At 50.3% G+C, this 57,671-nt stretch carries 46 protein-coding genes, 2 tRNA genes and 1 pseudogene; 34 read left to right on the forward strand and 15 right to left on the reverse strand.

The window, feature by feature from the left end; translation table 11 throughout:
• Nucleotides 1–10 precede the first annotated feature (10 nt).
• The 3 genes from BIT28_RS27535 to orn form a co-directional block, all read right to left on the reverse strand.
• Nucleotides 11–86: transfer RNA gene (locus tag BIT28_RS27535), tRNA-Gly, on the reverse strand.
• 2 nt (nucleotides 87–88) lie between these two features.
• Nucleotides 89–165: transfer RNA gene (locus BIT28_RS27540), tRNA-Met, on the reverse strand.
• A 127-nt stretch (nucleotides 166–292) separates the two neighbouring features.
• Nucleotides 293–838, reverse strand: a complete 546-nt coding sequence (orn, locus tag BIT28_RS27545; protein ID WP_075768171.1) for an oligoribonuclease — start codon at nucleotides 836–838, stop codon at nucleotides 293–295.
• A 133-nt stretch (nucleotides 839–971) separates the two neighbouring features.
• Here orn and rsgA point away from each other — a divergent pair, with 133 nt between their 5' ends.
• From rsgA to BIT28_RS27570, 5 genes are all read left to right on the forward strand, one after another.
• Nucleotides 972–2,024: a small ribosomal subunit biogenesis GTPase RsgA gene (gene rsgA / locus BIT28_RS27550; RefSeq protein ID WP_075768172.1), complete on the forward strand. Its 1,053-nt coding sequence runs from the start codon at nucleotides 972–974 to the stop codon at nucleotides 2,022–2,024.
• A 166-nt stretch (nucleotides 2,025–2,190) separates the two neighbouring features.
• Complete coding sequence (asd, locus tag BIT28_RS27555) at nucleotides 2,191–3,078, forward strand: archaetidylserine decarboxylase (RefSeq protein ID WP_075768173.1); 888 nt, start codon at nucleotides 2,191–2,193, stop codon at nucleotides 3,076–3,078.
• Nucleotides 3,079–3,214: 136 nt separating this feature from the next.
• A complete protein-coding gene (locus BIT28_RS27560) occupies nucleotides 3,215–4,630 on the forward strand; it encodes an SLC13 family permease (protein ID WP_075768174.1) in 1,416 nt (471 codons plus the stop codon).
• A gap of 248 nt (nucleotides 4,631–4,878) precedes the next feature.
• Nucleotides 4,879–6,762: a methyl-accepting chemotaxis protein gene (locus tag BIT28_RS27565; protein WP_075768175.1), complete on the forward strand. Its 1,884-nt coding sequence runs from the start codon at nucleotides 4,879–4,881 to the stop codon at nucleotides 6,760–6,762.
• A 290-nt stretch (nucleotides 6,763–7,052) separates the two neighbouring features.
• Entirely contained in the window at nucleotides 7,053–7,937 is an 885-nt protein-coding gene (locus tag BIT28_RS27570; protein ID WP_075768223.1) for a DMT family transporter, read from the forward strand.
• 321 nt (nucleotides 7,938–8,258) lie between these two features.
• Here the strand turns inward: BIT28_RS27570 and epmA are convergent, their stop codons facing one another.
• Complete coding sequence (gene epmA / locus BIT28_RS27575) at nucleotides 8,259–9,230, reverse strand: elongation factor P--(R)-beta-lysine ligase (protein WP_075768177.1); 972 nt, start codon at nucleotides 9,228–9,230, stop codon at nucleotides 8,259–8,261.
• A 550-nt stretch (nucleotides 9,231–9,780) separates the two neighbouring features.
• On the opposite strand from epmA, the gene frdA reads away from it, so the two are divergent.
• From frdA to frdD, 4 genes are read left to right on the forward strand one after another with little or no spacing between them, the layout of a single operon-like run.
• On the forward strand, nucleotides 9,781–11,595 hold the full coding sequence (gene frdA, locus BIT28_RS27580) for a fumarate reductase (quinol) flavoprotein subunit (RefSeq protein WP_075768178.1): 1,815 nt from the start codon (nucleotides 9,781–9,783) through the stop codon (nucleotides 11,593–11,595).
• Nucleotides 11,595–12,335, forward strand: coding sequence for a succinate dehydrogenase/fumarate reductase iron-sulfur subunit (locus tag BIT28_RS27585; protein WP_075768179.1), 741 nt, complete (start codon nucleotides 11,595–11,597; stop codon nucleotides 12,333–12,335). Before frdA ends, BIT28_RS27585 begins: the two co-directional genes overlap by 1 nt.
• A gap of 2 nt (nucleotides 12,336–12,337) precedes the next feature.
• A complete protein-coding gene (gene frdC / locus BIT28_RS27590; RefSeq protein ID WP_075768180.1) occupies nucleotides 12,338–12,721 on the forward strand; it encodes a fumarate reductase subunit FrdC in 384 nt (127 codons plus the stop codon).
• Between the two features lie 10 nt (nucleotides 12,722–12,731).
• On the forward strand, nucleotides 12,732–13,094 hold the full coding sequence (gene frdD / locus BIT28_RS27595) for a fumarate reductase subunit FrdD (protein ID WP_075768181.1): 363 nt from the start codon (nucleotides 12,732–12,734) through the stop codon (nucleotides 13,092–13,094).
• Between the two features lie 76 nt (nucleotides 13,095–13,170).
• Here frdD and BIT28_RS27600 read toward each other — a convergent pair.
• Nucleotides 13,171–14,076, reverse strand: a pseudogene (locus BIT28_RS27600) (SPFH domain-containing protein); the annotation flags it as partial.
• 150 nt (nucleotides 14,077–14,226) lie between these two features.
• Here BIT28_RS27600 and BIT28_RS27605 point away from each other — a divergent pair.
• From BIT28_RS27605 to BIT28_RS27645, 9 genes are all read left to right on the forward strand, one after another.
• Complete coding sequence (locus BIT28_RS27605; protein ID WP_175577625.1) at nucleotides 14,227–15,495, forward strand: site-specific integrase; 1,269 nt, start codon at nucleotides 14,227–14,229, stop codon at nucleotides 15,493–15,495.
• Nucleotides 15,482–17,131 carry a hypothetical protein gene (locus tag BIT28_RS27610; RefSeq protein ID WP_075768183.1) on the forward strand — a complete coding sequence of 550 codons (1,650 nt, stop codon included), beginning with the start codon at nucleotides 15,482–15,484 and terminating at the stop codon, nucleotides 17,129–17,131. Before BIT28_RS27605 ends, BIT28_RS27610 begins: the two co-directional genes overlap by 14 nt.
• Entirely contained in the window at nucleotides 17,124–19,391 is a 2,268-nt protein-coding gene (locus BIT28_RS27615; protein ID WP_075768184.1) for a hypothetical protein, read from the forward strand. The genes BIT28_RS27610 and BIT28_RS27615 overlap by 8 nt, the downstream gene beginning before the upstream one ends.
• A 9-nt stretch (nucleotides 19,392–19,400) precedes the next feature.
• Nucleotides 19,401–19,808 carry a hypothetical protein gene (locus BIT28_RS27620; protein WP_075768185.1) on the forward strand — a complete coding sequence of 136 codons (408 nt, stop codon included), beginning with the start codon at nucleotides 19,401–19,403 and terminating at the stop codon, nucleotides 19,806–19,808.
• Nucleotides 19,805–20,014: a hypothetical protein gene (locus BIT28_RS27625; RefSeq protein ID WP_075768186.1), complete on the forward strand. Its 210-nt coding sequence runs from the start codon at nucleotides 19,805–19,807 to the stop codon at nucleotides 20,012–20,014. Before BIT28_RS27620 ends, BIT28_RS27625 begins: the two co-directional genes overlap by 4 nt.
• Nucleotides 20,011–20,487: a VPA1267 family protein gene (locus tag BIT28_RS27630; RefSeq protein ID WP_083652197.1), complete on the forward strand. Its 477-nt coding sequence runs from the start codon at nucleotides 20,011–20,013 to the stop codon at nucleotides 20,485–20,487. The genes BIT28_RS27625 and BIT28_RS27630 overlap by 4 nt, the downstream gene beginning before the upstream one ends.
• Before the next feature lie 191 nt (nucleotides 20,488–20,678).
• Complete coding sequence (locus tag BIT28_RS27635; RefSeq protein ID WP_075768188.1) at nucleotides 20,679–22,658, forward strand: ATP-dependent DNA helicase; 1,980 nt, start codon at nucleotides 20,679–20,681, stop codon at nucleotides 22,656–22,658.
• Between the two features lie 294 nt (nucleotides 22,659–22,952).
• Entirely contained in the window at nucleotides 22,953–24,023 is a 1,071-nt protein-coding gene (locus BIT28_RS27640; protein WP_075768225.1) for a ComEC/Rec2 family competence protein, read from the forward strand.
• The gene (locus BIT28_RS27645) at nucleotides 24,016–24,645 is read left to right on the forward strand and encodes a hypothetical protein (RefSeq protein ID WP_075768190.1); all 630 of its coding nucleotides are present in this window, start codon (nucleotides 24,016–24,018) and stop codon (nucleotides 24,643–24,645) included. Before BIT28_RS27640 ends, BIT28_RS27645 begins: the two co-directional genes overlap by 8 nt.
• Nucleotides 24,646–25,035: 390 nt before the next feature.
• Here the strand turns inward: BIT28_RS27645 and BIT28_RS27650 are convergent, their stop codons facing one another.
• Together BIT28_RS27650 and BIT28_RS27655 are read right to left on the reverse strand one after the other, a co-directional pair.
• Nucleotides 25,036–25,551, reverse strand: coding sequence for a hypothetical protein (locus BIT28_RS27650; RefSeq protein ID WP_139310528.1), 516 nt, complete (start codon nucleotides 25,549–25,551; stop codon nucleotides 25,036–25,038).
• Nucleotides 25,552–25,582: 31 nt separating this feature from the next.
• The gene (locus BIT28_RS27655; RefSeq protein WP_075768193.1) at nucleotides 25,583–25,933 is read right to left on the reverse strand and encodes a hypothetical protein; all 351 of its coding nucleotides are present in this window, start codon (nucleotides 25,931–25,933) and stop codon (nucleotides 25,583–25,585) included.
• Nucleotides 25,934–26,047: 114 nt separating this feature from the next.
• On the opposite strand from BIT28_RS27655, the gene BIT28_RS27660 reads away from it, so the two are divergent.
• A complete protein-coding gene (locus BIT28_RS27660; RefSeq protein ID WP_075768194.1) occupies nucleotides 26,048–26,590 on the forward strand; it encodes a hypothetical protein in 543 nt (180 codons plus the stop codon).
• Here the strand turns inward: BIT28_RS27660 and BIT28_RS27665 are convergent.
• Complete coding sequence (locus BIT28_RS27665; protein ID WP_075768195.1) at nucleotides 26,587–27,147, reverse strand: recombinase family protein; 561 nt, start codon at nucleotides 27,145–27,147, stop codon at nucleotides 26,587–26,589. The genes BIT28_RS27660 and BIT28_RS27665 overlap by 4 nt on opposite strands.
• 171 nt (nucleotides 27,148–27,318) lie before the next feature.
• Between BIT28_RS27665 and BIT28_RS27670 the strand changes: the two genes are divergently transcribed.
• Complete coding sequence (locus tag BIT28_RS27670) at nucleotides 27,319–27,957, forward strand: hypothetical protein (RefSeq protein ID WP_075768196.1); 639 nt, start codon at nucleotides 27,319–27,321, stop codon at nucleotides 27,955–27,957.
• Nucleotides 27,958–28,362: 405 nt separating this feature from the next.
• Here BIT28_RS27670 and BIT28_RS27675 read toward each other — a convergent pair whose 3' ends face one another.
• Nucleotides 28,363–28,887: an SPFH domain-containing protein gene (locus BIT28_RS27675; RefSeq protein WP_281251617.1), complete on the reverse strand. Its 525-nt coding sequence runs from the start codon at nucleotides 28,885–28,887 to the stop codon at nucleotides 28,363–28,365.
• A 176-nt stretch (nucleotides 28,888–29,063) separates the two neighbouring features.
• Nucleotides 29,064–29,630, reverse strand: coding sequence for an elongation factor P (gene efp, locus BIT28_RS27680; RefSeq protein WP_075768197.1), 567 nt, complete (start codon nucleotides 29,628–29,630; stop codon nucleotides 29,064–29,066).
• Between the two features lie 33 nt (nucleotides 29,631–29,663).
• Here efp and epmB point away from each other — a divergent pair, with 33 nt between their 5' ends.
• From epmB to BIT28_RS27695, 3 genes are all read left to right on the forward strand, one after another.
• Complete coding sequence (epmB, locus tag BIT28_RS27685) at nucleotides 29,664–30,686, forward strand: EF-P beta-lysylation protein EpmB (RefSeq protein ID WP_075768198.1); 1,023 nt, start codon at nucleotides 29,664–29,666, stop codon at nucleotides 30,684–30,686.
• 486 nt (nucleotides 30,687–31,172) lie between these two features.
• Entirely contained in the window at nucleotides 31,173–32,078 is a 906-nt protein-coding gene (gene rimK, locus BIT28_RS27690) for a 30S ribosomal protein S6--L-glutamate ligase (protein WP_075768199.1), read from the forward strand.
• Between the two features lie 16 nt (nucleotides 32,079–32,094).
• Entirely contained in the window at nucleotides 32,095–32,601 is a 507-nt protein-coding gene (locus BIT28_RS27695) for an MgtC/SapB family protein (protein ID WP_075768200.1), read from the forward strand.
• Between the two features lie 1,121 nt (nucleotides 32,602–33,722).
• Here BIT28_RS27695 and groL read toward each other — a convergent pair.
• Nucleotides 33,723–35,369 (reverse strand): chaperonin GroEL, encoded by a 1,647-nt coding sequence (gene groL / locus BIT28_RS27700; protein WP_075768201.1) that lies wholly within the window; start codon nucleotides 35,367–35,369, stop codon nucleotides 33,723–33,725.
• Nucleotides 35,370–35,410: 41 nt separating this feature from the next.
• Nucleotides 35,411–35,701: a co-chaperone GroES gene (locus BIT28_RS27705; protein ID WP_075768202.1), complete on the reverse strand. Its 291-nt coding sequence runs from the start codon at nucleotides 35,699–35,701 to the stop codon at nucleotides 35,411–35,413.
• A 209-nt stretch (nucleotides 35,702–35,910) separates the two neighbouring features.
• On the opposite strand from BIT28_RS27705, the gene BIT28_RS27710 reads away from it, so the two are divergent.
• Nucleotides 35,911–37,278 (forward strand): MATE family efflux transporter, encoded by a 1,368-nt coding sequence (locus tag BIT28_RS27710; protein WP_075768203.1) that lies wholly within the window; start codon nucleotides 35,911–35,913, stop codon nucleotides 37,276–37,278.
• 107 nt (nucleotides 37,279–37,385) lie between these two features.
• On the opposite strand, the gene BIT28_RS27715 is transcribed toward BIT28_RS27710, so the two are convergent.
• Entirely contained in the window at nucleotides 37,386–37,919 is a 534-nt protein-coding gene (locus BIT28_RS27715; protein ID WP_075768204.1) for an FxsA family protein, read from the reverse strand.
• A 456-nt stretch (nucleotides 37,920–38,375) separates the two neighbouring features.
• On the opposite strand from BIT28_RS27715, the gene aspA reads away from it, so the two are divergent.
• The 7 genes from aspA to BIT28_RS27750 all read left to right on the forward strand — a co-directional run bounded on the left by aspA (nucleotide 38,376) and on the right by BIT28_RS27750 (nucleotide 47,595).
• Nucleotides 38,376–39,836: an aspartate ammonia-lyase gene (gene aspA, locus BIT28_RS27720; protein WP_083652199.1), complete on the forward strand. Its 1,461-nt coding sequence runs from the start codon at nucleotides 38,376–38,378 to the stop codon at nucleotides 39,834–39,836.
• Nucleotides 39,837–39,946: 110 nt separating this feature from the next.
• Nucleotides 39,947–41,248, forward strand: coding sequence for an anaerobic C4-dicarboxylate transporter (locus BIT28_RS27725; RefSeq protein ID WP_075768205.1), 1,302 nt, complete (start codon nucleotides 39,947–39,949; stop codon nucleotides 41,246–41,248).
• A gap of 286 nt (nucleotides 41,249–41,534) precedes the next feature.
• Nucleotides 41,535–42,449, forward strand: coding sequence for a LysR family transcriptional regulator (locus BIT28_RS27730; protein ID WP_083652200.1), 915 nt, complete (start codon nucleotides 41,535–41,537; stop codon nucleotides 42,447–42,449).
• 172 nt (nucleotides 42,450–42,621) lie between these two features.
• Nucleotides 42,622–44,496 (forward strand): protein-disulfide reductase DsbD, encoded by a 1,875-nt coding sequence (locus BIT28_RS27735; RefSeq protein WP_075768206.1) that lies wholly within the window; start codon nucleotides 42,622–42,624, stop codon nucleotides 44,494–44,496.
• A 254-nt stretch (nucleotides 44,497–44,750) separates the two neighbouring features.
• Entirely contained in the window at nucleotides 44,751–45,386 is a 636-nt protein-coding gene (locus BIT28_RS27740) for a response regulator transcription factor (RefSeq protein ID WP_075768207.1), read from the forward strand.
• 227 nt (nucleotides 45,387–45,613) lie between these two features.
• The gene (locus BIT28_RS27745) at nucleotides 45,614–45,880 is read left to right on the forward strand and encodes a DUF4212 domain-containing protein (protein ID WP_075768208.1); all 267 of its coding nucleotides are present in this window, start codon (nucleotides 45,614–45,616) and stop codon (nucleotides 45,878–45,880) included.
• 11 nt (nucleotides 45,881–45,891) lie between these two features.
• On the forward strand, nucleotides 45,892–47,595 hold the full coding sequence (locus BIT28_RS27750; RefSeq protein ID WP_075768209.1) for a sodium:solute symporter family protein: 1,704 nt from the start codon (nucleotides 45,892–45,894) through the stop codon (nucleotides 47,593–47,595).
• Between the two features lie 156 nt (nucleotides 47,596–47,751).
• Here BIT28_RS27750 and BIT28_RS27755 read toward each other — a convergent pair whose 3' ends face one another.
• Nucleotides 47,752–51,201, reverse strand: a complete 3,450-nt coding sequence (locus BIT28_RS27755) for a hybrid sensor histidine kinase/response regulator (protein WP_075768210.1) — start codon at nucleotides 51,199–51,201, stop codon at nucleotides 47,752–47,754.
• Nucleotides 51,202–51,325: 124 nt separating this feature from the next.
• Nucleotides 51,326–52,489, reverse strand: a complete 1,164-nt coding sequence (locus BIT28_RS27760; protein ID WP_075768211.1) for a 3-phenylpropionate MFS transporter — start codon at nucleotides 52,487–52,489, stop codon at nucleotides 51,326–51,328.
• A 214-nt stretch (nucleotides 52,490–52,703) separates the two neighbouring features.
• Between BIT28_RS27760 and BIT28_RS27765 the strand changes: the two genes are divergently transcribed.
• The 3 genes from BIT28_RS27765 (at nucleotide 52,704) to acs (ending at nucleotide 57,349) form a co-directional block, all read left to right on the forward strand.
• Complete coding sequence (locus tag BIT28_RS27765) at nucleotides 52,704–54,506, forward strand: DUF294 nucleotidyltransferase-like domain-containing protein (RefSeq protein ID WP_075768212.1); 1,803 nt, start codon at nucleotides 52,704–52,706, stop codon at nucleotides 54,504–54,506.
• Between the two features lie 66 nt (nucleotides 54,507–54,572).
• Entirely contained in the window at nucleotides 54,573–55,196 is a 624-nt protein-coding gene (locus BIT28_RS27770) for a 3'-5' exonuclease (RefSeq protein WP_075768213.1), read from the forward strand.
• Between the two features lie 203 nt (nucleotides 55,197–55,399).
• Nucleotides 55,400–57,349: an acetate--CoA ligase gene (gene acs, locus BIT28_RS27775; RefSeq protein WP_075768214.1), complete on the forward strand. Its 1,950-nt coding sequence runs from the start codon at nucleotides 55,400–55,402 to the stop codon at nucleotides 57,347–57,349.
• Nucleotides 57,350–57,671: the final 322 nt, after the last annotated feature.

Raw genomic sequence — 57,671 nt, forward strand, 5'->3', positions numbered from 1 at the left:
CTTATCAAATTGGAGCGACACACGAGGTTCGAACTCGTGACCTCAACCTTGGCAAGGTTGCGCTCTACCAGCTGAGCTAGTGTCGCTTTGGTTGCGGGGGCCGGATTTGAACCAACGACCTTCGGGTTATGAGCCCGACGAGCTACCAAGCTGCTCCACCCCGCGTCCGTACTGTCGAAAGCAACCATTTGATAATTGCCTTTCGAGGCTGCGCATTATACGAGGAAAATTTACGGATGCAATAGTTCTTCAAAAAAATCCGCAGATTTCCCCCCAAGCGACTATTTTACCATCAAATAGTGAAAATATGCTCACGATAGTAGCGCAATTCAGCGATCGAATCACGAATGTCGTCCAGTGCTAAGTGACTACCCTTCTTAGAAAATCCATTCAGCAGCTCTGGCTTCCAACGTCGAGTCAGCTCTTTTAGCGTGCTAACGTCCAGATAACGATAATGGAAGTACTGTTCCAACTCAGGCATGTGCTTATACAGAAAACGACGATCTTGACCGATGCTATTACCACAGATAGGAGAAGCGCCTTTAGGTACCCACTGCTCCAGAAACGCAATGGTCTGACGAACTGCCTCTTCCTCGGTAATGTTGCTTTGGCGGATCCGCTCAACAAGTCCGCTGTTGGTATGGGTTGTCGTGCACCACTCATCCATTTTGGCCAGCTCCGCTTCAGGCTGATGAATTGCCAGAACCGGTCCCTCCGCCAAAATATTGAGCTGAGCATCTGTCACTATGGTTGCGATTTCAATGATTTGATGTGTTTCTGGATCCAATCCAGTCATTTCCAAATCAATCCAAATAAGGTTCTGATCGCTGATCGTCATCGGATATTGCCTATTTTGTGAGTAAACCATGTATGATAATACCAAACGGAGGCGCTGTCTGAATCCCTACCGGGCCAGATAATCACTCCAAAGGGTAATTTACCGTAAGCCAACTCAACTGAACGATATTCTTGTGGCAAAAAAGAAAAAGCTCACCAAAGGTCAGAGCCGTCGCGTACGCTCTAACCAAAATAAACGACTTCGTCGTGATAAAGATGACGTCCAGTGGGACGAAACTCTGCTGGAATCTGCACGTGAAGGCCTAGTGATCACTCGCTTTGGCCAGCATGCCGATATCGAAGACCCTGAAACCGGGACAATCCACCGCTGCAACCTGCGCCGAAGCATCCAGAGCCTGGTATCGGGTGACCGAGTCGTCTGGCGCCCGGGTGTCGAAGCACTTCAGGGGATCGCCGGTGTCGTCGAGGCCGTTCACGAACGTGAATCGATGTTAACCCGCCCCGACTACTATGATGGGGTAAAAGCCGTTGCAGCCAACGTGAACCGTATCATCATAGTGTCAGCCGTGTTGCCGGAGCTTTCCCTGAACATTATTGACCGCTACCTGATCGCGGCTGAAACAGTTGGGGTCGAGCCGCTGATCGTCCTCAATAAGGTCGACTTGCTGGATGCCGAAAACCGCCAGCAGGTAGAACAACTTCTCTCGCTATACCAGGATATCGGATATCAGCTTCGCTATGTCAGTACCGATACCGGTGAAGGGATGGAAGCGCTGAAAGAAGATCTCAAGGACCATGTCAGCATCTTTGCCGGGCAGTCTGGTGTCGGCAAGTCAAGTATGGTCAATGCCCTGATGCCAGAGGTCGATGCAGAGATCGGAGACGTTTCCGAAAACTCCGGTTTGGGCACACATACCACGACGGCAGCACGCCTGTACCACTTCCCCGAGGGTGGCGATTTGATCGACTCACCGGGAGTCCGAGAGTTTGGCCTTTGGCACCTGGAGCCAGAACAGGTAACCGAAGCCTTTGTCGAGTTCCGTGATTACCTGGGCGGATGTAAATTCCGCGACTGCAAACACGGCGACGATCCGGGCTGTATCATTCGGGAAGCCATGGAAGCAGGCAAAATCAGCCAAGAGCGCTACGACAGCTACCACAAAATCATTGATAGCATGTCAGAGAACGTAGCCAACCGTCAGTTTTCCCGTAACAAACCTGATTAATATCCCATCCCCTGGCAACAGGGGATAGCTCTCTCGCCTCAATCGCAATCTGCAATTAACTGACTTTCCGCCGTCTTTTAGGTATCATTCTTGGTTCGAGTTATTCTTAAGATGTTATAAGAGTAACCAAGTTGTTGATTGGTTGACACTTTCTGGAAAACATACCGTGCAAGATAATCTCAAAATCGGCCTGCAGTACTGCGCGCCAAAACATGCTCTGACCCGTATAGCGGGTAAGCTGGCTTCTTTAAAAGCCGGCATGGTGACCACCGCTGTCATTCGCTGGTTTATCGGCCGATACAAGGTTGATATGTCTGAAGCACGTAACCCAGATCCGGCGGCTTACGCGACGTTCAACGACTTCTTTGTCCGCGAGCTAAAAGACGGTGCCCGTCCAATCAATGACGAGGCCGATATCATCTCCCATCCGGCAGATGCCTGTGTAAGCCAGTTCGGCCCAATCACAGAAGGGCGCCTATTCCAGGCCAAGGGCCACTACTTTGATGCCGTCGAACTGCTGGGCGGTGACGAAACACTGGCTGACGAATTCAAGGACGGCGACTTTGCCACCCTATACCTATCGCCACGTGACTACCACCGTGTCCACATGCCATGCGACGGTACCCTGCGCCAGATGATATACATCCCGGGCGACCTGTTCTCGGTCAACCCGCTGACCGCACAGAATGTACCGAACCTGTTTGCCCGCAACGAACGTGTCGTGTGTGTCTTCGATACCGAGCACGGTCCGGTTGTCCAGATCCTGGTTGGTGCCACCATTGTCGGCAGCATTGAAACCGTATGGGCAGGTACAGTTACCCCGCCAACCGGCCCTGATGTCCGCCGCTGGGACTATCCGGCAACCGGCGATCAAGCTGTTGTGCTGAAAAAAGGCGACGAGATGGGCCGCTTCAAACTAGGCTCGACAGTGATCAACCTGTTCCCGAAAGACATAATCAGTTTTGTCGAAGAGATGCAGCCAGAGCAACCGACCCGCATGGGTGAACCCTATGCGAAGGTAAATGCTCAGCCTCAGGCAACAGAAGAAGCGTAACCACTTAACATTTTTGAACAAAAGGGGCCATATGAGCCCCTTTTTTAGTGCGAAAAATAGACCCTGTCGTAGAAATTTCAAGCGCTCAAATAGTATGCTGATTTGCAGTCTATAACTATAAGCAAACCAACATACTATGAAGAAGATATCCATTGCGCAGCTGGTCAAGCTGCTGATCGCCTTCGGGATACCGCTTGGTATATTGATGCTCCCTATCGATGTCATCCCGATAGAAGGTCTGACCCTCATCCAGCACCGACTGCTGGCCATTTTTGCCCTCGCCGCCCTGCTCTGGGTTCTCGAACCGGTACCGGTTTTCGCAACGTCCATACTTATCATTGCCCTTGAGCTAATTATGATCTCCGACAAGGGGCTTCATCTGTTTCGTTCCAGCGTCGACGGGCACGAAATGGGCGAGATGATGAAGTACACCGACATATTCAGCGCCTTTTCATCGCCGATTATCATTCTCTTCATGGGGGGCTTTGCGCTGGCAATAGCCGCCTCCAAGTATGAGCTGGATAACAACCTGGCCCGGGTCCTGCTCAAGCCTTTCGGTACTCAGCCCAAATTTATCATGCTTGGCCTGATGCTGATCACTGCCGTGTTCTCGATGTTCATGTCCAATACGGCAACCACGGTGATGATGCTGGCCCTGCTGGCACCGATTGTTGCCTCTGTCCCCAAGGGAGATATCGGGATCAAGGCTCTGGTTTTGTGCATCCCGATAGCGGCAAATACTGGCGGCATCGCCACCCCAATAGGCACACCGCCCAATGCCATTGCCCTGCAATACCTCACCGGCGAGCATAGTATCAGCTTCCTGGGCTGGATGATGATAGGCCTGCCGTTCGTGATCTTGCAGCTGACTTTTGCCTGGTGGCTGTTACAAAAGCTGTTCCCGTCGACCCAGCAGCAAATGGAACTCAAGCTTGAGGGCCGCTTCCAGAAAAGCTGGCAGGCAATTGTGGTTTACATCACTTTTGCCCTTACGATTATCATGTGGATGACCACCTCGCTACATGGCATGAACACCTATGTCGTCTCCATCATTCCACTGGCGGTGTTTACCCTGACCGGGATCATGGGTAAGGAAGAGCTCAAGCTGATCAACTGGGATGTGCTATGGCTGGTCGCCGGTGGTATTGCTATCGGCCTCGGCCTCGACAAGACCGGATTGGCGGCGGCACTGGCGCATGCCATCGACTATGATGCCCTTTCCCCGATTGCCGTGGTACTGACACTGTCGATTATCTGCTGGTTAATGGCCAACTTCATGTCCAATACCGCAACCGCTAACCTGTTGATGCCCATTGCCGCTGCTGTCGCAGCCTCGATGGAAAGCCTGGCTTCAATGGGTGGCCTGCAAGGCGTACTGGTTGTCGTCGCCTTCTCTGCCTCGCTCGGTATGATCCTGCCAGTCTCAACACCGCCGAACTCACTGGCCTATTCAACTGGACTGATCGAGAGCAAAGACATGGCCAAAACCGGGGTGGTTATCGGCCTGGTCGGCCTTCTCGTCGTCTACGCTGGTGCCATGGTCCTGACCTAAAACCACACACCATAAACACGCACCACACTCGCTCCACCAGCGAAGGCCGCTTAGCTGCCTTCGCATTCTCTGCCCCTTCCTGTGTCTTTGACATGTATTTGCTACTGCAATCACATTATTTTCGCAGCAGGTCGATGAGGATTATCTGTTGAAAGCCGATATAACTATCGAGAGATACCATAACAACAACTCTTCCCACTGAGTCATACCCATATATCTATAAATCTGGCCACACGTGAGAGTCCAAGATGAAATATACGATCAAGCTAAAAATACAGGTCGCAATAGCCGCAATTATTGCCTCAGTCAGTGCCGTGCAGGCCTGGATATCCATCAGCCAGCTACAACAGGAAACCACCACGGAAGTAAGCAACCAGATGCGTGATATCGGCCAGGCCACCAGCCGCTATATAGCCGACTGGCTCGATACCCGCAGTGATATGATGCTGGCGAACGAACCCTTAATTGCCAACCAGGACAACGTTGAACGCGAGCTGCTGCTGACCAAGCGTGCCGGTCAGTTCCTGTCGGTCTATGCCGGCTTCAGCGACGGCAGCATTGCCTACGGTGACAAAACCGAAGACTGGCCGGCCGATTATGATCCCCGTACCCGCCCTTGGTACCAGGATGCAATCAATGCCAGAGAGCTGGTACTCACCGAACCGTACCAGGATTTTGACGGCAGTATCGTCGTCAGCTTTGCCAAGGCCTTCCAGGGCCAGCATCAGGGCGTGCTTGCTGCCGACCTGACCGTTAGCCATATCATTGATCAGGTACTGAACCTAAAAATGGAACACAACGGCTTTGCCTTTCTGATCGACGGCAACCACAACATCGTGGCCTACCGCGATGAAGCACTCAGCCAGCAGCCCATCACGCAGCTAGACAGCGAACTGACTTCGGCGCTGCTCCGCCAGCTGCAAAGCGAACAGACCATCCAAACTTTCACGTTAGATAGCGACAGCCAGGAAAAGCTTATCTATGCCAGCCCGATTGACGGCACAGACTGGACACTGGCACTGGTCGAAGATAAGTCACTGGCCTTTGCCTCCATCGGCGAGCAGATCAAGTTTATTGTCCTGGCATCAGTCATGCTTTACCTGGTTATCTCGGTGATAGCCACCATGATCATCAATAGCCTGCTGCGCCCGCTTAACAACCTAAACCAGTCTGTCAGTCAACTCGCACAGGGCAGCGGTGATCTGACACAACGTATCGCCATCGAGCGAATGGATGAGATTGGCGAGCTGGCCGATAATATGAATCGCTTTCTCGCCCAGCTGCAGACCATGATCAAAGGTGTCGTCAATCACTCTCAGGATCTGGGCCAATATGCCGAGCGTTCAGCCCAGCTCAGCAACCTTGCCTCACAGCGAGTCAGCGAGCAGCAAAATGATGTCAATCAAATTGCGACCGCCATTCATGAAATGTCCGCCACATCCGGTGAAGTTGCCAACCATGCCGAGATGACAGCCGCTGCCGCCCAGGCATCAACCGCGGCCTGCGAGCAGGGGCAGGACGTTATCGGCCAAAACCGGAATGCCATTACCTCACTGGCCAATCAGGTTCAGGATGCTGCCAATGTGATCCATGAGCTGGAAAACAACGCTCAGGGCATCAACCAAATCCTGTCCACCATTCAGGGCATTGCCGAGCAGACCAACCTGCTGGCACTGAATGCGGCGATCGAGGCCGCGCGTGCCGGCGAACAGGGACGAGGTTTTGCCGTCGTGGCCGATGAGGTCCGGGTCCTCAGCCAGCGCACCCATGACTCAACCGAAGAAATCCGCAGCATGATTGAGACCCTGCAGCAAAACACCCAGCAGGCGGTCGACAGCATGCAAACCAGTACCGAGCTGGCCGATCAGAGTGTCGGTTATGCCGAAGCGGCCAGTGAGAGCCTGAACCAAATCACCCACACCATTACTGAGATATCGGACATGGCAACCCATATTGCCAGCGCCGCCGAAGAACAGCGGGCCGTGAGTGAAGATATCAGCCGTAATACCCAGGCCATCAAGGAGGTCTCGGATCATCTGGCAGAACAAACGGCCGAGGTCAGCCAGAGCAGTCGCGAAATGAACAGTTCTGCCGACACCATGCGACAAGATATCTCGCGCTTTAAAGTGTAATTGCATTGAACGACAGATAAGTCTCTTCAAAGCCGCCTGGCTAGGGCGGCTTTTTTCTGGGAGGTGTCAAACCCGTCAGCTTCAGCCACTCAACGCCCAGCTAGTGCTTGAGTAGGAGCCAATACGGTAACACCTGGCAGAACATGAAAATCTCTCATGCCCAATATGAAAAAATAGCTAGTTCCTTTATCAGCAGGCCTCCTTCCCTTGCGGTAAGATGAGCCGGCTACAGGTCCCGGAGCACTTCCGGTACCAACTTACTGACAGGGATAGTTATGCCACACGGAATTATTGGGTATGAATGGCTTGCGCTCGGTGCAGCCTTGCTATGGGCACTGAGCAGTCTGATCTCTGTCGCCCCCGCCCGCCACCTTGGCGCTTTTGCCTATAGCCGCTGGCGGATGGCTTGCGTCACCCTGATGCTATCTGTCATGGCTGTGTTTAACGGCGGCTGGGACAGCATGCAGTGGAACTATGCCTGGATCATGATCCTGTCTGGGTTGGTAGGGATTTTTATCGGCGATACGGCCCTGTTCTCCTGCTTTAACCGGATCGGGCCACGACGAGGCGGATTGCTCTTTTCCTGCCATGCCGTATTTTCCGCCCTGCTGGGGATCTGGTTATTTAACGAAGCCTTGCTCGGCTGGAAACTGGCAGGCGGCCTGCTGGTTTTTCTCGGCGTCATCAGCGCCATCTTTTTTGGCCAGCAGAAAAGCCATGCCTGGGAAGAAATACAGGGCAAGCTCTGGATAGCTATCGCACTGGGATTGGTTGCTGCTTTATGCCAGTCTCTCGGAGCTGTCATCGCCAAGCCGGTCATGCAGACCAATATCGACCCAATCGCCGCTTCCGCCGTCAGGATGGCCAGCGCATTCGGCGCCCATTTGTTACTGCGGGTGAGTGGCGCTCCCCTTCTTCGACCGGTCAAGCCTATCACTCTGCCCATTTTGACCATGGTTGCCGCCAATGGCTTTCTCGCGATGGCTGTCGGTATGACATTGATTCTCTATGCACTACGCTATGGCGATGTCGGTATGGTCGCCCTGCTTTCATCAACGACCCCCATCATGGTCCTGCCGCTGCTCTGGCTGCACACCGGCAGCATTCCCAACAAGAGTGCCTGGGTGGGCGCGGTTCTGGCGGTCATTGGCACCGGCCTGATTGTCAGTAGTTGATACTTTCACCCTACCCACAACAATTGCAAGTGATAACTGTTTGCATTTGACTTCAGGATTGCTTATAGTTTGAACCGCTTCGATAAGACGCCTTGAAATCCTAACTTGCCGCCTGTCGCTAGCCTACAAACAGTTCCCCCTGCTTCCTGCCGATAAGTCAGGGAGTAAACTCCGTTTCAACTGGCGAAGAAACGGTATAACCAGGCAGCGGTGTCGGCAACCCTCAGTACGATTCTGATATCTGGTTAACAGCCCACATAAAAAGCGCGGCCTGGGCCGCGCTTCTTGTGTTTGATCCTTTCTGGCAACATATTCCTGTTATCAGGCAATGTCGATCGGAAATGCTGTTACCTGATCAATATGATCCAGTTGCTGCGCCAGCATGATTAAACGATCCACGCCAAGCGCAACCCCTGCGCAATCAGGAAAACCTGCACGTAGGGACTCAACCAAATGGTGATCAATCGGCTGAGGTGGCAAACCCATTTTCAGGCGCTTGCGGTTATCTTCTTCAAAACGGGCCAATTGCTCGTCGCCATCAGCCAACTCATGGAAACCATTCGCCAGCTCAACCCCCTTAAAGTACACCTCGAAACGCTCAGCCACGCGCGGATCGGTCGGGTTAATTTGCGCAAGCGCAGCCTGGGAGGCTGGAAAGTCATAAACAAAAGCAGGGACTTGCTGCCCTACTTTCGGCTCAACACCGACACTGAACAGCAATTGCAACAAGGTATCGCGATCATCTTCGGGATCGGCGATATCGCTCAGTCCCAGCGCCGATGCCGCCAGTTTCAGATCCGCTATACTGCCCTGCAGCGGACAAACCCCCAGTACATCGACAAACACCTGCTGGTAAGTCATTCGCACAGCCTGATCCGAGCCCAGTACCAGCTGCAGTAGCTCATCCATTTCATCCATCAAGGCGTGATGGTCAAACCCCGGGCGATACCACTCCAGCATCGTGAATTCAGGGTTGTGGAACCGGCCAGACTCTTCGTTTCGAAATGACTTACAGATCTGATAAATAGGACCACTGCCCGCGGATAATAACCGCTTCATGTGAAATTCAGGACTGGTCATCAGGTACAGCGTCTGTCCTTTTGCATAACCCGGCCCGACAAACTCAGTCTGGAAAGTATGAAGATGAATATCCGTCACTGTTGCCTGGCTCATCGCTGGCGTATCAACTTCCAGCACCTCTCGGCGGGCAAAGAAATCACGAATTGTAGCGATAGTCGCCGCACGCTGTTTCAGCTGCGCGATTGAGGCTGTCGGTTGCCAGTTCAAGGTCATAGTCTACTTCTTTTCAGTCGGGAGAAATCAGTTGCGCATCAGTCTACCAAACTCCTTAATTCACCACAGCCACCATCCTTGTCCATACCACAAGAGCATCAGCCATAGTTGTGAAGAATTATGAATAGCCAAACATCATCACAGCGCGCCAATCACATCAAAAACGCCACCAAAACAACACCACCTAGCAACAATAACCACACCAAACGGAAATAAATACAACATTCCGTTACATCCAACTACCACTAACGATTTAGTTTCCTTTTTAAATGAGTCAGTTAACAACCAAACACGAAACACACCATTAATGAGCCAGAAACAATTAACACAAAATAAAACGGTCAATTAACAATCACAAAACATGAAAACTTGTGACAATAATCACACTTTCTGTAATCACCTTATACTTTGGGGCTATTTCGATAAAAAAGCTGCGTCTAAATCAAATTTTCTATCGATATTGTTTCATAGAATGAAGTCAGGATTTCAAGGGAAAGTACGCGAAAGCGTACTTTTTTAAATTTTATCGTCTTACCTTCGGAGGATAGCTGTGAAGACTATTACCACAGATATCGCTGTAATCGGCGCAGGTGGTGCAGGCCTACGTGCTGCCATTGCTGCTGCAGAAGCAAACCCAGACTTAGAAATTGCACTAATTTCAAAAGTTTACCCAATGCGCTCTCATACCGTAGCTGCAGAGGGTGGCTCCGCTGCCGTCATCAAGGATGAGGATAGCTTGGATAACCACTTCAACGACACGGTTGGTGGTGGTGACTGGCTATGTGAACAGGACGTTGTTGAATATTTCGTAGAAAACGCGACTCGCGAGATGACCCAGCTGGAACAGTGGGGTTGTCCTTGGAGCCGTAAGGAAAACGGTGACGTTAACGTTCGCCGTTTTGGTGGCATGAAGGTTGAGCGTACCTGGTTCGCAGCCGACAAAACCGGCTTCCACATGCTGCACACCCTATTCCAGACTTCTATCAAATACACACAAATCAACCGCTTTGACGAGTACTTCGTGGTTGATCTTCTGGTAGAAGAAGGCGAAGTACAAGGCCTGGTTGCTATTCACATGTCTGAAGGCGAGCTGGTTTGTATCAAAGCCAAGTCTGTTGTACTGGCAACCGGTGGCGCAGGTCGTGTATACAACTGCAACACCAACGGCGGTATCGTAACCGGCGACGGTATGGCAATGGCCTTCCGCCACGGTGTACCGCTTCGTGATATGGAATTCGTTCAGTACCACCCAACCGGCCTGCCTGGCACCGGTATCCTGATGACCGAAGGTTGTCGTGGTGAAGGCGGTATCATGCTGAACAAAAATGGCTACCGTTACCTGCAAGATTACGGCATGGGCCCAGAGACACCAATCGGTCAGCCTAAGAACAAATACATGGAACTGGGTCCACGAGACAAGGTTTCACAGGCATTCTGGCACGAGATGCAAAAAGGCAACACTATCAAACACCCACTGGGTGATGTAGTGCACCTTGACCTTCGTCACCTGGGTAAAGAGTACCTGCACGAGCGTCTGCCGTTCATCTGTGAACTTGCCAAAGCCTACGTGAACGTTGATCCGGCAGAAGAGCCGATCCCAATTCGCCCAACCGTGCACTACACCATGGGTGGTATCGAAACAGACAAGAACAACGAAACACGTATCTCTGGCCTGTTTGCGGTTGGTGAGTGTTCATCTGTTGGTCTGCACGGTGCAAACCGTCTGGGCTCTAACTCACTGGCAGAGCTTGTAGTATTCGGCCGCCTGGCGGGTGAAGGCGCGGCAAAACGTGCTGCGGAATTCAAAGGCTGGAACGAAGAGTCTATTGCCAAGCAGGTACAGGCGGTTCAAGACCGTATCGATACCCTGCTCTCTCAGGACGGTGACGAAAACTGGGCGGATATCCGTACTGAAATGGGTCACTCCATGGAAGCCGGCTGTGGTATCTATCGCCAGGAAGATTTGATGCAGGCAACGGTCGACAAGCTTGCCGAACTTCGTGAGCGTTACAAGAAGATCAGCATCAAAGACAAGGGCAAGGTATTCAATACCGATCTGCTTTACGCAATTGAAGTGGGTTACGGCCTGGAAGTGGCTCAAGCAATGGCTCACTCCGCGATCCTGCGTCGTGAATCACGTGGTGCACACCAGCGTCTTGACGACAACTGCACCGAGCGTGATGACGTGAACTTCCTGAAGCACTCGCTAGCATTCTACAACGGTGATCAAGCACCTCGCATCGAATACAGCGACGTGACAATCACCAAGTCTCAGCCTAAAGCACGCCTATACGGTGCCGCGGCAGAAGAGGCAGCAGCGAAAGAAGCAGCAGAAGCGGCAGCGAATAAAGAGGAGCAGGCATAATGTCAGGCAACCGTATCCAAAAAGTTGAAATTCTGCGTTATGACCCAGAGAAAGATGCAGAACCGTACTTCGAGATGTTCGAAGTTCCGTTTAACGAAACCATGTCTGTGCTTGATGCACTGGGTTACATCAAAGATAACCTAGACAAAGATCTGGCTTACCGCTGGTCTTGCCGTATGGCAATCTGTGGTTCTTGCGGCATGATGGTCAACAAGGTGCCAAAACTGGCCTGTAAGACCTTCCTGCGTGACTACCCGAACGGCCTGAAGATCGAAGCGCTGTCTAACTTCGCGATCGAGAAAGACCTGATTGTCGACATGACCCCGTTCATCGAGCGTCTGGAAGCGATCAAGCCTTATATCATCGGTAACGATCGTAAGCCTGAAGATGGTCCAAACAACCAGACCCCAGAGCAAATGGCGAAGTACAAGCAGTTCTCTGCCTGTATCAACTGTGGCCTGTGCTACGCAGCATGTCCTCAGTTCGGCCTGAACCCAGAGTTCATCGGCCCTGCGGCACTGACGCTGGCTCACCGCTACAACCTGGATAGCCGTGACAACGGCGCCGATGAGCGTATGAAGCTGATCAACGGCGAAAACGGTGCTTGGGGCTGTACATTTGTTGGTTACTGTTCTGAAGTTTGTCCGAAGAGCGTCGATCCAGCCGCTGCGGTAAACCAGGGCAAAGTGGAATCATCTAAAGATTTCGTTATTGCGATGATCAAACCTCAGGAGGCATAAGGATGAGCAATCGTAAACCTTACGTTCGCGAAATGAAGCGTACCTGGTGGAAGGATCATCCTTTCTACCGCTTCTACATGGTACGTGAAGCAACTGTATTACCGTTGATTTTCTTCACTATCTGCCTGACTTTCGGTCTTGGTAGCCTGGTGAAAGGCCCTGAAGCATGGGCGGGCTGGCTAGAATTTATGGCTAACCCTGTCGTTGTGGTTCTGAACATTCTGGCTCTGGCAGGCAGCTTGTTCCACGCACAAACTTTCTTCAGCATGATGCCTCAGGTAATGCCTATCCAGATCAAAGGCAAGAAGCTGGATAAGAAAGTTGTTGTTCTGGCTCAGTGGGCGGCAGTTGCTGCAATCTCACTGTTCGTTCTAGTACTAGTTTAAGGAGAGCCACGTGGTTAATCTAAATCCTAAACGTTCTGACGAACCAGTATGGTGGGGTCTGTTCGGTGCCGGCGGTACTTGGTTTGCAATGCTGACACCTGTGACTGTACTGGTACTGGGTATCATGGTTCCACTGGGCATGCTTGATGCCGAGTCTATGAGCTACGAGCGTGTATCAGGCTTCGTGACCAGCATTATCGGTGCGCTATTCACGATTGCGACACTGGCACTACCTATGTGGCACGCGATGCACCGTCTGCACCACGGTATGCACGACCTGAAATTCCACACAGGCGTGGCGGGTAAAGTCGCGTGTTACGCGTCTGCCTTCCTGGTATCTGCACTGGCGGTAATCTTTGTCTTCATGATCTAATCTCAAGACAGACATTACGGTTATAAAAAAGCACCGCTCGGCGGTGCTTTTTTTATTCATACTCTCGAACCAACAACTATTTCTTCGGGTTCGATTCGGCTATTCTCTGGCTCTGTTCTAAGATTCCCAGCGCCCCGAAACCTGTGATCACATCAAGGTTGGTGGTTAGCTTTCCGCCTTCACTGCCGCCAAAGTAATTATTAGGCATCTGCACCTCATAGTTCTTCAGGTTCTGATACAGCGCCGTCGAGACATCGCGATTCAGCTCGGCCAGGTACACATCACGGTTCGCACCGTAGGCATCATATTTCGCTTTCAGGATCTCCGCTTCCGCACGCCCCTTGGCCAAAATCGCCTTCGCTTCATACTCTGCAGAAAGCGCGTTGGCCTTCTGAATTTCAAGGTTTGCCTGAGCAATCGCCAGCTCTTTCTCTTTATCTACCTCGGCCAGACGCTTTTTCTTCTCGACCTCGACAATTTCCCGTTCCGCTATCTGGCGGGCAACTTCGACTTCTTTTTGCTGAGCAATGATCGCCAGCTCTTTGTTACGCTGGGCATCCTGTACCTCACGGGTACGCTGGATTTCTTTGCGCAACTGTTCGGTTTCGGCCTGCGCCTTTGAGGTTTCCTGCTCCTGGATAGCGCGAATACGATCGGCTACCAAACGCTTCTTATCCATCAGCAGCTTGTTCAATTGGTCTTCCGGCTTCGGATCACCGATTGTCACCTGGGTAACAGCAATACCGTATTGTTGTAGCGGGTTGTTCTGACGCTCGGGGTTACCCTGCGCATCCAATACCGGCACTGTTTTCCAAACCAATTGCTGGGTACGCTGCAGCTGATTAGAGTTGGACTGATTGACCCCAACCGGTGCCAGGTCAATTTGCTCAACTTCGACCTGGCGACGCTCTGTCATGTAAATACCGTCACGGAGCTGATCCCCCAGCTTGGACTTGAACTGGTTAAGCCCGCCCTGGAAAAATTATCTTTACCAAAATTTTTGTAAAGAACTTACTTCATAAAAAACCAGCAAACCCGTACTATTAGACTAAATTTGCTTTACAAAACTCATAGGACTGCTAACTTAGTAGTATTCTGTTAACTCATTGGATATTTTGTAATGGATTGTTCGGTGCAAATTCACAATAATCTGAAAAATCTCAGTGACGTTTGTATTGTCGATGAGAGCTATCTACCAGCCTGTTTTTTTCTCAGCAATTACATGGAAACTGCGTTTGCAGATCGCGCTTTCAGTACTCGCTATACGTACGCAAAAACTTTGCTGTTTATTTATCGTTACTTCACCGACCAATCAATTGATCTTGTTGAGAGGGTGGAGTCTGGGAAATTTTTGACTGCTGAAGAATATGATGACTTCAAGCGTCACTGCAAATATAAAGTCGAGGCCGATTTTGAGAATGATAAGAGCAATGTTGTTAGCTTTGAACGTTTTTCAGATAAGCAGCTTGATAACCTCATTCATGCATCTCAAAGCACAGAAAGCAGGGCCTCTGCCTTCACGATTAAAGAGCGACTGAGATTGTTCTTTGGTTATATCGAGGATCTCTATAATGTCTTTCATTTCGCGAATAATGCCGATAAATCTGTACGCGATGATTTTGCCGACTTAGAACTCAAAGTGAAAACTGATATTCGCGCACTGAAAGACGAGAATACTGATGTGAGTGACCCGTTTGATCAGGCGATACCGGATGAAGTTTTTTTTAAAATATTGGAAATCATTAAGCCTGCTAGCCCCAAGAATCCGTGGACACAACAAGTCCGATTACGGAATCAGTTAATTGTCGATACTTTTATTGAGGCTGGTATCCGTGAGGGTGCGCTGGCAGGGCTAAAAATTAGTGACATAAAGCACGACCATGACAAGCCGCGATTGCTGATTACACGGACACCGAACGATCCAACTGACACACGGAAAATTCCAGCCGCACAGAAAACCAAGGCGCACTCTTCTGCTATCTCGCATGGAACGATGAAATTGCTGAAATTGTACATTGAAACAGAGCGCAGCAAGTACCCTAAAGCTAAAACCCATGATTTCATTTTCGTTAGTGAGAAAGGTAACACGAGAGGTGAGCCGCTAAAGCTAGGCTCAATTAATAAAATAATCGACGTGCTTTCTCATGCCGTGGACTTCAAGCTTCACCCGCATTTGTTCCGACACAAGTGGAATGAGATTTTTGAAAAAAGAGCAAGGAAGGCAGGCCTTACCCCAGAGCAGATTGAAGATATTCGCAAGTATGCAATGGGCTGGGTTGAGGACAGTAAAATGTCTGGCACTTACAACAGCTTTATGCACGCTATGTTAGTGCATGAGTTATCTACACAGCGTCAGAACGAATCTCTTCCGGCACAAGGAGAGTCTAATGGCGATAACTAATAAAAATACATTCGAGCAATTAAAGCAGAGCTTTGAGGGCCAGCGGCGGTATCGCGCAAAGAATGACGCCTATATCTTCGATATCTTTGATGACGAATGGCAGCTAGGTACAAAAGAATACCTGTATCTTGAGTGGATGTACGACCAGGGTTATGACTGGCAAACTTTTGTGGATTTGCGAGTGATCTTGGCGAAGAACGCGAACCAACGTTCTCGTAATACAGCCAGTATCCGAGCCAGAGCATTTAAATCTCTTGGCAACAACCTATCCCCTGCCGCCTTTCAACTAGCTTGGCTCTCGCTGACTGATAACGATAAACAAAAGTTAGCATCAGCATTATCGTTTGCCGTCAAAAAAGCTGGCTTTACGCAGTTCAAAGAGGTTTACGAATTCGCTCAAGCAAACCAGCCTAATCAAAAAATGGGAAACACAATTCTTGACCCTGAAAAAGGCGTCTACAGCGAGATTGAATATGATTCGATAAAAGAAGAATTGCGCCTTGCAACGGACAATCAAAAAAAGACTTGCTATGGCTCAAGGGACGTTCTGGCCTTTGGCAACCTTATCGCCTGTCAGTTAATGGTTGCTCTCATTCGACGACCAGTACAACTGGCAGAGTTGAAGTGGGCTGATGCACTGCCTGTAGGCCAGAGCTTTTCAAATCACCGTCAAAACAAGAATGAGTCCGTGCCTACCAGCGAGTATTTGTTCAGCGATGTGGAACGTCTACAGCTCAGAACATTTCGAGGCAAAGATGGGGCGTTTCGCGGTAGCGCTGAGCCCAAGTCGCATCGTCTGGAGACGGATTTGTCAGTGTTACTGCTAACGTATCGTAAGCAGTATGAACTTGTACTCATTCAATCCCTGGAAAATCAGGGGATCAGTTTAACCAATGATGAACGTCGCTTAATCATGTTGCGTTGCCCGTTGTTCCCGGAAGAACAGCTTTTCACAATGAAATTCAAGACGAAATCCAATCTGTTTAAAGCGCTTGGCTTCATGTCTGATGCGTTTCATAAACGCTCTAAGGCATTGCAGAAGGCCATAACGGGATTTACTGCCAACTTAGATCTTAAAAGTGACCGTATCGAAAGCGATAAGCTGAGGCTGGGCAACAACCGCCTTCGTCATACTGTGCTGACACTGGGGGCCAGGCAAGGACTGCCAGCACCTTATCTGGCTAAAATTACCGGGGGCACCGAACAGTCGGTTAAGGCTTATGTTGACCTGAGCTTTGAGGCGCGACTCGAAATTGACCAAGCATTTGCCAAAAAGGAGGTGCTGACAAAATTCGGGAGCATTGCTGTTAATGACCTGCTGAAACAGGACGAATATGTGGTTCGCAATGAGTTTGATGAAGAAATGGGTATTCGTTCTAATCCGGCGAACTGCGCTAGCTGTGCTTCAAAATTGGGAGCTCCACTTGGCTGCTATCCCTGCGATAACTTTCATGCCAACGAAGATGCCGACCATAAGCACTATCTCGATAAAGCACTTGTAAAATATAACGTTAACAAAGAAAAAGGTAATCAGGTTACTTTGAGCAAACTGAGAAAAATCATTCTGTATATCCAGGTCACGATCGACATTTGTGAGGAGCGTAAGCTAGCAAAGAAAGGACTTTGTCATGCCTGAGATTAATCGTTTTATCGAGAACCAGCGCAACTATATCAATGATCTCATGCAGCAGCCTTTAACTGGTTTTACCAATCAGCAGAAAAAACCTGCAACATGGGATGATCCCGCTTGGCGCTTTACGTCCCCTACAGGCCAGACCATTAATTTTTACTTTGTTGACCACACGGTAAAGCAATCAGATTTCAGGACGGCCTATCGTCCTTCACAAAAATTGCCTGACGACTTGCGCCACCTCTTAATGGCCTATGCAATTGAGGTATGTGCAGGTAAAGGCGGCAGATCAGCCAAAGCAGACAAACACTCAGTGGTAAGGAAATTGCTTATAGAATTGGCTGACAATCCCGCTCATATCGACTTTTCTGGGCTGGAAGCAGCCTATTCCAGAATGAAAAACGTGGATTATGTGCCTGTTTTTTTACAGTGGCTGCATCGGCACGCTTTTATTCCGCCAACACTGAAATTAACTAACAAGAAGGGGAGAACTACTGCTGCTGGTGATGACATTATCGAGCATAAAAAGAACTCAGTCCCAGAGGCTAAAGTATTACTTGCACTCGGTGCGATTTTTCACGATGTCATACCGCCAGAGCGGGAAAAATGGGATCCACGCCCGCTGACATTGCAGCGCGATGCCTTTGTTTGCGCGATGACCGCCTTGGCGATGGGTTCACCGAACCGGATCGACGCGGAGCAGACCGTACTGACCAAGCAGCGGTTAGAAGATATCACCCAAACCAAAGATGGCAAGAAAGAAACAGTGTATTACCTCGACTGGCAAGGGTCGAAGGGTTTTAAAAACAACCACAACCACATTCTAGCCGTAATGTCCGAGGCCGTTGACCGCAGCCTGGAGTACATGGAGATTGCATGTGAGCCTGCACGTGTGCTTGCCCGTTTCTATGAAAACCCGTCTTTGCCGCTGAAAAAGGTGCTGGGCGATTTCTGCCCGTCCAGCGAGAACATGAGTGCCCTGACTCCCAATATGAATAAACCGATCAATCTGATCCATCTGGGATATTTGCTTGGTTTTTATGACGAGGGAAATAGAAAGGTGCGCGTCAGTAAAGCCACGGCGGGTGCGCACAAGACACACACTCGCGGACTATACATTAAACCCATCATTGACTTACAACCAGAAGATGAGTTGTTTTTAACCCAAACATGCTCTCACACTAAATATTTGCTAGGTCTTGGCTTGTCTGTCAAAAAAATACGCGAGATTTTTCATAGCAATACACTGACAGTTGCACAGTTTCAGCACAAATGGATCCAATACGTTGTCGGCAACCTCACCGGATTTCCAGTGGGCTATAACAACGCTGAGCACGGTAAATGTAAGTATGAACAGGCACTCTTTAGCTTTACGGGAAATCAGATTTATACAGGTACAACATCTTACGATGGAGGGAAGTCTCATTTTGCAATTGTACCCTTAGCCGCACTCGGTGATGTGTTCTCAACGGCGTTGAAAAAAAAAGCTAATGCAGAAAACATCTTTACGCGGCATGGCTTTTCAGATGAGTTCCATATTAAGCCGCATCAATTCCGACATTGGCACAATGATGTTGCTGACCGGGAGGGCATACCGCACGCCATAATCAACCTATGGTCGGGCCGAAAAACACCTGAGCAAATTCTGCATTATGTGCATCGTACTCACGCCGAAAAAGCCGCCGAGATTTCAGACATTCTGTTCAGTGAATCCGGGAAGGAAATCACCGTTAAAGTGGTTAGTCAGCAACAGTATGAGAAGTTGACTGATACCGCGACAGCCGTGACTAGTGCGGGATTCTGTAGCCAGAACTTGCAGTACTCGCCTTGTGAGTACCTCAATGACTTTGTAACGCAATGCGCGCTCTGTCCCTCGTCGTGCCATGCAGCACATGATAAAGAAGCACTATCGTTGCTGAATAAGGATTTGCAAGTACAAGAACGCCGTCTTGATGATGTGCAGGAACGACCTAACTTCTGTAACAGCCAGGCCATGCAGGATTGGTTTGCACTGCATCATCGAAACACCTCCATGCTCCGTGAACTGGTGCAGCTCATGGAAAGTAAAGAGCTAAAACCAGGCTCAGTTATCCGCTTGCTTGCTCACAAGAGCGAGTTCCGCATTACCGATACTCAGGCAAAGACGGTCACCGTACGAAAATTTGCGTTGCCGGATTCAAAGAAAGCGCTGGCAAAAGCTCTTGAGTTCAAGTCAGAGAAAGTCCCTGTTGAGGACGCCCTGGCAGATATTTTCGCATTAATTTAAGGAATCGTCATGGCAAATAAATCATTAAATACAGAAGAGATAATCAAGATAGAAGCTCTGATTAGGAGTTGGCAAACAAGATTTACGTGGGATCTGCTTGTTGAGCGTCTTAAAAGCGACCTGGACATTACAACAACACGCCAAACACTGAAGGAATACCCCAGCATAAAGACTGCTTATGATCTTAAGAAGCAGGAGTTGCGGGGTGTGCCAGCCCCAACCCCTGACTTTGTCGACTTCCTTCAGTCTGATGTGGATGCGTACAACGAAATTCAACGCCTAAAAGCAGAGAATGAAGTGTTGCAACAGAAATACGACAATCAGTTGAGCTTTATTAAAAAGCTAGCAGCTCTTTCAAAAGGCAATCCATCGTTAACACATCTATTGCAGAAGGTGAAACAAGGGAAAGGGTTATGAGAAAAATGACGCTAACTGAGGTCGAGCTGTACCTCCAGGAGCACCCAAATCGGAGTTTTGTACTAGACCCGTGCGGCAAATCTAACAGAGCCACTATTTTTGAAAAACAAGGTGGCTTTGTACCTGAAATCATTATTGAGACTGTCCTTTGGCCTAAAGACTGGCTCGCACAAGTCAGGCCGATGACGGTCACGGAGGATTCATGACAGAAGAAAAACCAAAGAAACCCAGCAGCGCTGAAATGCGCGAAATTCACCATAAATCTTTTACGGAATGGGCTGCAAGTCAGTCAGATCAAGACTTCAAGAATATAGAGCATCGCGGGCAACTTAAGCGTGAAGATATCAAGAATCAGTGCGGTTTCGGCAGGTCTATCTTGGGCTCAAACCCCGATATAAAAAGAGATCTGGCAAAGTTGGAAAAAGATCTAAGGGCAAGAGGAGTTCTTCCCAAAAAAGTGAAGGATAATGTTAATACCAATAAAAAGGCTTCTTCGAACCCAAACTCAGAAGAGTATGACCAAAGCGCCAGTAATACCAAGGCGTTAATCCGCCGTAATCAGCAGCTTGAAGCAGAGAACCTGCAGTTGAAGGCTGATAACGCTCGATTAAAGCGTGCGCTTGAGCCATACAGGGAAGTTGCAGAAGTCTTAGCTGAGACAGGGATTAACTTACGATGAAAAAGTCTCGGATCTTACTTGGGGTTACAAGGGTTTATAGCCAGTCTAACGACAAATGCGTTTTTAGATGCAAAGCCATTGATGGAAATGGTGACAGCATAATAACTAACAAACATTACATCGTTCATGCGAAAAAGGAGCTTGTATCAGTTGAGCCTGAAAGAGCACAGCATTGGCTTGTTTCAGGAGACATGTCTGAACGAAATGTTGTCGAACATGGCTATGAGAAGGTCGAGGTGACCATAAAGGCTAGCAAGCTAAGGGTTATTCTACCTAAAGGCGAAAACAGCTTTGTACGCTTCATAGAGCGCGATAATGCGTTTGAGAGAGTAGGAGCACGTTTAGCTCGCCGGCTTTGGATAAAGTTCCAGTCTGATATCTATCAAATTTTGGAAGAAGGCGATATTGAGAAGCTTAAGTGGGTTGATGGTGTTGGTGATACTGCAGCGCAAGGTTTGATTAAAGGCTGGCAAAAGTATGAAAACCTTAAGCACATGGCTTGGTTTGAAAAGCACGAGATTCCAGCAGGCATTGCGATGAGGCTCATCAAGCACCACAAGGAAGATTCGCTGCAGAAGATTCAAGATGACCCTTATCGCCTCACGACATTCGGCCTGTCTTTCAAGCAAGCTGATAAGCTGGCGTTGACGACTTTCGACTTTAAAGAAGATAGCCCAGAGCGACTAATTGGCGCTATTGAAGTCGCCCAGCTAGAGCGCATGAAAGGTGGGCATACAGTATCAACTCATGAGGACTTGTTCCCGCTTGTCGACAAGCTGCTGGATAACTCTGAGTTAACCAGTTATGCATTGCGCCAGGGTTACGAGACTGCCGCATTCACCATTGATGATGTCGGTCATTACCACCCTGCCGGCATGTGGATTATGGAGCAAGTCGTTGCCAGGCGCCTTGCCAAGCTGTCCATCACCGATGTCTGGAGTCACCACTACGATGAAGCGCTATCAAAGGCGATGGCCAACCTGCCGTTTCCGCTAACTGAACGACAGCAGGACGCAGTAATCACCTCCCTTTCAAGGGGCACATCGATTATTGCAGGTGGCGCCGGTACCGGTAAGACAACGGTATTACGTGTCATCATGGCAGCATACATGAACCTGGGGGTTCAAGTCGCGGCAATGGCCTTGTCTGGCCGGGCAACGAAGCGCATCAAAGAGTCGACAGGCTTTCAAGCTCGAACCATTGCAGGCTTTCTAAAGAACATAGGGACTTATGACTTTGAAAAGCCAACAATTCTAGTCATTGACGAAGCATCAATGAATGATTTGCCGACGATGTTCAGAATAATTACCAGCGTCCCGCCTTCTGTGCGTATTCTGCAAGTTGGCGACCCAAACCAACTCTCACCTATTGGTGCTGGCCTGGTACTGCATGATGCTGTTGATGTGCTGCCGACAACGACTCTCGATATTGTTAAGCGCCAGGAAGGCTCTACCGGTATTCCTGAATTCACGAGGCTGATTGTTGATGGAATTGTTCCTCAGGCCGCTGATTTCGGCGATCACATTCGCTTCCATCATGTAAGCCGAAAAGACATTAATGCCAAGACAGTAGAGCTTTATGCTCAAGATGCTGAAAACACGCAAATTTTGTCGGCTCAAAACAACAGTGTTAATCAGCTTAATGAGTTATGCCAGTCAGCATGCAATCCTGACGGTAAGCTCCTGGAATTTGTGCTAGAGGCTGATTTTAGGCACCTGAATATCAGAGAAGGCGACCCGGTGATTTTCAACGAGAATAACTGGGATAGAGATGTTCAGAACGGCACGATGGGGCACCTTATTAATGTTGGCAACTCTCAAACAGCTGATGAAGAAAACCCGGGCTTTGCTGATTTAGAGCTGGATGATGGGCGCACTATCCCATTAACACACGACCTTCTGGACTCTATTCGCAAGGCATACGCAATCACTCTTCATAAAGCTCAGGGAAGTCAGTTTAAGCGTGTCATCGTTCCCCTATCTCGCTCAGGGCTGCTTGATAATTCGTGGATTTATACTGCCTTGACTCGTGCAGAGGTTCATATTGAGCTTGTCGGTGATTTCAGGGACTTCGAAGCTGCAATCCTAAGGCCGAGCTCTGCTGATAAGCGTGATACCTATCTGCGCACTCTGCTTGAAGCGCAGTTAGCAAGCCTCGATCAAGCAGCATGAATCTTGTTTTAATTGCTTGTTCGAGAAGCTCGCTTAAAAAGAGAGAATCAAAAAGCCCCTTGCTGAAGTAGGGGGCTTCATTAAGTTAAATAACCATACCGCCCCTTTTTGTAACCACGCCCCCTCTTTTTTGTTGATGATTAGTATCAATGTTGTTTCCTGCGCGTATCTCCCCCAGGCGCCACCGCTTTGTTTGCAGTCTATATGTATAAAAAACAACTATCTATCTGTGATCTTTTCCACTAGAGGCATATAATGCAGTTGCATTTCATTCTGAATTTATTAGGGGGCACTATGGGGTTTGAGGTTGACTTCCACGCTGTTGGAGAAGAGACCAAAAGCGGTGATGCTATTTCAATGCGTTTCGTTGAAGGGGATGAGCAGTTTGTCATTGTTATTGATGGCGGATTTAAAAGCGATGGCGAAAAAGTAGTTAACACCGTTAAAAATCACTATGGTACCAACTATGTCGACCTAGTGATCTCAACCCATCCAGATCAAGACCATATTAATGGATTATTTGAAGTTTTAGAAACCATGGAGGTTGGGGAGTTATGGATAAAGAAACCGTGGGAACACGGCGATTTAGCTAGTTTACTTAAAGATGGTAGGTTTACTGATAACAGTGTAGGTGAAAAGTTAGCAAAACAACTAAACAAAGCTGTTGACCTGGTTAATCTTGCTGAAGAAAAAGGGATTCCTGTAAGGGAGCCTTTCTCTGGATGTTCTATCAACAAATGCGGTGCACAAATAATATCTATTGGGCCTGATTTGGACTATTACAGGGATTTGATACCTGAAATTCTAACTCTTGAGCCCGCTTTAGAGTCGAAATCAGAAGCTTCTTTTGTTGATCGTATTATAGAAAAAGCAAAATCTATTTTTCGTGCCGTCTGGGGAGAAGATGACTTAGATGAAGATGCAAAAACATCTGCATTAAATTCAACGAGCGCGATTACCCTTATTAATTATGATGGGCAATCACTACTATTTACTGGTGATGCAGGGATCGATGCTCTTAATGATGCCTACCCTTTGTTCGAAGCTCACTCTAATAAGTTGCGGTTAATGCAAATTCCACACCATGGAAGTCGCCGAAACATTAGTTCATCAGTACTAGATTGTTACATTGGGGAACCACTTGCAGATAAAAATGCAAGTCGTGGTATCACCGCTATAGCTTCTGCCGCCCAAAAATCTGAGAAACACCCTAGACCTGCCGTACTAAATGCATTTATTCACAGGGGTGTTAAGACGTTGGCTACAAATGGTAAAGGTATACGACACCACAATAATTTAGGTGCGCGTGAAGGCTGGAATGCCGCTGAAGTTGAAGTGTATCAGGAGGAGTACGAGCGTGAGTGATTTAAAGACTGAAAATCTACCAATACTTGGTGGGGTTATTTTTTGTGCGTTCGTTCCCATTTTTCTATTTGAAGACTGGTCGGAAATTTTGAACTCAGAGATTGTCCCTCTGTTAGAAGTTGGCTTAATTGCGCTGGTTTCGGCGTTGTCTGTTATTTTTAGTAACTTGGTTGGCCGCGAGTTAAAATTTTTATTAGTGTTTTGGTCTCGCCGTAAACCTGCGTATCATTCTAAAAAACTCTGCCTAAGTGATTCCAGGTTAGACTTAGGTAAGTTGGCAGAGCGATGGCCCGAGGTATTTAGTGAGCAGAATGATCTAGATGTAACTGAGTCTATTTGGTATTCAAAAGTTTATTATCCCGTTAGAGATAATCCAGCAGTTAAATCTGCTAACAAGATGTTTTTGGTAACTCGAGACCTGTACATATCATGGCTTATCTTTATTGTCGCTATTTTGGTTACATTCGTATTGCGGAAAATTGGTTTTATCGACTTTTCGTTCAGCACTGAAACAGTCAGTTACTCATTGGTTGTTTTAATGATATTGAACTTGACTGCTAGAAATACGGGTAAAAATTTAGTCTTAAATAGTGTCGCTATCGCTATTAATGAAGCCATATAGCTATGATTTCCCTTCGCTGAACTCACTTTGGGGAATTTGCTATCCATGTAGTATTGGTTTTCATTGAGAAGGTCGCCTGGCGGCCTTTTTCTTTCCCTTGAAGGCAAGTAAGCTTCGTTCACCAGCCTCTATGTCGACAGCATGTACATAGCTCGCCCCCGGGCATTTTCTTATGATAGTTGTTGCGCTACAATAACTTGTCATTGATGATTTCAGCACACCACAAAAGTGATGAGAAGCTATGCGCAGCGCACCACAGGTGAGTGAAATCTCAATGCGAAAGGGGGGTTGCCGCTCCCCTTTCAACTTTAGTTTTTAGTGCTCTCTGTAATGTTAACTAAACCTAACTTTAAGCCCATTTTTCGCTGTTAATGTTAACTAAACCTAACATTACGGCTGCTCTTGAATGCAATTAATCACGCGATAATCCGGATTCAATAGATGCTCAACGCATGCTGCGAATACCTCTGAGCTTCCGCTTGTTGCCGCATCAATCGGCCTACCTTCGTAACGCTCTGTCTGCTCTGCTGCCTGCTTGCCGAGTTCAAGCATTTCCTCGATTGATATCCCCTTTAGCACAGCTGCGTTTGGCATCGCTCGTTTGAGCGTGATTGATTGCTTTGTGAATAGCCAGAAACAGATATCCCAGCCTGAACGCCCGGAATTAAGTAGTCGCGGAAGATGCTCTCGCAGCACAGGGTAAACCTGACCATCAGAGTTGAACTGGAAGGCTGGGTATTGCAGCTGGCCGTCTATCATGACGGTGATAATCTGGTTGTGCTCAACTGCGCTAGTAAGCTCTTCACGTGGTAGCGGGAGTTCATCAGGGCCCTTGAATTCGTGCTCTGCGATGAACTTGATCTGCTTTTTCTGTAGCTTACGTCGTAATGCTTTTAAGTAATTCACATGCGTCACCTTCATCGCATCCTTCTTATGCTTATTCTAGCAATAGGTCTTTGATAAAACAGCGAGCTACACCGACCAAACACATTTCTTCTGTGACCCGGCCAGTACGGTCATCCGTCACAGCAAACCACTTGTTGTTACGCCAAAAAAGCTGGCACAAGAAGCTATCACCTTCGAAATTCACCATAGCTAAGCACTTGTCGTGAGGTCTTCTGTCGATTTCAATGACAGCGATATCGCCTTTCCTTAGGTTCATGCGCTCAAAATCCCTATCAACCGGAACAAGCCGTGTTACTGACGGCTTTCTGATGATGTGCTCGTGCAAGCTGTCGCCAATGTATTTTTCTTCATGGCCAGCTGCAGGGCTTGGGAAAGCTGCCATCAAATTAACTCCAAAGAAAAGAATTATCGACTGTTAATTGATCGATTGCATGTATGGGTATACAGTATTTTTAAGGTTATATCGCGTAGATAGTTTTGGCAAGGAGTGGATGATATGGATGTTCTGGTGATTGATTGCGAGAGTATTTGCGCGACAGATGTCAGCCAGGTAGCTGGTGACTCGCTAGTGCTTTGCTCCGCAAACACACTAACAAAACTTCCGATTTGTCATGGTGAGCGAGTTGGTGCTGTGGCTCCTGCAATCCCGGGCGGTGCAGATTATTTGCTAATCTCAATGCTTACTAAAAGCCTTGTTAATAAGGAGATAGAGCGAGTCGAAGCTGTAACACAAGATGCGTCCCTGGGTCGCATGATTCAATATCTTTGTAATGTTAATGATGTCGACTGTCATATTTGTAAGAGTCTTGCCGATGCCGGGCTCTGTAGCATTCCGCCGCTTGAAATTAACGAGCGAGAGCATCGACAGCTTAAACAAGCTATCTACCACTTGTTCATTGCTCGCAAGCTACTGACGCTTTGCGCTATCAGTACTCATCTTGGGATTGGGGCTAGAGACACAAAGCGAGCCGTCGATGCACTCACAGCAGAAAGAAAGATTCGTCACGAGCAAGGCCAGCTTTGGCGATTACTAGATTAATCCTGCCCTTCATTCAATGCTTTGTCGAGAGTCGGACGGCTTACACCAAAATGCTTAGCTACTTCTATTTTTGTCATCATCGGATCCAGCAGCATGGCTTTTGCTTTTTTAGTGTCAGAAGCAGTCATTGAAGGCTTTCTTCCACCAACCCGGCCTCTGGCTCTAGCTGCTGAAAGTCCAGCTTTAGTGCGCTCTGAGATTAACGCTCGTTCAAACTGCGCTATGGCGCCAATAAGGTGGAACGTCAGCTCACCAGTTGGCGTTGTTGTATCAATGTTTTCTGAGAGAGAAACGAACTTCACATCGCTAGAGCGAAAGCTATCAAGTAGCTCAATCAAGTCCTTCAGGCTGCGACCAAGGCGGTCTAATCGATGAACTATAACAACATCGCCTGGTCGAATTGCATCAAGCAGCTTATGAAGTTCGGGGCGGTTCTTTGATGATTTCCCGCTAGCGTTCTCTTCATAGATTCTTTCACAACCATAGCCTTTAAGGGCATCAAGTTGTGCTGCTGTGTCTTGTTCGTCTGTACTAACTCGTGCGTATCCAATTTTCATAGTTACCTAACCCGCGTCATGTAAATCTAACGCAGCTAATCTTTACGTTGATTTCTTTACAAGTTGTTTTACATTTTTCTTGTCGATTAGTAAAGCATATGATACCGTTTACTTATTGTAAAAAAAACGACCGTTTACTTTACGTCTTTTCATGGTAACGAGGAGCAAGCAATGGATAAGCATCAAGACGATATCGTATTGGATTCATCAGAATCAGAATTTAAGTGCAAAGGGCCTTACGGTCTTGAGATCTTCAATGGAGCTACTGGGCAACAAAGAAATGCTCAGTACTGTCGTGTTTATCGTGCCATTGACTGCTTTAAGATTGAGATCGGTGATATGGCTATCAGCGTCTCTGAGGATGTAGCTACAAAGCTCCTTAATCACATTACGTGTTCTGAAACGAAAGCTTTGTCTGAACTGGACGAGTTTTATCTATCATCCCGAAATTACTGCGACATTAATGAGGATATCAGCAAAGAGTGGCATTGCTACCCCTCTGTTAAAGGCAGTGATGTCAGCTTTTTCATTGATGAAGATGATGAAGACAATGATGTCGACTCTGAGAATGAAGTACTCGTTTTATCTAGCTACAAAGAGCATGTTCGTTACTTGCGTAAAGACGTAGCTGTCTTTAGCTGTAATGGCCGGTTCTACATTGGTTATCCGTTCCAGGCAACCGAGATCTCGGAAGACCAATACGACGTATTGAAGTTCTCAAATCGAGCATCTTCCATTACAACAGAAGAAACTGCAGGATTTGGCAAAATGGACTCTTTCACTCTCAGTGGGGCTCCAGCCCAAATTTAAATAAGCAAAAGCCTGCACGACGCAGGCTTTGTTATATTGGTATGTATCGCGAAGCGATGTAAGGGCGGAAAGAACGCTTGAGATGCAGTCAGGTCTCAACTCCGCCCGAAGCCCCGCGAAGCGGTTACGTACCAAAGGGGCAATGTTAGATGCGCAGCATGCGCCCCCTGTCAAGCCATAGCGGACTAACAGCGATTACATGTTTTGAGTTGTTTTTTTAGCTTACTTATAGGCTCACTGTCGAGCAAAAAGTGTAAAGGATTTGAGGGCAAAAAATAGGGGGGATTTGGTGAGAACTATGAGTCAAAACTCAATCTTTACAGAATTGCTTACTTTTGTAATGAAAGTTTTAGTGTGCTATTTGAGACCAGCCCTTACGTGGCCTGACTTTATTCAGTCAGTCAGTCAGCCAGCCAACTTTGTTCTAGATAAGAAAAACTCTTCACCAGTGTATTGGGTTGCGGTGATCACTGTTACATTGCGGGCATTTTTTACCAGCAAGGCATCAATCAAATTGCTGTTGTTACGAAACTCTCGGTGCATTTTTTTCACCGACTCAGGGTCAAGAGACAGCTTGAAACGGAAAGTCACGGGAATATTGCCGATATAGGTATCGGCAAAGCGTACTTGGATCGGAGGCAGGCGCTGGTAGAAGTCTTCACCCGTCGTATTACCATAAGAGACGGTAATCACCTGATCATATTTAGTGATCTTAGACAAGAATGGCATCCGGAAGTGAATCCCCGGCTCGTTGAACACGTCCAGCTCACCCGTCACGTTGTTCTGATGCACGTAGGTATAACCGGCATCAGTCATTAGAACGGAGCTGTTAACGAGACCAATCAGTGCTGATACGCCGAGAATTCCCCCCACGACAGGCAATGATATTTTCTTCTTTAATGTTGTGCTTGCTTGCGGCTTAAAATCCATGTCTTCGTTTACCTAGTCATATTGTTGTTGTGAATTAATAAATAGAAACGATTCCGACAACAAATACAACCAGCTTCATAAAGACAATGCCAACAAACTAATATTACTGATTTTGCTTAAATGACAGGCAACAAAAAAGGCCGCCAAGGCGACCTTTTTTCAGCAGTAGGCAGTGATTACTTCACACGACCTACATATTCAGCGCTACGCGTATCAACTTTGACCACTTCGCCAATCTGAATAAATAGCGGTACACGTACTACAGCACCTGTAGTTAGTGTTGCAGGCTTACCACCTGTACCCTGAGTATCGCCTTTCAGACCTGGATCAGTTTCAACCACTTCCAGCTCAACAAAGTTAGGTGGAGTCACAGTGATTGGGTTACCGTTCCACAGCGTCAGCGTACAAGTATTGTTCTCTACCAGCCACTTCGCATTATCACCAACAGCTTTAACATCGGCAGCAAGCTGCTCGAATGTTTCGTTGTTCATGAAGTGGTAGAATTCACCATCGTTGTACAGGTAATCAAGATCGATGTCGATTACGTCTGCAGCTTCAACCGACTCACCAGACTTGAAAGTCTTTTCAAGCACCTTGCCTGAAAGTAGCTTACGGATCTTAACGCGGTTGAACGCCTGGCCTTTACCTGGCTTAACAAATTCGTTTTCGATAATGACACATGGTTCATTATCTAGCATAATTTTCATTCCGCCGCGGAATTCATTGGTGCTGAAAGACGCCATTTCTATCCTCTTAACATCTTCGAGTTGTATTTAATGCCGCATATAATAACCCGAAACGCATCAACTGTTGAGCAAAACTGGCTCAATGATCTAGCGAATGCGATATCCGATCCCTTTCAGCTGCTCAAAACCCTGAAAATTGATCCGACTCCCTGGGAATCAGGCCTCGCTGCCCGGAAATTATTTGCGCTCCGTGTTCCTATGAGCTTTGTCGAAAGAATGGAAGTTGGCAACCCCTACGACCCGTTACTGCGACAAGTACTCCCGCTCGAAGAAGAATTCGAGGTACATAGCGGTTATTCCCTCGATCCGCTGGAAGAGCAGGACAATGCCATTCCCGGCCTACTGCACAAATACAAGAACCGGGTGTTGATGATTGTAAAAGGAGGCTGCGCGGTCAACTGCCGCTACTGCTTCCGCCGTCATTTCCCCTACGAGGACAACAAGGGCAGCAAGCGCCACTGGCAGACCGCACTCGACTATATTGCAACCCAGCCCGAGGTAAGCGAAGTCATTCTTTCCGGCGGTGATCCTCTGATGGCCAAGGATCATGAGCTGCAGTGGCTGATCGAAAGGATCGACCGGATCCCGCATATCAAACGTCTTCGGATCCACTCTCGCCTGCCCGTGGTACTTCCGGCACGTATTAACGAACAACTGTGCATGTTGCTTAAGCAAAGTCGATTGCAGACTGTTCTGGTGACTCACATCAACCATGCCAACGAAATCAATAACGAATTTCGCCAGGCGATGACCAAACTCAAGCAGGCCAATGTCACGCTACTCAACCAAGGTGTTCTGCTGAGAGGGGTTAATGATTCGGTCGGTGCCCTCTCGCAACTGAGCGAGGCTCTGTTTGATGCCGGTATCCTGCCCTACTACCTCCATGTACTGGACAAAGTACAGGGAGCAGCGCACTTCATGGTCGATGACGAACAGGCGCGCAAACTGATCGCCGGTGTCCTGGAGAATGTTTCGGGCTATCTGGTACCCCGCCTGACCCGCGAAATCGGGGGTAGAAACAGCAAAACCCCGCTTGATCTTCACCTAGAGTAGACATCTGGCCACCACCAAACGTTTCCAAGGGCTATAACACAGGCAATATAGCCCTGGCACCTTCTCACGATTGATTCACCAACCGTCAAGGCCAGCATCATGCTGGCCTTTTTATTAAGCCGCCATTTCACATGTACAGCTTTGCCCATCTAAAACAGCTAATTGATGCACTTTTTACCTTATCATAAGGCAAATACAAAATATGAGACTAACTTACTGATTTTTATAATCTTATTCACGTACAGCTTTTCTGGCTTTTTTCCTGACAAACTCTACACGCCTCTAAAAGGCTACCACAAGCCAAATACTGCTCTTGAAATCACCGGGTTCAAGCAAATTCCCTTGTCCAGACGATAAAAAAATATCATCGCCATTTCGCTCGCTTTTCAGCCATTTCGGGCGCATAGTCGCGCTCCATTCAGCAGGTTCGAAGGTAGCCAAACTTCCCTTGCTGAGCTTTTTTGACTATTGATAACGAGTAACGCAATGAAAATTGGCATTTTATCCCAGAACGAAAACCTGTATTCCACCCGTCGCCTGCGCCAAGCCTGCGAAGAGCGAGGCCACGAGGCAGTAGTCATCAATGCACTGCGTTGTTATATGAATATCAACTCGGTACAGCCGTCGATTCACTTCGAGGGTAATGATTTAACCGGCTTTGATGCCATCATTCCCCGTATTGGTTCAGACATTACGTTCTATGGCTGCTCGGTACTGCGTCAGTTTGAAATGATGGATGTATTTTCGGTCAACCAGTCCATTGCGATTTCTCGTTCTCGCGACAAGCTGCGCTCGCTGCAGCTGCTTAGTCGCAAAGGCGTCGGCATGCCTATCACCGGCTTTGCCAGCAAGCCCGACGATGTGCCCGATCTAATCAAAATGGTCGGTGGTGCGCCGTTGGTGATCAAGCTGCTTGAGGGTACCCAGGGAATTGGTGTCGTACTGGCAGAAACCCAAAAAGCGGCCGAGAGCGTCATTGAAGCCTTTATGGGCCTTAAAGCCAATATCATGGTGCAGGAGTTTATCGAGGAGGCCGGCGGGGCCGATATTCGCTGCTTTGTGATTGGCGACAAAGTGATTGCTGCGATGAAGCGCCAGGCTGCCGACGGAGAATTCCGTTCCAACCTGCACCGTGGCGGCAGTGCGACCCTGATCCGAATTACACCGGAAGAGCGCAAAACGGCCGTTGCGGCAGCCAAGGCGATGGGGCTCAGTGTCGCCGGAGTTGACCTGCTTCGCTCTAAACGCGGGCCACTGGTGATGGAAGTCAACTCCTCACCGGGGCTGGAAGGGATCGAAAGCGCGACAGGCAAAGACATTGCCGGCCTGATTGTCGAACACATCGAAAAGCATGCCGCCAAGAAAGGGCGCCGCCGGCTACCGTTTCAATAAACCAGGAGAAAATGCAATGTGGCCTGACATTGCCCCCTTTGCGTGGCCTGCGCTAATGAAATGCGGGATCTGCGGCGCACTAATCGGTTTGGAGCGCCAGCTACGAGGCAAACCGGTGGGGATCCGTACATCGACCTTAATCATTGTCGGCACTTACTGCTTTATCACGCTCGGGCGAACACTGTCTGACAGCAATGCCGACATTGCCCGCGTCATGGCCCAGGTGATCACCGGTATCGGCTTTCTCGGTGCCGGTGTGATGATGAACCGTGACGGCCAAATACACGGCGTGACATCAGCGGCTGTGGTTTGGATGCTGGCCGCGCTGGGCGTCACCATCGGACTGGGCTATGGTCAGAGCGCGGTGATTATGACGGGCGTCATGATTGCGGTACTGCTCGGCGTCGACAAGCTGGAAAACAGCCTGCGCTTTCTGCGCAAGGGGGTTCACGCCCATTGGTCTGACCGTCGTCAGCGCAAACTAATGAAGCGTACCCCGCCTCCGGATCAATCCGGGGGATAAGCCGTACACCTTTCCACGGAAGGTACAATTTAAAGCTGAGCAAAACAAAACTTCAATACAATAACTTGCATCACTAATTTAAGTGGTTGTTTTAAAATGAGATAATCTTGTTCAGCTTTTCGAGCTTTTTTCCTTTAAAGCTTATCGTGGTTAAAATGCGACATTACCCTGGATCATGTACAGCTTTTTACCTCAAAAACAGCTTTTATGTGATCGAATAGAGCACCTAAAACTAACAACTCTAACATTAGACTTAAACCACTGAATTTAAACAATAAAAATACAGTGCAGCTTTTACAGTTTTTTCTCCGGAGAACCCTGCACAGCCTTTTTATGGCTTTTCCCTTCTCATACTGTCGAACATGATCAGCAAATAGAGCTTTGTTCAACAAAGAGCTGAGCAAAAGTAACACCATGAACTGATGACTTTAAATATGAATATAAGCTATTGTTTTAAAACAACAATAATAAGCGTACAGCTTTTTAAGGGATTTCACGGATGAACTGTTCGAGGAAAGCTTTCAAATTTTAAAACCAGCATACCTGATAAAGTGGCGTTATCAGAAGGGTAAATAAGAAAGAATAAAGCTATAAAAATTAAAAGGCTAAGGCAACTTCCTGTCACCGAAGCCTGAGAGGTTAACCCGTCTATCCTATTGGTGCACAGCTCGTTAAGGAACTAAGTACACCAACTCCGCCTGATAGAAACACAAGACGAAGTGCGTATTTAAGGACTTCTGGATCGATTTTGATAACAAATATCATGCGTTAACTCCAAATGAAGTTGTTCGCGTACTATCTAAGCACCAATAGCCGCTTGTCTATACTAAGCGTTTGTTCATACTTGAATGCTTCAAGCACATAAGGCGTATCCTTATTCGCCTCATATGTCCATTGTGTCACAATGTTCAATTAAGATCAGCTGTGAACTTTCACATAAGAAAGCTCGTCAGGATATTAACCAAATAAATTCAATCAACTACACATTCATTTTCTAAAGGCACAAAAAAGCTGGAGACAGAGCTCCAGCTTTCAATCAATCTGCTAGTGCAGAAGGGAGTAATGGTTCAGCTCAAAGCAGCATTGTTCCAATGCCGCAAAGAGATGAGCGATTACGGCAATTACATCATGCCGCCCATACCACCCATACCACCCATGCCGCCCATATCAGGCATTGCTGGAGCAGAATCTTGTGGTAGGTCAGTAACCATCGCTTCGGTAGTGATCATCAGGCCAGCAACAGAAGCCGCAAACTGCAGTGCAGAACGCGTTACTTTTGTTGGGTCCAGGATACCCATTTCGATCATGTCACCGTACTCGCCTGTTGCCGCGTTGTAACCGTAGTTACCTTCGCCAGCACGAACGTTGTTAGCAACCACAGACTCTTCGTCACCGGCATTCTTGGTAATTTGACGAATTGGAGACTCCATAGCGCGTAGTGCAACACGGATACCCACGTTCTGCTCTTCGTTCGCACCTTCAAGGCCTACAACTTTTGAAGCAGCACGGATAAGTGCAACACCACCACCAGCAACCACGCCTTCTTCTACCGCTGCACGCGTTGCGTGTAGGGCATCTTCAACACGGTCTTTCTTCTCTTTCATTTCAACTTCAGTAGCAGCACCTACTTTGATTACTGCAACACCGCCTGCTAGCTTAGCAACACGCTCCTGAAGTTTCTCTTTGTCGTAGTCTGACGTCGCTTCTTCAATCTGCTGACGAATTTGAGCAACACGACCCTCAATCATCGCTTCTTCACCCATACCATCGATGATAGTGGTGTTTTCTTTAGTGATTGTTACACGCTTCGCCTGACCCAGGTCTTCAAGCTGAACTTTCTCAAGCTCCAGACCGATTTCCTCAGAAATCACTGTACCCGCTGTCAGTACCGCAATATCTTGCAGCATTGCTTTACGACGGTCACCGAAACCAGGTGCCTTAACAGCAGCTACTTTCACGATACCGCGCATGTTGTTCACAACCAGCGTCGCCAGAGCTTCGCCTTCTACATCTTCTGCAATGATAAGCAGTGGACGAGACGCTTTCGCTACCGCTTCCAGAGTCGGCAGTAGTTCACGGATGTTAGAGACTTTCTTGTCAACAAGCAGGATGAATGGGTTTTCCAGATCAACTGAACCCGCTTCCTGGTTGTTGATGAAGTAAGGAGACAGGTAACCGCGGTCGAACTGCATACCTTCAACAACGTCTAGCTCATCGTGAAGAGCCTGACCTTCTTCAACCGTGATAACACCATCACGACCTACTTTATCCATTGCTTCTGCGATGATGTTACCGACAGTCTCGTCAGAGTTTGCAGAGATAGTACCTACCTGAGCAATCGCCTTGGTATCAGCACATGGCACAGACAGTGTCTTTAGCTCTTCAACAGCAGCAATAACGGCTTTGTCGATACCGCGCTTAAGATCCATCGGGTTCATACCCGCAGCAACTGCCTTAAGGCCTTCGTTAACAATAGACTGTGCAAGTACAGTCGCTGTTGTCGTACCGTCACCCGCCGCATCGTTGGCTTGAGAAGCAACTTCTTTAACCATCTGTGCGCCCATGTTCTGGAACTTGTCTTCCAGCTCGATTTCACGCGCAACAGAAACACCATCTTTAGTGATAGTTGGTGCGCCGAAAGATTTGTCCAGAACAACGTTACGACCCTTAGGACCCAGTGTTACTTTTACTGCGTCAGCCAGAACGTTAACACCTTCCAGCATTTTAACTCGTGCATCGTTACCAAATTTAACGTCTTTAGCAGCCATGTCTTTCTTCCTTTCTTAATTCTTTATTCGTAGTGATCGGATTATTCAACGATTGCCATGATGTCATTTTCAGACATGATCAGGACTTCTTTACCATCGATCTTCTCAGACTTCGTGCCGTAGCCTTCAGCAAAGATCACAGTATCACCAACTTTAACGTCCAGCGGCTGTACCGTGCCGTTTTCTAGGATGCGGCCTTTGCCTACTGCCAGTACTGTACCGCGAGTAGATTTTTCAGCTGCAGAACCAGTTAGAACGATGCCGCCGGCAGATTTTGATTCAACTTCTTGGCGCTCAACGATAACTCGGTCATGTAAAGGACGAATGTTCATCGGTCGTCTCTCCTGATTTTGGTAATATCCATACGATTAATAAAGCTAGCATGGTTTCACACTAACTTTTTCTGATAACTAAACATGTTGGGACGTTTTTCTGGATCCCAAGTCCCCGACGCTATTTTTTTAGAAAAATTCTCACAGACTTTTTGCCCGATCACACTCTTTGCTTTAGGGTAGGCGGGCATCCCGATAATGAGACAACTATGGCAACAGAAAGAAAAGCAGACAAACATGGGCTTTTATCAGCGCCCATTCCTATCGTCCTGCGCCGGTTAACCGTTCCGATGGTATTCGGGATGGTTGCGATCTTGCTGTTTAACCTGGTCGACACCTTCTTTATCTCGCTGCTGGGCACCGAGGCACTGGCCGCGGTCAGCTTTACCTTTCCGGTCACCTTTGCCCTCAACTGTATCACCATGGGCGTCAGTGTCGGGATCTCAACCCGGGTAGGACGCCTGCTGGGCAGCGGCGACAATCACACCGCCGCCCGGTTCGCCAGCCACGGCCTGCTGCTGGCCGTACTTTTGATGATCACAGCATCCAGTATAGGCCTGCTGACCCTCGAGCCCTTATTTTCGCTTATCGGTGCGTCGCCAGAGCTATTGCCAATCATCAAGCAATATATGGATATCTGGTATCTGGCCATTCCGTTGCTGGTCATCCCAATGGCGGGCAACAGCGCCATCCGGGCCACCGGAGACGCCAAGACGCCGGCCAAAATCATGATGCTGGCCGGGGTGATCAACGGTGTACTCGATCCTTTACTGATCTTTGGCTATGGTCCGTTTCCCGAGCTGGGCGTAAGAGGCGCGGCGATAGCCAGCGGGATCAGCTGGGCCTTCGCCCTGATCTGCTCCCTCTATATTTTAATCAAGAGAGAAAAACTGCTGGCGATGCCGCAGCTGAGGTTGCTCGGCAGGGACTGGCAGCAAATCATGCAGGTCGGCACCCCGGCGGCCCTGTCCAATGCCCTGACTCCCCTGTCCGGAGCCATATTGATGTCGCTGCTAGCCGGCCTCGGCACTACCTCGGTGGCCGCCTACGGTGCCGCGATGCGAATCGAATCCCTGCTGGTGCTTGTGATGATGGCGCTTGGCTCGGCACTGATGCCGTTCATGGCCCAGAACCTAGGCGCCAACAACCCGCAGCGTGCCTTCAAGGCAATGTTTACCGCGATGCGCTTTGCCATTTTGTTCCAGCTGCTGATATTCATCATGATGGTGCCGCTCAGCTGGCCGTTATCGGCATTGTTCGGTCAGGACAGTGCTGTTCAGGAGCAACTCTGGCACTACTTGATTGTCGTCCCGATCAGCTACGGCATGCAGGCCGTGTGCATGCTGCTTATCAGCGCTCTCAACGCTATGCATAAGTCCGTCCATGCCCTGGTGTGGAACCTGCTGCGGCTGTTTGCCTTCTTGCTGCCGGCGGCATGGCTGGGCAGCTGGATAAACGGGACCGAAGGGTTATTTGTCGGCATAGCCATCGCCAACTTGCTGAGCGGTATCGGAGCATACCTGTACGCGGTCAAAATGCGGCGGCACATGTACAGCAGTCTGGCCAATCCAAGCTAAAGATCACACCTTTTGGCCGACAAAAAATATGAACAGTATTAACAAAAAGGCAGCCATTCGGCTGCCTTTCTACATTCACGTTGTTGCACAACACTTGCCATGCCTATTTAAGGCAACCGGCGATCATTGTTGTCCTTGTCTTCGTCTTTACGCTCATACTCACCATCGAACACATCGCCGTCGGACGGACGCTGATTGAATGAGTCCGAACGGTGGTCAAACGGTCCCTGGCCGCTGAAGCCCTGACCGCCACCGAAACCGGCACTAAAGCCCGAGCCCATGTTCTGGACCTTCACCCGACTCATCAGCTGCTTGGCCAGCATTGCACGCGGTGCCGGAAGCAATACCAGCATCCCCAGTGCATCAGTCATAAAGCCCGGTGTCAGCAACAGTACCCCGGCAACAGCCAGCATCACCCCTTCGACAATTTGTTGAGCAGGCAACTCGCCTTGCTGCAGGCGGCTTTGCACCGACATAAGGGTGGCTATCCCCTGACTCCGTACGAGCGATGCCCCGACAACCGCCGTTACCAACACCAGTGCAATCGTTGGCCATAGGCCCAGAAATCCCCCTAGCTGAACAAACAGGGCGATCTCAATAATCGGAACAACAATAAACAGAAATAGTAAAACAGGAAACACGACTCACCTCTTTGCGGTTGCGGTCTGTGATAAACGGGTATACGCGAAACGGATGAAATCATCCGGAGTCATCACGCCAGGTTCTATCTTATAATATCGGGAACAAATAGCCCTTTTTCAACCTCTGGAGTGTACCAAAAAACGCAGCCTGAACCCACGCTGACTACGCAAAACAGAACCTTCACATTTTGTCATATTTGCTCATTAATCGACATAAATAACCGGCGAGCCGTTAACACTAAATGTGACGTAGATCGTGTTTTTGTGCAAATGTTTTCAGCCAGATTAAAAAAGTGATCTGGATTATGTTTTTACCACTAAAGGGGAGTATTATCGGCCTCAGACAATAGGTGTCAGGTACGATCATCTAGCCAAAATCTCTGCGGAACGGATTCTAATCATTCAGAATTGGCTCAATAATTGAATTTCATTAGCAGATTCCACTAAGGCTACACTATGTCTCAGATGATTGATCTAGAAAAAAATGAAGCAACTCTAAACGTTGCAACCCGCATCGAAGAAGATCTTCTTGGCGATCGCCACGTCCCAGCTGACGCATACTGGGGTATTCACACTCTTCGTGCTGTTGAAAACTTCAACATTTCCAAAACGACTATTTCTGACGTACCAGAGTTTGTTCGCGGCATGGTTTTCACCAAGAAAGCCGCTGCAATGGCGAACAAAGAGCTGGGTGTTATCCCTTCTGATGTTGGCGAGTACATCGTTAAAGCGTGTGACGAGATCCTTGAAACAGGAAAGTGCATGGATCAGTTCCCGTCTGACGTTTACCAGGGCGGTGCCGGTACTTCAGTTAACATGAACGCCAACGAAGTGATTGCAAACCTTGCTCTTGAGCTAATGGGCAAAGAAAAAGGTGAGTATGACATCGTTAACCCTAACGACCACGTCAACAAGAGCCAGTCAACTAACTGTGCCTACCCAACAGGCTTCCGTGTCGCTGTATACAACAGCATCATGAACATGGTTGAAGCACTGGAGTACCTGAAAGGTGCGTTTGACGCGAAAGACAAAGAATTCGCTGACGTACTGAAAATGGGCCGCACCCAGTTGCAAGACGCAGTCCCAATGACTGTCGGTCAGGAATTCCACGCATTCGGCGTACTGATCAAAGAAGAAATTAAAAACCTTCGCCACACCGCCCAGCTTCTACTGGAAGTTAACCTGGGTGCAACGGCAATCGGTACCGGTCTGAACGCAGCAACAGGCTACCAGGAACTCGCGGTTCAGCGTCTGGCTGAAGTCACTGGTCTGCCATGCACACCAGCAGAAGACCTGATTGAAGCAACGTCTGACTGTGGCGCATATGTTATGGTTCACGGCGCACTGAAGCGTACAGCCGTTAAGCTATCTAAGATCTGTAACGACCTGCGTCTGCTGTCTTCTGGTCCTCGTTCAGGTCTTAACGAGCTAAACCTTCCTGAAATGCAGGCAGGTTCTTCTATCATGCCAGCGAAAGTTAACCCGGTGATCCCAGAAGTCGTTAACCAGGTTTGCTTCAAAGTGATCGGCAACGACACCACCATTACTTTCGCAGCGGAAGCCGGTCAGCTTCAGCTAAACGTAATGGAGCCAGTGATCGGCCAGGCACTGTTCGAGTCTATCGACCTGCTGAAAAATGCCTCCATCAACCTACGCGACAAGTGTATCGACGGTATCACAGTGAACAAAGAAGTATGTGAAAGCTTCGTGTTCAACTCTATCGGTATCGTAACGTACCTGAACCCGTTCATCGGCCACCACGAAGGTGACATCGTCGGTAAGATCTGTGCTGAAACAGGCAAGAGCGTCCGTGATGTTGTCCTAGAGCGTGGTCTGCTGACTGAAGCTCAGCTAGATGACATCTTCTCAGTTCAAAACCTGATGCACCCAGAATATAAAGCGAAGCGTTACAACTAATAAAACGCAAACGCGATAAAACCCGGCGGATTGTCAGGATGAGAGTCCGCCATTTTTTTGCTACAGATTCCCCCTTTTATATTTTTTAACTTTAAAGACAGGACAATCTCATGATTGGTGTAGAACTCTTTGTCGTTCTTGCGTTTATCTATTTAGGCGCACGTATCGGCGGTATTGGTATTGGTTTTGCTGGCGGTGCCGGCGTATTGGTACTTTCCCTTCTTTTGGGTGTCGATGCAGGTAATATTCCTGTAGACGTTATCCTGATCATCATGTCAGTAATTACTGCCATTGCCGCTATGCAGGTTGCCGGTGGTATGGACTGGCTGGTTGATCTTGCTGAAAAATTTCTTCGAAAAAATCCTAAGCGCATCACTTTCTATGCGCCGATGGTCACTTACTTCATGACATTGCTAGCAGGTACCGGTCATACCGCGTTCTCTACCCTGCCAGTTATTGCAGAAGTTGCCAAAGAGCAAGGCGTCCGTCCTTCTCGCCCGCTTTCTATTGCAGTTGTGGCTTCACAAATTGCAATCACCGCATCGCCTATCTCTGCAGCGGTTGTTTTCTTCTCAGGCATTCTTGAACCGCTGGGAGTAGGCTACCTAACGCTACTGGCCGTTTGTATCCCGACAACGTTCGTCGCTTGTATGGCCGGTGCGTTTGTCTCTAACTTCCTGGGCTGCGAGCTAAAAGACGATGCTATCTATAAAGACCGTCTGGCGAAGGGCCTAATCAAAATCCAGGGCGCGACCAAGCGTGAAATCCTGCCGACAGCGAAGCCTGCAACTTACATCTTTATTGCCGCTATCGTCGCTGTTGTTGCCTACGCAACCATGATTTCCAATGCTGTTGGTCTGATTGAAGATCCTGCACTTGGCCGTAACGACGCTATCATGGTATTCATGCTGACAGCAGCTATGGCTATCGTCACTATCACCAAGATTGATGCCTCTAAGATTGCCAATGCAGCAACATTCAAGTCTGGTATGAGTGCTTGTGTGTGCGTACTGGGTGTGGCATGGCTGGGTGATACGTTTGTTTCTGGCCATATCACGGAAATCAAAGAACTGGCGGGTGAAATCCTGGAGCAGTACCCTTGGATGCTAGCCGTAACCCTGTTCTTTGCTTCTATGCTGCTTTACTCTCAGGGTGCAACGACTACTGCACTAATGCCTGCCGCACTGGCTATCGGTGTCGCACCGCTAACGGCTATCGCTTCATTCGCAGCAGTAAGTGCGCTGTTCGTACTGCCTACTTACCCAACCCTGCTTGCCGCAGTTGAGATGGATGACACCGGTTCAACCCGTATCGGTAACCTGGTATTCAACCACCCGTTCTTTATTCCGGGTGTGGTAACAATCACGACATCTGTCGCGCTGGGCTTTGCTGTTGGCGGCATCTTCCTGTAACAGCATCGACTGAAATAGATGACAAAGGCTGCCTTCGGGCGGCCTTTTCTTTTTATCGGAGTAATAAGAAAGATAAAATGAAGGATTTGTTGTCTCCGCCCCATCCCGAGGCGAAGACAGCGAACCAATACGGATTCCGGCGTATTGGTTCAGCCCGGCTACATCGTCAATCCCGACGATCTACCCGGAACCATGTCTCAATTTGCTACAGATCAGGCTTAAGACAGGAAAGCCTGCCAGACAATAGTAGTGATTGAGCGAGCCAGGCGATAGAGGTAAAAGCGTTATGCAGCGATGCAAAAATGGTATGAAGTTAGACGACCTGCGCACTCTGATTGCAATTGCTCAACAAGGAAGTTTCAGAGCTGCAGCCAGTGCGCTAGATATTCCCCCGGCCACCATTAGCAGGCGGTTACAACGGCTGGAAGACACCCTGGGTAGCCAGTTGGTGATCCGTGACAGCCGCAACGTATCCCTGACGCCGTTGGGGCAGAGCTACGTTGAGCGCTGCCAGCCGCTGATTGACGAGCTCGAGACCACCACCAACGAGCTGCACGACAGCAGCCACGCCAATCCGCGCGGCGCACTGCGGATCTCCGCGCCTGTCGGCCTGCTCACCTACCGGCTGATGCCGCTCTTTAACCAGTTTCTGGCCCGCTACCCGGACATCACGCTGTCGCTGAACCACCTGTCAAACCAGCATCACGACTACAGCCCGGAGCAATATGATGTCGTCTTTCGGGTTGGCCAGCAGCCGGACTCCAGTTTCGCCGCGGCCAAAATCGGCGAGTCACAGCGGATCCTGGTCGCCTCACCCCATTACCTGGCCAGCCAGGGGACCCCGGCTCATCCGCAGGATTTAAATCAGCATGCCCGCCTGGCCAGCGTACCAGAATTTGAGTGGGCACTTACCGACAGAAACGTTGCCGCCGATACAGAAACTTATTGGATAAACTCGCCGGTAAGAATGGCCATCGCGGATCTCAACAGCATCAAGCAAGCCGCCATTGACGGGCTGGGTATCGCCTGTCTGCCGAACTATGTAGTGGCCGATGCCTGCGGACAGGGCTTGCTGACAACCATGATGGATAACTGGTACTCGCCACCACGTCCGATTTATATGCTCTATCAGCGGCTGGGGTATGTGCCTGCGCATGTGCGCAGCTTTACCGATTTTATGCGTGATGCTTTAAGTAAGTAACCGCTTACTTTAATTTCATTTTCATCATTATAAAAGCCATTGTTTTTGCAGCAGATGAAACCAAACACTGAATAACACGGTCTGAGAGGGTATAGTAAAAACCTAAACTACCTCAAAATGCAGTATTCACAGTGAGTTTGGGTATAAATCCCTGCAGACGAGTCTGATCTGAATGATGAAACTAAAACACTATTGCGGATTCTCCCGTTTTCTTGCGCTTGTCGCGCTGGCGGGAACGCTACTGGCCAGTGTCACCAGCCTGCCTGTCCGGGCCGAATTTTCCCTACCGGGCTTTTCAGCCAGCAGTACCAACAAGTTTGTGACGGTCGACGAGGCCTTTTCGTTTAACTTCAGCCAGCAAGGCGAGGTGGTATACCTCGACTGGCAAGTAAAACCCGGCTATTACCTGTACCAGCATCAGCTGTCGGTCACCTCCGACAATGCCGAGCTCGGCACCGTCGATATTCCCGCGGGCCAACCCTACCGGGATGAGTTCTTTGGGGATGTCTTTATTTATACCGATCCGCTGACTGTCAGCGTACCGGTGCTGAAAGCCTCCAATGACTCAATACTGACCGTTCGCTACCAGGGCTGCGCCAAGGCCGGATTTTGCTATCCGCCGGAAATCCGTCAGGTCCCCTTGTCGGCGGTAACAGCCGGGGCTTCCCCTACGCCACCAGCTGACACAGGGGCAGAGAGCAAGGTAGCAAACCGCACCAGTAATACAGAAGATACCGCGCAAGTAAGCACTAACATTACTCGCAATACCCCGGCACCGGCCTCAGAGCAGGACAGGCTGGCCAGCGATTTGGCCGAGCAGTGGTGGACGCCGCTGGTATTCCTGGCTCTGGGTATCGGCCTGGCCTTTACCCCGTGCGTATTGCCGATGTATCCGATCCTGACCGGGATTGTGCTGGGGAACGGCCAGCTCAGCCACGGGCGAACCTTCCGTCTGTCATTTACCTATGTCCAGGGCATGGCACTGACCTATACCCTGCTTGGTCTGGTGGTCGCCTCGGCAGGCATGCAATTTCAGGCTGCGCTGCAGCACCCTTATGTCCTGATCGGGCTGAGTGTCATGTTTGTGCTGCTGGCCCTGTCGATGTTTGGGGCCTATACCCTGCAGCTGCCAAGCAGTGTCCAGACCTGGCTCAGCAACCAGAGCAACAAACAGCATGGCGGCAATACCGGTGGCGTATTTGCCATGGGAGCGATTTCCGGCCTGGTCTGCTCTCCCTGCACCACCGCCCCGCTATCCGGAGCCCTGATTTATGTCGCCCAGAGCGGTGACTTGCTAACCGGGGCCATCGCCCTGTATGCACTGGCAATCGGCATGGGGATCCCGCTGATTCTGGCGGCGATGTTCGGCAACAAACTACTGCCTAAGGCCGGCAACTGGATGAACCATGTCAAAGTCTTCTTTGGCTTTGTTCTGCTGGCCGTCCCTGTCTTCCTGCTAGAGCGGATCCTGCCGCATAACCTGGTTCCTTATCTGTGGTCATTACTGGGACTGGCCGCATTCGGCTGGCTGTATCATGTCAAAAACACCCTGGCGGTATCGTGGCGCAGCAGTACCCTGGCAGTCATTGCCATTGTCGGCCTGTTCGCCTCTGCCCAGCCGCTGTACCAGTCACTGACCGGAGGCAATACACCGTCAGTCAGCCAAGAGCCGGTCACCGTTGAATTTGAGCGTGTCAGCACCGTTGACGATCTGAATCTGGCGCTGGCCGAAGCCAAGGCCCAGGGTAAACCGGTGATGCTGGATTTCTATGCCGACTGGTGTGTCGCCTGCAAGGAGTTTGAGAAATACACGTTCCATGATCCGGCCGTAGCGCCCAAGCTGCAGCAATTTATCCTGCTGCAAGCCGACGTCACCAACAGCTCACCGGCAGATATTGAACTGCTCAAAGAGATGGATGTACTCGGCCTGCCGACACTCGATTTCTGGGATGCCAAGGGCAACCGCATCAGCAATGCGCGCCTGACAGGCTTTATGGAAGCCTCACCGTTTCTCAGTCATCTGGACAACCACAAACTTCTCAACTAAATCCGTGGCACCCACGACGAAAAAGAGCACCCCAGGGTGCTCTTTTTATTTTCCAAACCGGATCATTCCTTCTTTCCAGATCAACGCTATCCCATTGATATAATGTGACCAATTTGATGAATCGCTTAATACGCAAGTCATCATTGCTCGACTTGTCGCATAAGAACCGATCCAGCTCAGATCTTGAGTGTTAACAAATTGATCTACGCTATAAGCAGTGATAGCGTAATTAAAAACAATCAGACACGACTGCCATGGACGCTCAGTACACTATTGTTATTGCCGATGACCACCCGCTATTTCGCAATGCTCTGTTTCAGTCAGTGCATATGGCCATAAGCGGGGCCAATCTGCTGGAAGCCGATTCCCTTGATACCCTGCTCTCCCTACTTGAAAAAGAGCCGGACGTAGATCTGTTGCTGCTGGACTTGAAAATGCCCGGCGCCAACGGCATGTCGGGGCTGATCCAGCTCCGCAACCAATACCCGGATCTTCCCGTGGTGGTGATCTCCGCCAGCGAGGAAACCAATGTTATCCGCCAGGTCCGTAGCCACGGCGCATTTGGCTTTATTCCGAAATCCAGTGACATGTGGGCCCTGATAGGCGCCCTGAACCAAGTGCTGGAAGGCGACCCCTACTTCCCGGAAGGACTGGGGGAAGAAGACGAGGAAGTCAACGAGCTGGCCGAGCGTATTGCCACCCTGACACCGCAGCAATACAAGGTATTGTGCATGCTCTCTGACGGTCTGCTCAACAAGCAGATTGCCTATGATCTCAATGTTTCCGAAGCCACCATCAAGGCCCATATGACGGCCATCTTCCGCAAGCTCGGAGTCAAAAACCGAACTCAGGCCGTTATTCTTCTGCAACAGATGGATCTGACCCAGTAGGGTCTTATCCGGTCTGTTTTTTTCAATATGACAGTTAGACCTTTGGCTAACTCAACATTTTCGTAACATCCACATTTTTCTGCACTGGTCACAAAATCGCCGCATTTTCGGCGATTTTGTCGTTTCTGTCTCGACTAAAGTTGCACTGTTTCCTTACCTATTCGTTGCTATTGTCATTACGTAACATTTTATTAACGTGATTTATGACGACGTGAAAGGAGATGACAATGGCGTTTGAATCCAAGGAGCAGGCCCAGGCCTACTGGAAAGAGAACCTCGCAACGATGGGCTCCCTCCTAGCCATCTGGTTCCTCGTATCTTACGGTGCAGGCATTTTATTTGTCGATGCCCTCAACAGTATTCAGCTTGGCGGCTTCAAGCTCGGATTCTGGTTCTCGCAGCAAGGTTCCATATACACCTTTGTTGCCCTGATTTTTGTCTACGTAGTGCGTATGAATGCGCTCGATCGTAAGTTCAACGTACAAGAAGACTAAGAGGTTTAAGCATGGATATCCAAACCTGGACGTTTATTTTAGTAGGTATCACCTTTGCGCTGTATATCGGCATCGCAATCTGGGCCCGCGCCGGCTCAACCAGTGAGTTTTACGTTGCCGGCGGCGGCGTTCACCCGGTAGCCAACGGTATGGCCACCGCCGCTGACTGGATGTCGGCAGCCTCCTTCATCTCAATGGCCGGTATCATCTCTTTTGTCGGCTATGACGGCGGGGTATACCTGATGGGTTGGACCGGTGGTTATGTACTGCTTGCCCTCTGTCTCGCGCCTTACCTGCGCAAGTTCGGCCAGTTCACCGTGCCAGACTTCATTGGCGAGCGTTATTACTCCAAAACTGCACGTATGGTAGCTGTCTTTTGTGCCATCTTCGTTTCTTTTACCTATGTTGCAGGCCAGATGCGTGGGGTTGGCGTGGTATTCGCTCGCTTCCTGGAAGTTGATATCAACATGGGTATCATCATCGGTATGGGTATCGTATTCTTCTACGCGGTATTGGGCGGCATGAAAGGGATCACCTATACCCAGGTTGCCCAGTTCTGCGTGTTGATTTTCGCCTTCCTGGTACCGGCAATCTTCACCTCCATCATGATGACAGGCAACCCGCTACCGCAAATAGGTATGGGCTCGACGCTAACAGGTTCAGAAACCTATGTGCTGGATAAACTTGACGGGTTAACCACAGAACTAGGCTTCACCGCCTACACCGACGGCTCGAAGAGTATGGTTGACGTATTCTTTATCTGTGCCGCGCTAATGGTGGGTACCGCTGGTCTGCCACACGTTATCATCCGTTTCTTCACCGTACCGCGCGTCAAGGATGCCCGTATTTCTGCTGGCTGGGCGCTACTGTTCATCTCTCTGCTATACACCACAGCACCGGCTGTTGCCGCATTTGCCCGCGTCAACATGATTGAGACTATCAATGGTCCGGATATGCAGGGTGTGGCTGCGGCAGAAGCACCGGGCTGGGTTAAGAACTGGGAGAAAACTGGCCTGGTTAACTGGGAAGATAAAAACGGCGATGGCAAGATGTTCTACTCGGGCGATGACCGCAACGAGATGAAGATCAACCGCGACATCATCGTACTGGCAAGTCCTGAGCTAGCTAACCTGCCTAACTGGGTCGTTGCCCTGTTGGCAGCAGGTGGCCTGGCTGCCGCACTATCGACAGCCGCCGGTCTGCTACTGGTTATCTCGACCTCGATTTCCCATGACTTGCTGAAGAAAGGCTTCAAGCCGAATATGACCGACAAACAGGAACTGCTCGCCGCACGGGTGGGTGCTGCCGTCGCTATTGTCGGTGCCGGTTATCTGGGTATCAACCCACCGGGCTTTGTGGCACAGGTGGTAGCCTTCGCCTTCGGACTGGCGGCTGCGTCCTTCTTCCCTGCCATTATCCTGGGTATCTTCTACAAGAAGATGAACAAGGAAGGTGCGATTGCAGGTATGTTGGCCGGTATTGCCTTTACCGCGTCTTACATCATCTACTTCAAGTTCATCAACCCGGCAGCAAATACGCCTGACAACTGGTTCTTCGGTATCAGTCCGGAAGGTATCGGTACGCTGGGTATGTGTCTGAACTTTGTTGTCTCGATTGTTGTGAACAAGTTCACTGCCGAAGTACCGACAGAAGTACAGGATATGGTTGAGTCTATCCGTTATCCGAAAGGCGCCGGTGCCGCACACGATCACTAATACTGCCTGAAGAGTCAGTGGCTAGAGAACAAAAACGGAGCGTGATGCTCCGTTTTTTTATCCGTCTTGATTCGCTGTTATTGCTATTGCTTACCAAGGGGCTACCACAGCCCTTTTTTCTTGACCTTCTGCATACTGGCAATGGGCGTAGTCACATCAGCCCATTTCCCGTACATGCTGGTTTAATAGTGCCCGCAACTTGAGCGGTTTCACCGGCTTGCTAATGAAACTGAAACCATGGCCGCGGATCACCTGCTGGGTTTCTGCCGTCCGGTCGGCACTGATAACCGCGCCACGGAAAGTTTTGCCCAGTCGCAGGCTGCACTGCTGCAGCACCTGCAAGCCCGTCTGCTCGTTAGCCAGGTGATAGTCGCTCAGTACGAAATCTGGCTGCCAATCATCATCAATCTGCTGCATGGCACCCGCCACGGTCTCAGCCAGTCGTACATCGCATCCCCAGCGGGCCAGCAATGTTTCCATACCCAGCAGAATGTCCGGTTCATTGTCGACACAAAGCACTTTGATACCCGCCAGCGGCGCGGTTTTCTCCTCGACAGATGCCGCCTTTTCCACCCGACGAGCAAGCTCGCCACGGCGGACATCGAGACCGAAGACCGTTCCCTGACCGGGCCAGGATCGCAATGACAGCTGATGATCCAGAACCCGGCTGATCCCGCGCGCAATCGCCAGACCGAGGCCAAGGCCATGATCGACTCCGCTCCGCTCGATACGGGTAAATTCATCAAAAATATGGGCCTGCTTCTCTTGGGGGATCCCCGGACCGTTGTCCCAGACCTCGATCGTCAATTGCCCTTGCTTTCTGCGCGCCCCCAGCACCACTTTACCGTTCGGGTTATAGCGGAAGGCATTGGTCAGAAAGTTCTGCAACGCCCGGCGCAGCAACTTGGGATCGGAAATAATCACCGCATTGCTGTTAACCACCTCAAACCGGATACCCTGTTGCTGCGCCAAGGCACCAAACTCGGCACTGAGCGTGCTGAACACATCACTGACCGGAAACGAATGCACATTAACCTGCAGCTTGCCCGCTTCCAGCCGGGAGACATCAAGCAAATCACCAATTAAATCTTCTGCCGCTCCCAGCGCACTCTCGATATGGTGAGCAAGCTTGGTTGTTTCCTCCTCCTTGGCGACTTCTGTCAGAGACGACGAAAACAACCGCGCGGCATTCAGCGGCTGCATGAGGTCGTGGCTGACCGCCGCCAGAAAGCGGCCTTTCGAGTGGGCCTGCTGCTCGGCCTGCTGGGTGGCAGACACCAGCTGGCGGTTAAGCTGCTCAAGTTCCTGGGTACGTTGCCTCACCCGCTCTTCAAGGTTCTCGTTAGCCTCTTTCAGCGCCAGCTCCGCTTGCCGGAACGCGGTGATATCGGTAAAGCTCATCACGAACCCGCCACCGGGCATAGGGTTGCCCTGCACCTCGATAACCTGGCCATCCGGCCTGATCCGTGATGAAGTATGGGCGGTGCCCCGTTTGAGGTGTTCGACACGCTTGGCGACATGCGCCTCCGGATCGCCGGGGCCGCACAGCCCCAGTTGGGCGTTGTGGCGAATCACATCTGCAATAGGACGGCCGACCTGGATCAGCCCCGGCGGGAAAGTAAACATTTCCAGATAGCGCTGGTTCCAGGCCACCAGCCTTAGCTGCTTGTCCACCACCGTTATTCCCTGGCTGATGTGCTCAATCGCTCCCTGCAGCAAACCACGACTAAAATCAAACAGCTCGGAGGCTTCATCAACAATGGTTGCCACTTCTTCCAGCTGCATATTGCGCCCCTGAAGGGCAGAGGTCAGTACCAGACGCGCCGAGGAGGCTCCGAACACCCCGGCCAGCACCCGCTCGGTATGACGGATCAGCGGTGCCGTTGCCTGCTGCTGGGGCAGCAAATCAGCCTGGTGTTGATCGGCAAACTGCTTGAAGGCATGCCGTACCCGCTTGCGCCCGACAAAGCGGGCAGCCAGCATCTCAAGCTCGGCCACAGTCACCCGGGCCTGGTACAGGCTGCCATTATCCGATTCAGGCAACGGCGCCCCGACAAAGGTTGCTGCCTGCATTCGCTCGGTCAGCGATGTCCGGGTCAGCACCGATACTGAAAAATACAATGAAATATTTACGACCAGACTCAGCAGCATACCCCAGTCAACGGCCGATAGCTGGTGCAGTACCGGCCATTGCGGCGGAGTAAGCAACCACAGCAGTAAATTGGTTTCGGCATCACCGGCCAGCATATTGGTCTGGCCCATCATGGTGATCACCCAGATTGCCGAGCCTCCCAGCAACCCGGCATACACACCGTTACGGTTGCCTTCTCGCCAATAAATTCCCCCCAGCAGGGCCGGAGCAAACTGGGCAATGGCCGCAAAAGCCAACAACCCAATTCCGGACAGCGACTGAATCTCATCCAGCACTTGGTGGAAGCCCCAGGCGGCCATTAACAACAACAGGATCAGCGCACGCCGAATATTGAGCAACATGCCAGAGAAGGCACTAAAATTACGGCCAGATACCCGAAGCCGCCGCAGCAGCAAGGGAAGAACCAGGTCATTGGACACCATGATGGCCAGCGCAATGGTCGAGACAATCACCATTCCTGTGGCCGCGGACGTCCCGCCCAAAAAAGCCAGCAGGGCAATGCTCTCTGCGCCTTGCTGCAGCGGCAGATTAATCACATAGGTATCGGCCGAGATATGCGGCAACAGTGCCTGACCGGCCAATGCCAACGGGACAACAAAGACCCCCATTAGCAACAGGTAGAGCGGAAAAACCCAGCGGGCCATATGCAAATCCTGAGCCCGACTGTTTTCCACCACAATGGTATGGAACTGACGTGGCAGACAGATAATCGCCGCCATAGTGAGAATGGTATGGATCAGCAGGCTACCGACATTTGGCGAACTCGGCTGCAGATATTCCTGTTTTACGGCCTGCAGATCGGGCAGCTCAAACATTAGCCCCGCCGCAAAGATCCCCACCACCAGAAAGGCCACCAGCTTGACTATCGACTCGAATGCCACGGCCATCATCATCCCGCGGTGGTGCTCGGTACTATCGATGTGCCGGGTACCGAACAGAACAGTAAAAACCGCCAGTGCCAGCGTTACCATCCAGGCAATATCGGCATCATCAACCCCGCTCTGCTGGCCCAGATCCGGCGCAATTTGCTCCAGTCCCATGGTAATACCACGGAGTTGCAAGGCGATATACGGCAAAATCCCGACCACCGCAATGACCGTCACCAGAACGGCCAGGCCCTGCGACTTGCCGTAGCGGGCAGCAATAAAGTCAGCAATAGAGGTAATGTGCTCGCGTTTGGCGATTAAGATCAGGCGAGCCAGAATACGCCAACCAATGGTGAATACCACTATCGGCGCAAGGTAGATAGGCAGAAATGACCAGATATCCTGACTGGCCTGTCCGACCGTGCCATAGAAGGTCCAAGAAGTGCAGTAGACCGCAATTGAAAGGCTATAAATCCATGCTCGCCAGCCTGCCAGCCATTGCGGCTTTTTATCGCCATACCAGGCGATAAAAAAGAGCAGCCCGAGATACGCCAGCGAGACCGGCACGACAATCCATCCTTGTGCCATGATACGTCCTGATTGTAAATAAGATGTAAGCCCATGGTAACGAATTCACACCCTTCGACTCAATCAAGACGATCACAGCTTTGGCCGAAACGTCATTTTTTCGGCCTAAATCAATAACTTTCAGCTAGCTATTGGTTACATAACGCGACCGTGGCTGAGATTCAATCTTCATCAGCAACACAGGAACACCCATAACGGCCATCAACCAGAACAGATCAGCACCCCAGATCCCGTACAGCCAGCCACTCAGGGCCGTCATCATTGCCATGAAGGCGCCCATCGGCAGGGCATTATACAGCGCCTGCAATGCTACCATCTGGTTGCTCTTGGCTTGCTGGATATAGCGAATCGTTGCCAGGTGGCAGGCTGCAAAAGTCACCCCGTGCAGCGCCTGTGCCATCACCAAGACCGGCAGATCGGTCATGCTGGCTGTCACCCCCCAGCGCAACAACACGCCCAATGCCGCCAGACGGAACATAGCCGAGATACTCCAACCGGCAAATATGCGCTTGCTCAGGGCAAAGACAGCGACCTCGGCAACCACACTGAAACTCCAGAGGTAACCAATGACCGCTTCGCTGTAACCAACTTCTTTCCAGTAAATCGCACTGAAACTGTAATAGGCCGCATGACTGCCCTGCAGCAGGGCAACCGCGCCAAGAAAACGCACTACCTGGCTATCGCGCAGCAGCGCCATCAAGGCCGGACGGGCCTGATCATGCCCGTCTTCCGAAATAGGCAATACGGTCGGCTGGCGCATCGATAGCACCAATGCTGCCACCAGACCCGCCGCGGCCACCCACGGGATCACATCGGGGCTATATTCCGCCGCCAGCAGGCCCACGACCGTTGAGCCGGCGATAAAGGCAATGGAGCCCCATAGCCGGGTACGACCATAGTCTAAATGGCCGTCTTTGGCATAGTGGTTAGCCAGTGCATCTGACAGCGGTACAATAGGCCCAACCAGCATGTTATAGATAACCGTAACAATAGTAAGTGCCCACAAACTACCGCCACAATAGATATACACGACACAGCTTATCAGAGCAGCCAGCGCCAGCCAGCGAAGTGCCGGGATCAAATGCTCTGCCTTATGGATCCGCGGGGTGATCACCAGGTTGGCCAGGCAACGCACGCCAAAACCCAACCCCAGCAACAGCCCTATATTCGAGGCACTCACCTCCAAATGCGCAAGCCACAACGCCCAAAAGGGAAGATACACACCATAATTAAAGAAAAAACCAAGCAGGTATTGCGAGGTCCATCCATAGGGGCTACTACGAAACATGCCAAGTCCTATATGCAGAGAGAAGTACAACGGTTGGCCATTATGCCGAATTCGCTACTGTCTCCCAATGAAATTATCAGACAATTTTACTTCCTCTTTTCCCACTCTAGACTAAAGTCGTCTGGAGCCACCTCCTATCCTGGGCGACACTGATTGCATCAATGCCAAACCCATTTTCCTGTGTGCGCTGCACCCAATTAGTCGGATGGTTGCCATGCCTGATAAGTTTGATACCTCACTGCCCCCCTTTGACTGCCTGAGCTATGAGCAGCAGCTCCTGCTGACAGACGCACTGGATGTTGCCTATTACCGGGTTGGCGATATCATCATTGATGTCGAGGAGCCATGCTCCCAGCTATACATCATCATCAAGGGCAGCGTGGAAGAAACATCGGCAGACGGCAAGGAAATCTTCGCCCACTATACCGCCGACGATATGTTTGATGTTCGCTCGCAGCTCGAACATCACAGCCGCCACCGCTACACGGCACTGGAAGACACCCTGTGCTATTTGCTTCCCAGATCCATTTTTGTCGACCTTTACCGTTCCTGCGAGCAGTTTGCTGCCTACTTCGACGGTAACCTCGCTCGTCGCCAGCAATTGCTCGATGAAGCCCAGAAACAGCAGAACCTGGCCGAGTTTATCCTCACCAAGGTCAGTGACGACAATATTCAACCCTGCATGATTGTGCCGTTCGATACCGATCTCAAATCGGTGACGGAGCAAATGCGCAGCAAGGGTATGGATGCCGCCCTGGTCGAACTCAATACCCTGCCGCAATACGGTATCGTGACCCGGACCAACCTGCTGCATGCCGTGATGCTGGACAACCTGCCAGCCACGACACCGGTCAGCCAGATAGCCACGACACCGGTTATCAGCGTCAACAAGGGTGACTTCCTGTTCAATGCCATGCTGGCCATGACCCGAAACAAGGTGAAACGGGTCCAGGTGCTTGATGGCAGCCAGGTGGCCGGCATGCTGGATCTCACCCAGGTGCTCAGCCTGTTCTCGACCCACTCGCATGTCCTTACTCTGCGCATTGCCCGGGCAGAAACCATCGAGGAACTGGCCATGGCGGCCGGTAGCCAGCACCGGCTGGTCGAAACCCTGTTTAACAACGGGATCCACACCCTGTTTGTGATGGAGCTTATCGCCACGCTCAACGAGCAAATCATCGAGAAAGCGTTCAGGTTGGTAGTGCCAGAGCATATGCATAATCGCTGCTGTTTTATGGTCATGGGCTCGGAGGGTCGCGGTGAGCAAGTGTTAAAAACCGATCAGGACAATGCACTGATCATCCAGGACGGCGTCGACTGGCCGGAGTGCCCGCAGGTCATGGAGCAACTGACCCATACCCTGCACCAGCTCGGCTACCCGTTATGCCCCGGCAAGGTGATGGTCAACAACCGCAAGTGGGTCAAACACCAAAGTGAGTGGTTACATACTATCAGCGAATTTGCCAAGGCCGGAACCGAAGCCACCATGATGGATCTGGCGATTCTGGCCGACAGTCACGCGGTTGCCGGCAACCGTGCCCTGCTAGAGCCCCTGCAAACCCATCTCCACCGGCAGCTGGCCGATCAAGAGCTGCTACTGGCGACCTTTACCCGCCCTGCACTGAAGTTCAGTGTTCCGCTAACGCTATTTGGCAAACTGAAGGCCGGCAAGGAAGGGCTGGATATCAAGCGCGGCGGTATTTTCCCGATTGTTCACGGTATTCGGGCCCTGGCACTGGAACACAACATCGAGGACAACAATACCTTCCAGCGCCTGAGCCTGCTGGAACAGTGCAAGGTACTGGAGCCCTCAACCGCCTCAAACCTGAGCGAGGCGCTGAAGCTGTTTATCAAGCTCCGCCTCAGACAGCAACTCGATCATCAGGCCAACGGCTTGCAGCAACATCTTAATATCAGCTATCTCAGCCGCGCCGAGCGCGATCTGCTTCGCCACAGCCTTCACGTGGTCAAGAAATTCAAAGAGTGGCTGGGCTATCACTATCAGATCAGAGATTAAGGAGCGAGCGCCAAGACACTAGAATCTATAACCTAGAAACTAACGCTGCGGCACTCGATACACGCTATGAATATTTTGCGACGCTGGTGGTACCAACATAAACTCAAGGCCAGCCCCTATCAGGCGCTGTTCGAGAACTATCAGGGCGATGAGCTGGTCTCGCTGGACTGCGAGACCACCAGCCTGGATCCCCATAGTGCCGAGCTGGTCACCATTGCCGCCACCCGGATCAAGGCCAACCGGATCCTCACCAGCCAGTCGATTCACCTGACCCTGCGTGCGCCGGTCAGTCTCGATGCCGACTCAATCGCCATCCACCGGATCCGCCACCAGGACCTTCTGGAAGGGCTTGATGAACGCCAGGCACTTACCGAGTTGCTGGAATTCATCGGCAACCGGCCACTGGTCGGTTACCATATCCGCTATGATAAAACGATCCTCGATCGCTACTATCAACGCCTGTTCGATTTTTCCCTGCCCAACAAAATGGTAGAGGTCAGCCACCTCTACCATGAAAGGCTTGAACGACTGCTGCCCAATGCCTATTACGACCTCAGCCTCGAAGCCATAAGTCGTCACCTGGATCTGCCGGTCTCGGACCGCCACGATGCATTGCAGGATGCCATTACTGCCGCCCTGATTTATGTCCGGCTCAAGCATGGCGACATCCCGACCCTGCGTTCCGCCTGATCCCAGAACTCCCTCCAACACCTTGCGCGGTGCAAGGTTTTTAATGCAAACGTTATGTAACTTATACCTTGCCACAATAAACTCCCAACTCTCATCCTAAAGTCTAATTGTGGCTAGCTGCGATCTATCAGAAGTTAGTAATTACAAAATGAAAAAAATAATCCGGTCCGGTACGGACATTGACGGAACACAAGGAGAAAAGAATGAGTGAGGTTCATATATATCCAGTACACAAGGATATTGCTGCTAACGCCCACGTGACTGACGAGCAATACCGCGAGATGTATCAACAGTCGGTGATCAACCCGGCAGGCTTCTGGCGCGAGCACGGCCAGATTGTTGACTGGATTAAGCCTTTTACCCAGGTCAAGAACACCTCCTTTGACACCGGCCATGTCAGTGTTAAATGGTTTGAAGACGGTACCCTGAACGTGTCCGCCAACTGTCTCGACCGCCACCTGGCTACCCGCGGTGACCAGACCGCGATTATCTGGGAAGGTGACGACCCGTCTGACGATGCCACCCTGACCTACAACGAGCTGTACGAGGAAGTCTGTAAATTTGCCAATGCACTGAAAAGCCAGGGCGTACGCAAGGGTGACGTCGTCTGCCTCTACATGCCGATGGTAGCAGAAGCAGCCGTTGCCATGCTGGCCTGTACCCGCATCGGTGCCGTCCACACTATCGTCTTTGGCGGTTTCTCGCCGGAGGCACTTGCCGGGCGTATTATTGACTCCAATGCCAAGGTCGTCGTGACGGCTGATGAGGGTGTCCGTGGCGGCCGTGCCGTCCCGCTGAAGAAAAATGTCGATGACGCGCTGGCCAATGACGACGTGACCACCGTTGAAAAGGTACTGGTACTCAAGCGTACCGGCGGCGAAGTCGAGTGGGATAACACCCGCGATGTGTGGTGGCACGACGCGACAGCCGTTGCCTCGGCGAACTGCGAACCGGAAGAAATGAACGCCGAAGATCCATTGTTCATCCTTTATACCTCGGGCTCGACCGGCAAACCGAAAGGCGTGCTGCATACCACCGGTGGCTATCTGGTCTATGCGACAATGACCTTCAAGTATGTCTTCGACTACCAGGAAGGCGATGTTTACTGGTGTACGGCTGATGTCGGCTGGATCACCGGTCATAGCTATTTGGTTTATGGCCCGCTGGCCAACGGCGCCACGACCCTGCTGTTTGAAGGCGTGCCGAACTATCCGTCCACCAGCCGTATGAGCGAAGTGGTCGACAAGCACAACGTCAACATCCTCTATACCGCCCCAACGGCAATCCGTGCCCTGATGGCCAAAGGCAACCAGGCCATTGAAGGCACGCACCGTTCTTCGCTGCGCATCATGGGATCGGTCGGTGAGCCGATTAACCCGGAAGCGTGGGAGTGGTATCACCGCACCATCGGCGACAGCCGCTGTCCGATTGTTGATACCTGGTGGCAAACCGAGACCGGCGGGATCCTCATTACCCCGCTACCTGGCGCGACCGAGCTGAAACCGGGATCGGCAACCCGACCTTTCTTCGGTGTCCAGCCCGCCATCGTCGATAACATGGGCAACATCCTTGAGGGGGCGACCGAAGGCAACCTGGTGATGATTGATTCGTGGCCGGGCCAGATGCGCACGCTGTGGGGCGACCATGACCGCTTCGAGCAAACCTATTTCTCCACCTTCCAGGGGATGTACTTCACCGGTGACGGTGCCCGCCGTGACGAAGACGGTTACTACTGGATCACAGGGCGCGTCGATGACGTGCTGAATATCTCCGGCCACCGGATGGGCACCGCGGAAATCGAATCAGCCCTGGTAGCCTTCGACAAGATTGCCGAAGCCGCCATCGTCGGCGTACCGCATGACATCAAGGGGCAGGCCATTTATGCCTACATCACCCTCAACAACGGCGAGGTACCGAGTGCCGAACTGCATAAAGAGGTAAAGGAATGGGTACGTAAAGAAATCGGCCCGATTGCCACTCCGGACTTCCTCCACTGGACCGATGCCCTGCCGAAAACCCGCTCCGGTAAAATTATGCGACGTATTCTGCGCAAGATTGCCACCGGCGACACCGGCACCCTGGGGGATACCTCGACCCTGGCCGATCCGAGCGTGGTCGATAAACTTATCGCCGAGAAACAAAAAGTCCTCTAACCTTTATCTCGGCAACATGATCAAACCGCCTTCGGGCGGTTTTCTCGTCAAATGTCTAAATTTCCAACCAGTTAGCTAGCTTATGCTGCCTGGCCAGCTACACTACCTGGCATCCAGCCCCTATCACTCTCCACGTCGGCATTCCGGAATGTGATAAATGAAACAAGTCCGCAACCAAAAGCGTGGACTCCGCCACAACTTAGATGCGCCGGGCTGAACTCTGCGAACAAACTGTCGTCTAATTCAACAATATCAAGAATACAGCGTACACGTGTCCACATAAAATTGTGGTGATTAGACCAGTATTTTGCTGCGATTTGCG

This window comes from Photobacterium proteolyticum (assembly GCF_001939735.1).
GTDB classification, from domain to species: Bacteria; Pseudomonadota; Gammaproteobacteria; order Enterobacterales; family Vibrionaceae; genus Photobacterium; species Photobacterium proteolyticum.

Bases quoted from the DNA above. Each gene is read 5' to 3' on its own strand.
- BIT28_RS27730 (WP_083652200.1), top strand. From the start codon at position 41,535: ATGCAGCGATGCAAAAATGGTATGAAGTTAGACGACCTGCGCACTCTG.
- BIT28_RS27760 (WP_075768211.1), bottom strand. From the start codon at position 52,489: ATGTTTCGTAGTAGCCCCTATGGATGGACCTCGCAATACCTGCTTGGT.
- BIT28_RS27560 (WP_075768174.1), top strand. From the start codon at position 3,215: ATGAAGAAGATATCCATTGCGCAGCTGGTCAAGCTGCTGATCGCCTTC.
- BIT28_RS27625 (WP_075768186.1), top strand. From the start codon at position 19,805: ATGAGAAAAATGACGCTAACTGAGGTCGAGCTGTACCTCCAGGAGCAC.
- BIT28_RS27740 (WP_075768207.1), top strand. From the start codon at position 44,751: ATGGACGCTCAGTACACTATTGTTATTGCCGATGACCACCCGCTATTT.
- acs (WP_075768214.1), top strand. From the start codon at position 55,400: ATGAGTGAGGTTCATATATATCCAGTACACAAGGATATTGCTGCTAAC.
- BIT28_RS27710 (WP_075768203.1), top strand. From the start codon at position 35,911: ATGGCAACAGAAAGAAAAGCAGACAAACATGGGCTTTTATCAGCGCCC.
- BIT28_RS27745 (WP_075768208.1), top strand. From the start codon at position 45,614: ATGGCGTTTGAATCCAAGGAGCAGGCCCAGGCCTACTGGAAAGAGAAC.
- BIT28_RS27735 (WP_075768206.1), top strand. From the start codon at position 42,622: ATGATGAAACTAAAACACTATTGCGGATTCTCCCGTTTTCTTGCGCTT.
- BIT28_RS27755 (WP_075768210.1), bottom strand. From the start codon at position 51,201: ATGGCACAAGGATGGATTGTCGTGCCGGTCTCGCTGGCGTATCTCGGG.
- epmB (WP_075768198.1), top strand. From the start codon at position 29,664: ATGCCGCATATAATAACCCGAAACGCATCAACTGTTGAGCAAAACTGG.
- BIT28_RS27610 (WP_075768183.1), top strand. From the start codon at position 15,482: ATGGCGATAACTAATAAAAATACATTCGAGCAATTAAAGCAGAGCTTT.
- BIT28_RS27615 (WP_075768184.1), top strand. From the start codon at position 17,124: ATGCCTGAGATTAATCGTTTTATCGAGAACCAGCGCAACTATATCAAT.
- BIT28_RS27640 (WP_075768225.1), top strand. From the start codon at position 22,953: ATGGGGTTTGAGGTTGACTTCCACGCTGTTGGAGAAGAGACCAAAAGC.
- frdC (WP_075768180.1), top strand. From the start codon at position 12,338: ATGAGCAATCGTAAACCTTACGTTCGCGAAATGAAGCGTACCTGGTGG.
- BIT28_RS27585 (WP_075768179.1), top strand. From the start codon at position 11,595: ATGTCAGGCAACCGTATCCAAAAAGTTGAAATTCTGCGTTATGACCCA.
- groL (WP_075768201.1), bottom strand. From the start codon at position 35,369: ATGGCTGCTAAAGACGTTAAATTTGGTAACGATGCACGAGTTAAAATG.
- BIT28_RS27725 (WP_075768205.1), top strand. From the start codon at position 39,947: ATGATTGGTGTAGAACTCTTTGTCGTTCTTGCGTTTATCTATTTAGGC.
- BIT28_RS27705 (WP_075768202.1), bottom strand. From the start codon at position 35,701: ATGAACATTCGTCCTTTACATGACCGAGTTATCGTTGAGCGCCAAGAA.
- BIT28_RS27565 (WP_075768175.1), top strand. From the start codon at position 4,879: ATGAAATATACGATCAAGCTAAAAATACAGGTCGCAATAGCCGCAATT.
- BIT28_RS27660 (WP_075768194.1), top strand. From the start codon at position 26,048: ATGGATGTTCTGGTGATTGATTGCGAGAGTATTTGCGCGACAGATGTC.
- efp (WP_075768197.1), bottom strand. From the start codon at position 29,630: ATGGCGTCTTTCAGCACCAATGAATTCCGCGGCGGAATGAAAATTATG.
- rimK (WP_075768199.1), top strand. From the start codon at position 31,173: ATGAAAATTGGCATTTTATCCCAGAACGAAAACCTGTATTCCACCCGT.
- BIT28_RS27750 (WP_075768209.1), top strand. From the start codon at position 45,892: ATGGATATCCAAACCTGGACGTTTATTTTAGTAGGTATCACCTTTGCG.
- BIT28_RS27770 (WP_075768213.1), top strand. From the start codon at position 54,573: ATGAATATTTTGCGACGCTGGTGGTACCAACATAAACTCAAGGCCAGC.
- BIT28_RS27635 (WP_075768188.1), top strand. From the start codon at position 20,679: ATGTCTGAACGAAATGTTGTCGAACATGGCTATGAGAAGGTCGAGGTG.
- aspA (WP_083652199.1), top strand. From the start codon at position 38,376: ATGTCTCAGATGATTGATCTAGAAAAAAATGAAGCAACTCTAAACGTT.
- BIT28_RS27675 (WP_281251617.1), bottom strand. From the start codon at position 28,887: ATGGATTTTAAGCCGCAAGCAAGCACAACATTAAAGAAGAAAATATCA.
- BIT28_RS27630 (WP_083652197.1), top strand. From the start codon at position 20,011: ATGACAGAAGAAAAACCAAAGAAACCCAGCAGCGCTGAAATGCGCGAA.
- BIT28_RS27695 (WP_075768200.1), top strand. From the start codon at position 32,095: ATGTGGCCTGACATTGCCCCCTTTGCGTGGCCTGCGCTAATGAAATGC.
- BIT28_RS27670 (WP_075768196.1), top strand. From the start codon at position 27,319: ATGGATAAGCATCAAGACGATATCGTATTGGATTCATCAGAATCAGAA.
- BIT28_RS27655 (WP_075768193.1), bottom strand. From the start codon at position 25,933: ATGGCAGCTTTCCCAAGCCCTGCAGCTGGCCATGAAGAAAAATACATT.
- epmA (WP_075768177.1), bottom strand. From the start codon at position 9,230: ATGACCTTGAACTGGCAACCGACAGCCTCAATCGCGCAGCTGAAACAG.
- BIT28_RS27620 (WP_075768185.1), top strand. From the start codon at position 19,401: ATGGCAAATAAATCATTAAATACAGAAGAGATAATCAAGATAGAAGCT.
- BIT28_RS27665 (WP_075768195.1), bottom strand. From the start codon at position 27,147: ATGAAAATTGGATACGCACGAGTTAGTACAGACGAACAAGACACAGCA.
- BIT28_RS27765 (WP_075768212.1), top strand. From the start codon at position 52,704: ATGCCTGATAAGTTTGATACCTCACTGCCCCCCTTTGACTGCCTGAGC.
- orn (WP_075768171.1), bottom strand. From the start codon at position 838: ATGACGATCAGCGATCAGAACCTTATTTGGATTGATTTGGAAATGACT.